Annotated in this window: 51 protein-coding genes and 4 tRNA genes (1 of these 55 running past the window's edge); 28 read left to right on the forward strand and 27 right to left on the reverse strand. The window is 40.3% G+C overall.

Going from position 1 to position 57,671, the window contains the following annotated elements; all coding sequences use genetic code 11:
- The coding region (locus H6A61_RS00645) for an ATP-binding protein (RefSeq protein WP_204390370.1) at positions 1–1,250 on the forward strand (1,250 nt) is incomplete at its 5' end.
- 257 nt (positions 1,251–1,507) lie between these two features.
- Here the strand turns inward: H6A61_RS00645 and H6A61_RS00650 are convergent.
- Positions 1,508–1,690, reverse strand: coding sequence for a hypothetical protein (locus tag H6A61_RS00650; RefSeq protein ID WP_204390371.1), 183 nt, complete (start codon positions 1,688–1,690; stop codon positions 1,508–1,510).
- Positions 1,691–2,077: 387 nt separating this feature from the next.
- On the opposite strand from H6A61_RS00650, the gene H6A61_RS00655 reads away from it, so the two are divergent.
- From H6A61_RS00655 to cdd, 7 genes are all read left to right on the forward strand, one after another.
- Positions 2,078–3,262 carry a PDDEXK nuclease domain-containing protein gene (locus H6A61_RS00655; protein ID WP_204390372.1) on the forward strand — a complete coding sequence of 395 codons (1,185 nt, stop codon included), beginning with the start codon at positions 2,078–2,080 and terminating at the stop codon, positions 3,260–3,262.
- Between the two features lie 203 nt (positions 3,263–3,465).
- Positions 3,466–3,897 (forward strand): hypothetical protein, encoded by a 432-nt coding sequence (locus tag H6A61_RS00660; protein WP_204390373.1) that lies wholly within the window; start codon positions 3,466–3,468, stop codon positions 3,895–3,897.
- A 68-nt stretch (positions 3,898–3,965) separates the two neighbouring features.
- Positions 3,966–4,220: a hypothetical protein gene (locus H6A61_RS00665; protein ID WP_204390374.1), complete on the forward strand. Its 255-nt coding sequence runs from the start codon at positions 3,966–3,968 to the stop codon at positions 4,218–4,220.
- Between the two features lie 97 nt (positions 4,221–4,317).
- A complete protein-coding gene (locus H6A61_RS00670; protein ID WP_154042819.1) occupies positions 4,318–4,536 on the forward strand; it encodes a dephospho-CoA kinase in 219 nt (72 codons plus the stop codon).
- 145 nt (positions 4,537–4,681) lie between these two features.
- Positions 4,682–4,942 (forward strand): PIN domain-containing protein, encoded by a 261-nt coding sequence (locus tag H6A61_RS15870; protein ID WP_239469045.1) that lies wholly within the window; start codon positions 4,682–4,684, stop codon positions 4,940–4,942.
- 60 nt (positions 4,943–5,002) lie between these two features.
- The gene (locus H6A61_RS00680; protein ID WP_204390375.1) at positions 5,003–5,236 is read left to right on the forward strand and encodes a hypothetical protein; all 234 of its coding nucleotides are present in this window, start codon (positions 5,003–5,005) and stop codon (positions 5,234–5,236) included.
- A 98-nt stretch (positions 5,237–5,334) separates the two neighbouring features.
- On the forward strand, positions 5,335–5,814 hold the full coding sequence (cdd, locus tag H6A61_RS00685; RefSeq protein WP_204390376.1) for a cytidine deaminase: 480 nt from the start codon (positions 5,335–5,337) through the stop codon (positions 5,812–5,814).
- Here cdd and H6A61_RS00690 read toward each other — a convergent pair whose 3' ends face one another.
- Positions 5,815–7,434 carry an ABC-F family ATP-binding cassette domain-containing protein gene (locus H6A61_RS00690; protein ID WP_154042821.1) on the reverse strand — a complete coding sequence of 540 codons (1,620 nt, stop codon included), beginning with the start codon at positions 7,432–7,434 and terminating at the stop codon, positions 5,815–5,817.
- Between the two features lie 286 nt (positions 7,435–7,720).
- Here H6A61_RS00690 and H6A61_RS00695 point away from each other — a divergent pair, with 286 nt between their 5' ends.
- Complete coding sequence (locus H6A61_RS00695) at positions 7,721–8,332, forward strand: nucleotide exchange factor GrpE (protein WP_204390377.1); 612 nt, start codon at positions 7,721–7,723, stop codon at positions 8,330–8,332.
- Between the two features lie 23 nt (positions 8,333–8,355).
- Complete coding sequence (dnaJ, locus tag H6A61_RS00700) at positions 8,356–9,537, forward strand: molecular chaperone DnaJ (protein WP_204390378.1); 1,182 nt, start codon at positions 8,356–8,358, stop codon at positions 9,535–9,537.
- Between the two features lie 70 nt (positions 9,538–9,607).
- Here dnaJ and H6A61_RS00705 read toward each other — a convergent pair whose 3' ends face one another.
- Complete coding sequence (locus H6A61_RS00705; protein ID WP_204390379.1) at positions 9,608–11,143, reverse strand: alpha-N-arabinofuranosidase; 1,536 nt, start codon at positions 11,141–11,143, stop codon at positions 9,608–9,610.
- A gap of 136 nt (positions 11,144–11,279) precedes the next feature.
- Between H6A61_RS00705 and mltG the strand changes: the two genes are divergently transcribed.
- Positions 11,280–12,305, forward strand: a complete 1,026-nt coding sequence (mltG, locus tag H6A61_RS00710; RefSeq protein ID WP_204390380.1) for an endolytic transglycosylase MltG — start codon at positions 11,280–11,282, stop codon at positions 12,303–12,305.
- A gap of 80 nt (positions 12,306–12,385) precedes the next feature.
- On the opposite strand, the gene H6A61_RS00715 is transcribed toward mltG, so the two are convergent.
- Positions 12,386–13,075, reverse strand: a complete 690-nt coding sequence (locus H6A61_RS00715; RefSeq protein WP_204390381.1) for a potassium channel family protein — start codon at positions 13,073–13,075, stop codon at positions 12,386–12,388.
- A gap of 23 nt (positions 13,076–13,098) precedes the next feature.
- On the reverse strand, positions 13,099–14,925 hold the full coding sequence (locus tag H6A61_RS00720) for a TrkH family potassium uptake protein (RefSeq protein WP_204390382.1): 1,827 nt from the start codon (positions 14,923–14,925) through the stop codon (positions 13,099–13,101).
- A gap of 235 nt (positions 14,926–15,160) precedes the next feature.
- Between H6A61_RS00720 and H6A61_RS00725 the strand changes: the two genes are divergently transcribed.
- From H6A61_RS00725 to H6A61_RS00745, 5 genes are all read left to right on the forward strand, one after another.
- Positions 15,161–16,534, forward strand: a complete 1,374-nt coding sequence (locus tag H6A61_RS00725; protein WP_204390383.1) for a TrpB-like pyridoxal phosphate-dependent enzyme — start codon at positions 15,161–15,163, stop codon at positions 16,532–16,534.
- A 237-nt stretch (positions 16,535–16,771) separates the two neighbouring features.
- A tRNA-Glu gene (locus H6A61_RS00730) sits at positions 16,772–16,843 on the forward strand.
- Positions 16,844–16,884: 41 nt separating this feature from the next.
- A tRNA-Glu gene (locus H6A61_RS00735) sits at positions 16,885–16,956 on the forward strand.
- A gap of 40 nt (positions 16,957–16,996) precedes the next feature.
- Positions 16,997–17,068: transfer RNA gene (locus H6A61_RS00740), tRNA-Glu, on the forward strand.
- 41 nt (positions 17,069–17,109) lie between these two features.
- Positions 17,110–17,181: transfer RNA gene (locus H6A61_RS00745), tRNA-Glu, on the forward strand.
- Positions 17,182–17,220: 39 nt separating this feature from the next.
- Here H6A61_RS00745 and H6A61_RS00750 read toward each other — a convergent pair.
- From H6A61_RS00750 to H6A61_RS00760, 3 genes are read right to left on the reverse strand one after another with little or no spacing between them, the layout of a single operon-like run.
- Positions 17,221–17,937: a 4'-phosphopantetheinyl transferase family protein gene (locus H6A61_RS00750; RefSeq protein ID WP_204390384.1), complete on the reverse strand. Its 717-nt coding sequence runs from the start codon at positions 17,935–17,937 to the stop codon at positions 17,221–17,223.
- Between the two features lie 17 nt (positions 17,938–17,954).
- Positions 17,955–19,307: a gliding motility-associated protein GldE gene (gldE, locus tag H6A61_RS00755; protein WP_204390385.1), complete on the reverse strand. Its 1,353-nt coding sequence runs from the start codon at positions 19,305–19,307 to the stop codon at positions 17,955–17,957.
- Positions 19,308–19,337: 30 nt separating this feature from the next.
- A complete protein-coding gene (locus H6A61_RS00760; protein WP_204390386.1) occupies positions 19,338–19,787 on the reverse strand; it encodes a single-stranded DNA-binding protein in 450 nt (149 codons plus the stop codon).
- A 384-nt stretch (positions 19,788–20,171) separates the two neighbouring features.
- Between H6A61_RS00760 and H6A61_RS00765 the strand changes: the two genes are divergently transcribed.
- The 3 genes from H6A61_RS00765 to H6A61_RS00775 all read left to right on the forward strand — a co-directional run bounded on the left by H6A61_RS00765 (position 20,172) and on the right by H6A61_RS00775 (position 23,803).
- Positions 20,172–20,447, forward strand: coding sequence for an HU family DNA-binding protein (locus H6A61_RS00765; RefSeq protein WP_154042832.1), 276 nt, complete (start codon positions 20,172–20,174; stop codon positions 20,445–20,447).
- 247 nt (positions 20,448–20,694) lie between these two features.
- Positions 20,695–22,269: an Rne/Rng family ribonuclease gene (locus tag H6A61_RS00770; RefSeq protein ID WP_204390387.1), complete on the forward strand. Its 1,575-nt coding sequence runs from the start codon at positions 20,695–20,697 to the stop codon at positions 22,267–22,269.
- 160 nt (positions 22,270–22,429) lie between these two features.
- Positions 22,430–23,803 carry an aminopeptidase C gene (locus tag H6A61_RS00775; RefSeq protein ID WP_204390388.1) on the forward strand — a complete coding sequence of 458 codons (1,374 nt, stop codon included), beginning with the start codon at positions 22,430–22,432 and terminating at the stop codon, positions 23,801–23,803.
- 100 nt (positions 23,804–23,903) lie between these two features.
- On the opposite strand, the gene H6A61_RS00780 is transcribed toward H6A61_RS00775, so the two are convergent.
- From H6A61_RS00780 to H6A61_RS00830, 11 genes are all read right to left on the reverse strand, one after another.
- Complete coding sequence (locus tag H6A61_RS00780) at positions 23,904–25,160, reverse strand: peptidoglycan DD-metalloendopeptidase family protein (RefSeq protein WP_154042835.1); 1,257 nt, start codon at positions 25,158–25,160, stop codon at positions 23,904–23,906.
- Positions 25,153–25,686 (reverse strand): nitroreductase family protein, encoded by a 534-nt coding sequence (locus H6A61_RS00785; protein ID WP_204390389.1) that lies wholly within the window; start codon positions 25,684–25,686, stop codon positions 25,153–25,155. Before H6A61_RS00785 ends, H6A61_RS00780 begins: the two co-directional genes overlap by 8 nt.
- Before the next feature lie 19 nt (positions 25,687–25,705).
- Complete coding sequence (locus H6A61_RS00790; RefSeq protein WP_204390390.1) at positions 25,706–27,340, reverse strand: pseudouridine synthase; 1,635 nt, start codon at positions 27,338–27,340, stop codon at positions 25,706–25,708.
- A 35-nt stretch (positions 27,341–27,375) separates the two neighbouring features.
- Positions 27,376–28,620 (reverse strand): alpha/beta hydrolase, encoded by a 1,245-nt coding sequence (locus H6A61_RS00795; RefSeq protein ID WP_204390391.1) that lies wholly within the window; start codon positions 28,618–28,620, stop codon positions 27,376–27,378.
- 29 nt (positions 28,621–28,649) lie between these two features.
- Positions 28,650–29,474, reverse strand: a complete 825-nt coding sequence (gene ispE / locus H6A61_RS00800; protein ID WP_204390392.1) for a 4-(cytidine 5'-diphospho)-2-C-methyl-D-erythritol kinase — start codon at positions 29,472–29,474, stop codon at positions 28,650–28,652.
- 46 nt (positions 29,475–29,520) lie between these two features.
- Positions 29,521–29,997: a hypothetical protein gene (locus tag H6A61_RS00805; protein WP_204390393.1), complete on the reverse strand. Its 477-nt coding sequence runs from the start codon at positions 29,995–29,997 to the stop codon at positions 29,521–29,523.
- Positions 29,984–30,184, reverse strand: coding sequence for an Arc family DNA-binding protein (locus H6A61_RS00810; protein ID WP_154042841.1), 201 nt, complete (start codon positions 30,182–30,184; stop codon positions 29,984–29,986). The genes H6A61_RS00805 and H6A61_RS00810 overlap by 14 nt, the downstream gene beginning before the upstream one ends.
- A gap of 8 nt (positions 30,185–30,192) precedes the next feature.
- A complete protein-coding gene (locus H6A61_RS00815; protein ID WP_204390394.1) occupies positions 30,193–30,618 on the reverse strand; it encodes a hypothetical protein in 426 nt (141 codons plus the stop codon).
- Between the two features lie 115 nt (positions 30,619–30,733).
- The gene (locus H6A61_RS00820; protein ID WP_204390395.1) at positions 30,734–31,687 is read right to left on the reverse strand and encodes an SPFH domain-containing protein; all 954 of its coding nucleotides are present in this window, start codon (positions 31,685–31,687) and stop codon (positions 30,734–30,736) included.
- Between the two features lie 262 nt (positions 31,688–31,949).
- Positions 31,950–34,274, reverse strand: a complete 2,325-nt coding sequence (locus H6A61_RS00825; RefSeq protein ID WP_204390396.1) for a TonB-dependent receptor family protein — start codon at positions 34,272–34,274, stop codon at positions 31,950–31,952.
- A 34-nt stretch (positions 34,275–34,308) separates the two neighbouring features.
- Complete coding sequence (locus H6A61_RS00830) at positions 34,309–36,585, reverse strand: outer membrane beta-barrel family protein (protein WP_204390397.1); 2,277 nt, start codon at positions 36,583–36,585, stop codon at positions 34,309–34,311.
- A gap of 324 nt (positions 36,586–36,909) precedes the next feature.
- Here H6A61_RS00830 and H6A61_RS00835 point away from each other — a divergent pair, with 324 nt between their 5' ends.
- The 8 genes from H6A61_RS00835 to H6A61_RS00870 all read left to right on the forward strand — a co-directional run bounded on the left by H6A61_RS00835 (position 36,910) and on the right by H6A61_RS00870 (position 49,922).
- Entirely contained in the window at positions 36,910–38,151 is a 1,242-nt protein-coding gene (locus H6A61_RS00835) for a M1 family aminopeptidase (RefSeq protein ID WP_204390398.1), read from the forward strand.
- A gap of 358 nt (positions 38,152–38,509) precedes the next feature.
- Positions 38,510–38,824, forward strand: coding sequence for an ATP-dependent Clp protease adaptor ClpS (locus H6A61_RS00840; RefSeq protein ID WP_154042845.1), 315 nt, complete (start codon positions 38,510–38,512; stop codon positions 38,822–38,824).
- A 17-nt stretch (positions 38,825–38,841) separates the two neighbouring features.
- Complete coding sequence (locus H6A61_RS00845; RefSeq protein WP_204390399.1) at positions 38,842–41,064, forward strand: AAA family ATPase; 2,223 nt, start codon at positions 38,842–38,844, stop codon at positions 41,062–41,064.
- A gap of 6 nt (positions 41,065–41,070) precedes the next feature.
- Positions 41,071–41,712, forward strand: coding sequence for a leucyl/phenylalanyl-tRNA--protein transferase (gene aat / locus H6A61_RS00850; protein ID WP_204390400.1), 642 nt, complete (start codon positions 41,071–41,073; stop codon positions 41,710–41,712).
- A gap of 177 nt (positions 41,713–41,889) precedes the next feature.
- Positions 41,890–43,032 carry a serine hydrolase domain-containing protein gene (locus H6A61_RS00855; protein WP_204390401.1) on the forward strand — a complete coding sequence of 381 codons (1,143 nt, stop codon included), beginning with the start codon at positions 41,890–41,892 and terminating at the stop codon, positions 43,030–43,032.
- 9 nt (positions 43,033–43,041) lie between these two features.
- Positions 43,042–46,290 (forward strand): UvrD-helicase domain-containing protein, encoded by a 3,249-nt coding sequence (locus tag H6A61_RS00860; RefSeq protein WP_204390402.1) that lies wholly within the window; start codon positions 43,042–43,044, stop codon positions 46,288–46,290.
- Between the two features lie 18 nt (positions 46,291–46,308).
- Positions 46,309–49,182 carry a PD-(D/E)XK nuclease family protein gene (locus H6A61_RS00865; RefSeq protein ID WP_204390403.1) on the forward strand — a complete coding sequence of 958 codons (2,874 nt, stop codon included), beginning with the start codon at positions 46,309–46,311 and terminating at the stop codon, positions 49,180–49,182.
- A gap of 263 nt (positions 49,183–49,445) precedes the next feature.
- Complete coding sequence (locus tag H6A61_RS00870) at positions 49,446–49,922, forward strand: hypothetical protein (protein WP_204390404.1); 477 nt, start codon at positions 49,446–49,448, stop codon at positions 49,920–49,922.
- Between the two features lie 143 nt (positions 49,923–50,065).
- On the opposite strand, the gene H6A61_RS00875 is transcribed toward H6A61_RS00870, so the two are convergent.
- From H6A61_RS00875 to H6A61_RS00885, 3 genes are all read right to left on the reverse strand, one after another.
- A complete protein-coding gene (locus tag H6A61_RS00875; protein ID WP_204390455.1) occupies positions 50,066–51,238 on the reverse strand; it encodes a MalY/PatB family protein in 1,173 nt (390 codons plus the stop codon).
- 8 nt (positions 51,239–51,246) lie between these two features.
- Entirely contained in the window at positions 51,247–52,113 is an 867-nt protein-coding gene (locus H6A61_RS00880) for a DUF3737 family protein (RefSeq protein WP_204390405.1), read from the reverse strand.
- Between the two features lie 148 nt (positions 52,114–52,261).
- Positions 52,262–53,686, reverse strand: a complete 1,425-nt coding sequence (locus H6A61_RS00885) for an MATE family efflux transporter (RefSeq protein ID WP_239469046.1) — start codon at positions 53,684–53,686, stop codon at positions 52,262–52,264.
- A gap of 433 nt (positions 53,687–54,119) precedes the next feature.
- Here H6A61_RS00885 and H6A61_RS15875 point away from each other — a divergent pair, with 433 nt between their 5' ends.
- Positions 54,120–54,254: an AraC family transcriptional regulator gene (locus H6A61_RS15875; RefSeq protein WP_239469047.1), complete on the forward strand. Its 135-nt coding sequence runs from the start codon at positions 54,120–54,122 to the stop codon at positions 54,252–54,254.
- A gap of 115 nt (positions 54,255–54,369) precedes the next feature.
- On the opposite strand, the gene H6A61_RS00895 is transcribed toward H6A61_RS15875, so the two are convergent.
- From H6A61_RS00895 to ilvB, 5 genes are all read right to left on the reverse strand, one after another.
- The gene (locus tag H6A61_RS00895; protein WP_204390406.1) at positions 54,370–54,894 is read right to left on the reverse strand and encodes a nitroreductase family protein; all 525 of its coding nucleotides are present in this window, start codon (positions 54,892–54,894) and stop codon (positions 54,370–54,372) included.
- Between the two features lie 170 nt (positions 54,895–55,064).
- Positions 55,065–56,108, reverse strand: a complete 1,044-nt coding sequence (ilvC, locus tag H6A61_RS00900; RefSeq protein WP_154042858.1) for a ketol-acid reductoisomerase — start codon at positions 56,106–56,108, stop codon at positions 55,065–55,067.
- 148 nt (positions 56,109–56,256) lie between these two features.
- Positions 56,257–57,003: an acyl-[acyl-carrier-protein] thioesterase gene (locus H6A61_RS00905; protein WP_204390407.1), complete on the reverse strand. Its 747-nt coding sequence runs from the start codon at positions 57,001–57,003 to the stop codon at positions 56,257–56,259.
- 13 nt (positions 57,004–57,016) lie between these two features.
- Positions 57,017–57,568 carry an acetolactate synthase small subunit gene (gene ilvN / locus H6A61_RS00910; protein ID WP_154042860.1) on the reverse strand — a complete coding sequence of 184 codons (552 nt, stop codon included), beginning with the start codon at positions 57,566–57,568 and terminating at the stop codon, positions 57,017–57,019.
- Positions 57,569–57,586: 18 nt separating this feature from the next.
- Positions 57,587–57,671, reverse strand: the 3' end of a protein-coding gene (gene ilvB, locus H6A61_RS00915) for a biosynthetic-type acetolactate synthase large subunit (protein ID WP_204390408.1). 1,616 nt of this gene lie beyond the right edge of the window; only the last 85 of its 1,701 coding nucleotides appear in the window; the start codon falls outside the window, past its right edge; the stop codon is at positions 57,587–57,589.

Genomic DNA, 57,671 nt, shown 5'->3' on the forward strand with positions numbered 1-57,671 from the left:
CCTTGTCAGATGAATATCTTCTTAATTATGAAGGAAATTTAACTGTGATAAAAAAATATACAAATGGTAGTAAAACTCCAAAAGTATATATTTATGCTTATCATCCCAATCATAAAGAATGTTGCGATTTATTAAGTAAAAAACAAAAAGAGTTGCAAGAACTATCTGAAGATTTAGATTGTGATAAAACTAAGAATGCAGAAATGCGTAAAGCAATACGTAATTTATATTCTGATTTTTTAGATTTAAGGATGAAAGAAATAGAGGTTTCAAAAGAAGATGCAAAAAATATCTGGGATAAATTGAAACAATATATGCCTATTTATACCTTATTTCAGGCCGATAGAAGCAATGACGATAAAGATAAAGAAGTACAAGATCCTCTAAAGGAGGCTGTGAAAATAATAATGTCATCTACAAAAATAAGATCTAAATGTCAGGAAATATATGATGCCGTAATTGAAGAATTACAAAATGTTTCGGATAGAACTGTAAAGAAAATTAGTGATATGAATCCTTCATTAGCTAGTTCTTTGCATCCAGCTCTACCAACAGCAGATGATTTAAAATGGACTGATGTATTTAAATCCGTATCTATAACAGGTGAAAACGATATTCCAATAAATAAAAGAGGAAGTGGAGTTAAAAGACTTATTCTTATTAATTTTTTTAGAGCAGAAGCCGAAAACAAACAAGAGAAAGCAAAAGCACCAGGAATAATATATGCAATTGAAGAACCTGAAACAGCACAACATGCCCATCATCAGAAACTTCTTATAGACGCTTTAAAAAAACTATCACAAAAAGATGATATACAAGTAATAATAACAACTCACAGTTCTCTGATATTAAAGCAATTAGCATTTGACGAAGTACGAATTGTAAAAAACATAGAATCCGGTAAAGTTGTAAATAAAATAAGTGAATCACAATTACCTTATCCATCATTAAATGAAATTGCATTTACCGCATTTGGGGATGTTCTTGTTGAATATCATAACGAATTATATGGTTATATTGAGTTCGAAGGATGGAAGAATGAATTTAAAAACGGAAAGGAGTTATACCCATATAAGAAAGAAACGACTAAAGGTATAAAGGAGGAAAATTTAATTAAAACTGAAATTATTAGACATCAGATTCATCATCCAGAAAATAAATTAAATACTTATTTTACCCCAGATGAACTTTATAATTCTATTAATGAAATGCGTTCATTCATAGAAACTTATAAGGCTGCTAATAAATAGCAGCCTTATAACCCTAACAACCTTATCTTCTCGGCCATCTACGACAATGAGAATGAACATATTCAATACGCCCATATCTCTTACGATAATAGTCAGTTACAGAAACAGGTTTCAAGGGACATGTACACCTTATTCTCATATTAACACCTCCTTTCTTTTGTCCCTTGACTACTCAAATGTTGGTGCTAACGAATAATAGTACATTACAAAGATAACTTTTTTTGTAAAATTGTCCAAAACATATAATATATATTTCTTTAAACCGATAATAGTTTACTCAAATCTGGATCATTATTAATCCGTTCAGTCTTAGACTCAACCAAAGTAATAATCTCCTGCTTAACTCTGCGGTAATTGCTTTCAATAGTCTCACGAAGAATATCGTTCCTGTCACTGTCAATAAACTCGGCAATGACGGGAATCTTCTTATACGCCTTCATTTCAGCAGAAACTTTGGCAGAATCTACTAGTAAATGACTTTTATGTAGGCAGTCAGAATGTTTATCGTAATTCCATTAAAATGTTCAACCTGATACTGTATAATTGTATCTTTATCCTAATGAAGCTAATGATACAAACTTGTATATTAATGATACAAGCTCTAATAGATGATTTCGTAAACAGACAGCAATATGTAAATATTATATTTCCAGAGGATATAAAAAACTAAAACCTGAAAACATCATTCCAAATAAATGCTTATCTTTGAATGCATAAGTAAATTGAGAAAATATATGGCAATAACTATATGGATATAATAAAGAAGACCATATTTCAGAAGGAAGAAGTCAGCATAAAGGATTAAGAACAAACGAAAGGAGAAGTTTATGGAAAGCAAGAACATTATACATTCACAGGAACATCAGTTTGGTGAGGTCGTTGATATAATACTTCAGCATCGTAGCCGCGCTTCGAGGGCCGTAAATGAAGAAATGTTGCTCACGGCATGGAACGTTGGTTCTTATGTATCCGGAAAGTTGAAAAGTGAAGAATGGGGAAGCAAGGTCGTTACACAGCTATCTGAGTACATTCGTTCACACCGTCCGGATTTGAAAGGATACAGTCGTAGCAGCATTTACAATATGGTGATGTTTTATGATGAATATTCTTCTGAAGCGTTCAGAAACACCGTACAGCAATTCTTTTCTAATGGAATTGTGCAGACAGAATTTGCACAATTGACGGAAAGGGACTTAACAGGAATCAATGACATAATGCAGACAGAATCTGCACAATTGACGGCAAGCAATGACGAAATTGTCCAGCCAAAAACTGGACAATTTATGAGCCTGTTGAATCTGACCACATTGACTAATCACGTTGAGATACTGTGCCGCTGTCGTAGTCAGGAAGAACGTCTGTTTTATATCCTTTATGCTCACAAAGAACATTTGGTAAAGAGGGAACTGCAACGTTGTATATCCAACCAGACATACGCAACACTATTAGGGAATAAAAGTAATATGTCGAAAGGTATGTTGGAGGCTTATCCCGATGCTCCGATAATGTTTAAAGATACTCTGTTTGTGGATTTTCTCGGACTTCCGAAAAAGCACAGCGAGACAAAATTAAGAAACGGGCTGATAGAACACATGAAGCAGTTTATTCTTGAACTGGGAAAAGACTTTATCTTTATGGATCAGGAATACCGTTTGAATGTTGGTGCATCGACTTACAAAGCTGATTTGTTATTTTTCCATAGAGGTTTGCAGGCTCTTGTGGCAGTAGAACTTAAAAAGACAAAATTCCATCCTAAAGACTTGGGACAGTTGGAATTCTATCTGGAAGCTCTCGACAGAGATGTAAAACGGTCCAATGAAAATCCGTCTATCGGTATCATTCTTTGCCCTGAATCAGACCGGGTAGTTGTGGAATATGCCATGAACCGCTGCATGAGTCCTACTATGATTGCTGAATACAAACGTATCCTCATTCCACAAGAGCGTATGCAGGAACAGCTCAGAGAGTTTTGTAATTTCTTTATGAAGAATGAAAACGCTTATTCCTGTTGATGACCTTTATGTAGGCTGTCTGAGTGTTTGCCATAATCCCAATAAAATGTTCAACCTGATACCATATTATTGTGTATCTTTATCTTAATAAAGCTAATGATACAAGCTTGGATACCAATGATACAAGTTTGGATGCTAATGATACAAGCTCTTATAAATGATTTCATAAACCGACAGCAATACGTAAATTATTATATTTCCAAATGCTGAAAGAATTATGTTCTGAAGGTTATCTTGTTTCTGACGGTATCGGAAGAGGAACTACATATCATTTGAATAAAGATAGTAATCTTAATAGTTCAGATGGAAACCTTAATAGTTCGGATGAAAACCTTAACAGCTCAGATGAAAACCTTAATAGTTCGGATGAAAACCTTAACAGTTCCAATGATGATTATCTTAAGACAAATACTCAAAAAACAATTAAAAAGAAATATAGCCAAAAAGAATTATTTGGAATAATACAGAATAGTACCCAAACTTGGAAATCAGTAGAGGAAATAGCCCTTGAAATAAGGCGAAGTACACAATATCTGAAAGGGGAAATTATTCCAGTGATGGTGAATAAAGGACTTTTGGAAAGAGAACATGCTATGCCTAATCATCCGGCTCAAAGATATAAAAGGAAGTTTTGAAATTTACTCAAAAAACAGGAAAATGAGCGTACAAGAATTCATTTGCAGATTTCTAAAAACTTCACACTATGAAAGAACTGAAACAACAAGTCATTATAGAGGAGCATCCTGATATAGAGATAAATTATGTTGAGGATACAAATGTCCCTCAAGGTGGCACCCAAGATGGCACCCATGGTGGCACTCAAGACGAAGATTTAGATACCTGGATTGAAGAACAGGTTGCCACTTATCCTAAAATTACAACTGAAGAATTGGCTTTACAATCAGGGAAAGGCATAAGAACGATTAAACGCCATATAGCTAAGATGAAGAAGCTCTGATATTGATGCTACATCATTTGAGAAGTTTTTAAAAGAAAATTAGGAAATAAAGAAATAAATTGTACTTTTGCATTATATAGATTATAAATCCAAATATATGAATGTGACAGTTTTTAATCCGGCTCAATTGCAAGTGCTTGAAATGATGTCGTTTGTGGACAGTCCTGAAGCATTAGCTGAACTTAAAAAGGCTATTTCTGACTATTTCGCCAAGCAAGCGCAAAAGGAGATTGACCGCTTGTGGGAGAATGGAGAATTGAATGAGGAAAAAGTCGATAAATTCCATCAACTACATGAACGTACTCCATATAAATGAATATGAGAAACATTGTATTGGATACTAACTCACTTATTATTGCTATTTCAGCGAAGAATGACTGCCATAAAGTGTAGCAATCATTCTTAAATGGGATTATACGCTATGTATAAGCAACGAAATCTTAGAAGAGTATCTGGAAGTCATGACACGCAACATAAACAGATATGTAGCCGAAGCGATTATCTATACGATTCTTACTCGCGAAAACGTAAAAAGACTAACTCCACACTACCGCTTTCATTTAATTACATCAGACCAGGATGACAATAAGTTCGTAGACTGTGCGATTACAGCCAATGCTGAATACATCGTGACAGAGGATCATCATTTTAATGAACTTAAAAATATATCTTTTCCATCAGTTGCCATTATTAATCTAAAGGACTTTGCAAAAACATTATAAGTTCATTAGCTTGCATTCACTATTTTTTTGTGTATTTTTGCGAATAAACGTGCGAACAATATGAAACAAATGAAACCAGACATACACCCTTTCGTCGAGACCATGACCCTTGCAGAACTAAGAAAATTTGTCATGTTACAGCTTGAAGAGAACTACGAAAAGAGCATGGAGATAAATGACTTGAGGACAACTGTAGATAAACTCACCAAAAGCCTTGAGGAGGCCAGAATGACTATTAGTACCCTTACGGAAGCTCAATATGATAAGGTGAATGGTGAAATGGGAGATGAATAGACTTGTTACAGCCAATTTAGATAATGTTCAGACATTGATTAAGTAGTGTTTAAGCAGCATCTAAACAACACCTAAAAGAAACCTAAAAACTTCAAACTATGAAAGAATTGAAACAACAAGTCATAATAAGAAAATACCAGTTCGAAGAACTTACTGACTCCGACAAACGACTGATAGAGGCTGCAAAAGAAACTACAAAGAGAAGCTATGCCCCATACTCACATTTCAATGTAGGAGCAGCAGCCATGCTTGATGACGGCACGATAGTGACCGGCTCAAACCAGGAGAATGCCGCCTACCCTTCCGGACTATGTGCCGAACGCACTACCCTGTTTCATGCCGGTTCTGAATATCCTGACAAAGCTGTAACAACACTGGCCATTGCCGCATCAAACAGCGAAGGTTTCACAGAACAGCCTGTCACTCCGTGCGGAGCGTGCCGACAGGTAATGCTGGAAGCCGAACAAAGACACCACCGCCCTATCCGTATGCTGATGTACGGCACTGCCTGCATATACGAAACAAGGGGAACAAAAGATTTGCTCCCCCTGTCGTTTGGTATTGAATCAATGGAATGATTATTTGTCGCCGTACATACGTGCGCGCATTTCCTTGATATGGTCTGATGTGATGTATTCATCGTACTCCATCATCTTGTCGATGATACCGTTAGGTGTAAGTTCGATGATACGGTTGGCAACAGTCTGAATGAATTCGTGGTCGTGTGATGCAAACAGCACGTTACCTTTGTATTGCTTCAGATTGTTGTTGAATGCCTGAATAGACTCCAGGTCAAGGTGGTTTGTAGGAGTGTCAAGGATAAGACAGTTGGCATTTCTCAACTGCATACGTGCAATCATGCATCGCATCTTCTCTCCTCCCGAAAGTACGTTCACTTTCTTCAGCACTTCTTCACCTGAGAACAGCATACGTCCGAGGAAGCCTTTCATCTCCACTTCATTGCCCTGTCCGTACTGGCTCAACCAGTCAACAAGATTAAGATCGCAATTGAAGAAGTCAGTATTGTCAAGTGGCAGATATGCAGTAGTGATAGTCACACCCCAGTTGAAGTGTCCTGCCTGTGGTTTGCGACGTTCATTGATAATCTCGAAGAAAGCAGTCATCGCACGTGGGTCACGGCTCAGGAATACTATCTTGTCACCCTTTTCTACATTGAAGTTTACATCGTTGAAAAGAACAATTCCATCTTCAGTTTCGGCACGAAGTCCTGAAACTTCAAGAATCTGATTACCCGGCTCGCGGTCCATAGTAAAGATGATACCTGGATATTTACGTGATGAAGGCTTGATTTCATCGACATTAAGTTTCTCAAGCATCTTCTTACGGCTGGTTGTCTGTTTTGATTTTGCCACGTTGGCAGAGAAACGGCGGATAAATTCTTCAAGTTCCTTACGTTTTTCTTCAGCCTTAGCCTTCTGGTTCTGCTGCTGGCGGAGTGCAAGCTGGCTTGATTCGTACCAGAAACTGTAGTTACCGGCAAAGAGGTTAACCTTACCGAAGTCGATATCCACTGTGTGAGTACATACAGAGTCGAGGAAGTGACGGTCGTGGCTCACTACAAGTACTGTATGTTCGAAATTTGAAAGATATTCTTCCAGCCATGTCACAGTTTCCATGTCGAGGTCGTTGGTAGGCTCGTCCAGAAGCAGGTTGTCAGGATTACCGAACAATGCCTGTGCAAGCATGACACGCACCTTTTCCTTACCGCTGAGGTCACCCATCAGCATATAGTGCTTGTCTTCCTTTATACCAAGTCCGCTAAGAAGAATAGCAGCATCGCTTTCTGCGTTCCATCCTTCAAGTTCTGCAAATTTTTCTTCAAGTTCTGCAGCCTTAATTCCGTCTTCATCGGTAAAATCTTCTTTGGCGTACAGTGCTTCGCGCTGCTTCATGATGTCCCAAAGCACAGTGTGTCCCATAAGGACTGTATCAAGTACAGTATGTTCGTCGAACTTGAAGTGGTCCTGGCTAAGAACTGAAAGACGTTCGCCCGGTCCCAGCGTAACGCTTCCCTTAGTAGGGTCAAGTTCACCGGAAATTACCTTAAGAAATGTTGACTTACCTGCACCGTTGGCACCTATCACACCGTAAATATTACCGTTGGTGAACTTCATGTTCACATCGTTGTACAATACTCTCTTACCGAATTGAACGGCTACATTAGAAACTGTAATCATTTTATAAGTTTGTTTGTATGTATATACCTAAATTATACTGTTATTCTGAAATTTGCGTGCAAAGGTACTAAATATCCAGCTAATTTACAATGCAGTGAAAGGCATATCACTCCCAGAACACGGCTTTTTATAAGTTTTTTTGTGTCAGTATGTCAGTTTTTTAGTAATTTTGCGGCTGTTTATGCATACAGAGCATTACAGGCACGGTTTTTGTAGTACAGCCAACAGCCGTATGCAAGTCCGGCACTTAAATCACAGATTAATAATAAAATAACAACATAAAGACATGAATAAAAATCAGAATCAAAATCCGGAAGAAGAAATATTGAAGAACGAGGAAGCTGAAAACCAGCAGCAGGAAACTGAAAATCAGGCTGAAGAAACAAACTCTGCCGAAAATGCAGGCGAAGAGAAGGAAGCCGAACTTTCAGAAGAGGAAAAAGCAGCAAAAGAACTTGAAGAGACAAAACAGGCTCTTGAAGACTATAAAGACAAATATCTGCGTCTTTCGGCTGAATTTGACAATTACCGCAAACGTACAATGAAGGAAAAAGCCGAACTTATCAAGAACGGTGGCGAAAAGGCTATCTCGGCTATCCTGCCTATCCTGGATGATTTGGAACGTGCTTTGCAGAACATGCAGAAGGCAGACGATGTTAAGGCTATGTACGAAGGTATTGACCTGATACATCAGAAGTTCCTGAAAAACCTTGGTCACGAAGGGCTTGAAAAGATGAATCCTGTGGGAGAAGCATTCGATACTGATTTCCACGAGGCAATAGCTCTTGTTCCTGCTCAGGAGGAAGCACAGAAAGGCAAGATTTTGGACTGTGTACAGACTGGTTACAAACTGAATGACAAAGTTATACGCCACGCCAAAGTGGTAGTTGCTCAATAATACAATAAAACCACATCGCAAATATGGCTACTAAAAGAGATTACTACGAAGTGCTTGGCGTGGAGAAGACAGCCACAGCAGACGAAATAAAGAAAGCATACCGTAAGAAAGCAATCCAGTATCACCCTGACAAGAATCCGGGAGACAAGGAAGCTGAAGAGAAATTCAAGGAAGCCGCAGAAGCATACGAAGTATTGAGCAATCCTGACAAGCGTTCACGCTACGACCAGTTCGGTCATGCAGGCGTAGACGGTGCTGCAGGAGGCGGATACGGAGGTTTCGGCGGACAGGGTATGTCTATGGATGATATATTCTCTATGTTTGGTGACATCTTTGGCGGACACAGCGGTTTCGGAGGATTCGGCGGTTTCGGAGGTGGCGGAGGCCAGCCAAGACAACGCAAATTCCGCGGTGCAGACCTTAGAGTAAAGGCTAAACTTACGCTGAAGGAAATTGCTGAAGGAACAGAAAAGAAATTCAAGGTAAAGAAATATGTTCCTTGTTCACACTGTCACGGAACAGGTGCCGAAGGAAACAGCGGAACAGAGACTTGTCCTACATGTCACGGAACAGGTAGCGTGACACGTACTCAGCAGAGTATCTTCGGAATGATGCAGACTCAGTCTGTATGTCCTCAGTGTAACGGTGAAGGAAAAATCATCAAGAACAAGTGTAAGGAATGTAACGGCGAAGGCGTAGTTTACGGTGAAGAAGTTGTTACAGTAAAAATACCTGCCGGAGTGGCAGAAGGTATGCAGGTTACCATCAACGGTAAGGGTAATGCCGGAAAGCACAACGGTGTGGCAGGCGACCTGCTTGTTCTTATAGAAGAAGAAAAGCATCCTGAACTGATAAGAGACGAAAGCGACCTTATTTATAATCTGCTTCTTAGTGTTCCTCAGGCAGCGCTTGGTGGTACAGTGGAAATCCCTACAATAGACGGCAAGGCTAAAATCAAGATTGAACCGGGAACACAGCCTGGTAAGGTTCTCCGTCTGAGAGGCAAAGGTCTGCCTAACATCAACAGCTACGGCTACAGCACCGGAACAGGTGACTTGCTGGTAAACGTAAGTGTATATATCCCTGAAACTCTTACAAAAGAAGAACGTCAGGCACTCGAAAAATGGCAGGAATCCGAAAGTTTCAAGCCTAACACAAGTCTGAAGGAAAAAATCTTCAAGAAATTCAGAAGTCTTTTCGACTGATTGATACATAATAAAAATAGAGCGGTACTTTTCTTAAAGCGCCGCTCTATTTTTTTGTATTATTCAAATATTATTTCAACTCCAAAGTTACGATAGATTTTGCAGGAAGTTTCACATTCAAGACATTCTTCGAGATCTTTGCTCCCTTGAATTCTTTCGGGCAAACTACGTTTGGCTTTTCGAAGGTATTGTAGTCATCTATATTTTCAGATGTCAATATTCTTCCTGACACTGACTTGAGTGTTTCGCCGTCAAGCTTAATGGTTATTTCCTGTTCCTCGTCAAGGCTTACGTTCGACAGTGATATATGTGTCACACCATCCTTGCGTGAAGCTGTTGCACTCACCATCGGAACTTCGCGGTTGTCTCTCACTACCTTGTAATTACATTCAAGGTTCAAAGGAAGATATGTGGCATCCTGATGAACATTATACATTTCGAACACGTGATATGTAGGAGTTAGCACCATCTTGTCTTCTTTAGTGAGAATCATTGACTGAAGAACGTTTGCTATCTGAGCGATGTTAGTCATCTTCACACGGTCTGTATATTTATGGAATACATCGAGTGAAAGAGAAGCTACAAATGCGTCACGCATAGTGTTCTGCTGATAAAGATGTCCAGGAATAGAGCCAGGTTCCTGATCCCACCATGTACCCCATTCGTCAACCATCAGGGCAATCTGTTTCTTAGGATCGTATTTATCCATTATGGCGATGTGGCGTTTCAATACGTCTTCAATTTCAAGACACTTACCCATTGTCCAGTAGTAATCATCGTCAGTGAATTCCGTAGCCGAACCTTTGCTACCTTCCCATCCTGTAACGGTGTAATAATGCAAAGAAACACCGTCCATTCTGTGACCGATATTCTTCATCAATGTTTCAGTCCAATCGTAATCATAGTCGCTTGCACCGCTGGCAATCTTGAACAGAACATTTCCGTTATAGTTTCTGCAATATGTTGAATAACGGCGATAAAGGTCTGAATAATACTCAGGACGCATGCTTCCACCGCATCCCCAGCTTTCGTTCCCTACTCCGAAATATTTAACCTTCCATGGCTTTTCACGTCCGTTTTCCTTACGCAGTTTCGCCATAGGGCTACCCTGTTCGGCTGTCATGTATTCCACCCATTTTGCCATCTCCTCTACAGTTCCGCTTCCTACGTTACCGCTGATATAAGGTTCGCAACCCAGCATCTCACATAGATTGAGGAATTCATGAGTACCGAAGCTGTTGTCTTCCACTGTACCTCCCCAGTTGTTGTTCACCATACGCGGACGGTTCTCCTTAGGTCCGATTCCGTCCATCCAGTGATATTCGTCGGCAAAACAACCTCCCGGCCATCTCAATACAGGGACCTTCAGTTTCTTCAATGCTTCAAGAACATCTGTTCTGTAACCGTCAACGTTAGGTATTGAGGAATTCTCGCCTACCCACAGACCACCATAAATACATGTTCCAAGATGTTCTGCAAACTGTCCGTAAATTTCTTTCGGGATAATCTGGTTTCCTTTCTCAGGATAAATCTCGATACTTGCTTTCTGCTGTGCAAATGCAGGAATTCCTGCCATAAAAGCCAATGCCAATAGCGTATTTTTCATGTTTGTAAATAAAATAAATTATAAGATTATAGTTTGAGTATGGAGCAAAGATACTATAAATATGATATTAGCAAAAAAAATAATTGCCAAAAATACACTTATTTTCATATCTTTGTAGCATTAACCAGTTTTTTATATGAAGAAGAAAGCATTAATTATCTCCATATCCGTGATTGCAGCGATTATTCTGTCTGCTGCAGTCGGCACATACTTATTGTTATTTAGCAAACCTTTCAACATTAAGAATCCTACGTTTATTTATATAGATGAAGACGACTCTTCCGACTCTGTTTTTGTCAAAATTGAAAGAAATCTTAACCCCAAAAGTATGTCAGGGATAAAGTTTCTGGCAAAAATCAAAGGTTATGGAGAGGACATACATACAGGAGCATACAGGATAAGCCCGCAATCGTCCGTTCTTGAAGCCTTCAGAAAGATTGAATCCGGAAGACAGACTCCTGTGAAACTGATAATCCCCAGTGTAAGAACTATGAACAAACTGGCATCAAGAGTAGCCAGACAGATTATGGCTGATTCAGCCAGCATATCTGCACTGCTGAATGACAGCAGCTACATAGCCACACTTGGATATGACAAAGCTACTATTCCCGCACTTTTTATACCTAATACGTATGAGGTTTATTGGAATATGACAGCTGAAAGCTTCATTAAAAGAATGGTAAAGGAAAATAAGAATTTCTGGAGCGCAGAACGTAGGGCAAAGGCAGAAGCACTGAATATGACCACTACCGAAGTATGCACTCTGGCATCAATAGTGGATGAAGAAACTGCCAACAACGCAGAAAAGCCTCTTGTGGCAGGACTCTACATAAACAGGCTCAAAAGAGGGATGCTTCTCCAAGCCGACCCTACAGTAAAATTCAGCCTACAGGACTTCGGACTTAGAAGAATACTGTTCAAACATCTGGAAACTGACAGCCCCTATAATACCTACAAATATGCCGGGTTACCTCCCGGACCAATCAGAATTGCATCAGTAGCGGGAATAAACAGTGTTTTGAATTATTCAAAACATAATTACATTTACATGTGTGCAAAAGAGGACTTCTCCGGTACTCACAACTTTGCCTCTACTCTCAGCGAGCATAACATAAACGCAAGAAAGTATCAGCAGGCATTGAACAGAAGAAACATAAAATAAACATCCGGTATAGACAGAGGGATTAGTCCTAACATTTCATCAATACTAATCCCTCATGTTTTTATAGAGCTATACTGTCTTTATTTTACAGATTTCCAGAACTTGATAAAATCGGCATACTGACCATAACAAACCAGACCGTCATCCTGTTTCAACTCGTAATCCTCAGGATAAGATACTTCTGAAACTTTCTCAACCTTTGATATTCCAAGAATATTTGAAGTATGTTTTCCCATAATCACGGATATAATACGTATCTTGAATTCTTCCTCTATGCTTAACTCATTGATTTTATATCCTATGAGTTTGGAAGGTATTGAAAATTTAAACACATAATTGTTTTCATCAACGGAGAAATGCTCAACTTCGGCATTAAGCTCCATAAGCTGTACCAGAAGCCTTGCAGCATCTTTTTCCGGAGTCAATATTCTATCCAATGAAAATGCGTCAAGAACAGCCTTATGCACTTCATCTACGGCACGTGCATATATATGCTTTACATTATGTTTCTTCAATAATGATACAATCCTTACGGAAGCTCCGAAGTTCTCACCTATGGCCACAATGACTATATCCACACTGTTAAGAGGCAGAACAGACAGTGCCATCTCATCTGTAACATCGAGGACATACGTTGTGGCAACCTTGTCTTTATAACGTTCCGCCTGAAGTTCCTCTGAGTCAACGCCGACAACTTCATGACCTAGAGCCGTAAGCTCTTCTGCCAACACTCCACCATAATTGCCTAATCCTATAATAAGATATTTCATATCGAATGTATTTTATTGTTTTATCAGTTTATTATAATATTGTCACTTGGATATTTGTAGTTTTTCTTTTTCTCCTGTCTTATAAGTCCGCTTACCAATGTAAAAGCTCCTACACGACCAACAAACATAAGGACTATTATCAGAAGTTTGCCGGCATTGCTCAAAGTCGGTGTAAGATCAAGGCTGGAGCCTACCGTACTCAAAGCAGATACACATTCAAAGACTAATGCCATGACAGACGCATTCGGTTCTATGACAGTCATCAGGAATATTGCAAAGAAAACAATAAGAAGATAAAGAATCAAAGCCGCATTTGAACGTTTTACCGAATCGGATGAAATCTCGCGATGTAGAATATATGTTCTCTCCACCCCTCTAAGCACGGCAAAAAGGTTTATCAGAATCACAGCAAAGACATTTATCTTCACACCTCCGGCAGTTGACTGTGTTCCGCCACCTATCATCATCAGAATAATCATAAGCAGAAGAGTCTGTGTGGAAAGTGTGGTAAGTCCGACACTGGCAAAACCCGCAGTTCGTGGACATACGGAATTGAAAAAGGCGTGGACCACTTTGTCTGCCGCATCCATACCGGCAAAAGCATGATTCCATTCAAAAAGAAGAATGACAATTGTTCCCAGCAACAAAAGTGCTCCTGTCATAAACAAAACAATCTTGGTATTCAGATTGTACAAATGAATTTTCTTGATAAACCTGCGACGACGGAAAAACAGTCGGGAAAAACAATATCGGAAATAATAGAATATCGTGTCTTTCATATTCACCAATATAGGGAAACCTATACCGCCAAATACAATAAGCAATGACAATACGATATAAAGAAAATTGTGATTATGCATCACCATGTCATTACCCATTCCACCAGGAAGTGTAGAAAAACCGGCGTTACAGAATGCTGATATGGAATGAAAAGCTGCAAAATAAAGCTCCTCATAAAACGTCATTCCAAGGGTTCCGTGTATGTCAATCCATATCAGAAACATACCTATTCCCTCAATGGCAAGAGTAAATCCCAATATATATAATAATGTAGATAATAATGAGTTCAATGAATTGGTACTTATCATATCACCTACAGCCAACTGGTTGTAAAGCGACGTATTCCCCATAAAGAACATGGCGAAGAAGCTGGTTATAGTCATCACTCCCAAACCACCTATTTGAATAAGCAGCATTATTATAATCTGACCTTCCATGGTAAATGTGGAAGGTACATCGACAGATACAAGTCCGGTTACACACGTTGCACTGGTGGAGATAAACAACGCATCTATCCACGATATGCCATTATATGTAGCCCTTGGAAGCATCAGAAGTCCGGCTCCGACAATTATTATTATAAAAAAGCTTGACGCCAGAATAAGTGAAGGATTTGTTTTTCGTCCCAAAAGCCGGACAAAAAAACCGGACAGCAACGTAAAGGACATAAGCAGAAGAACAGCCCCCTTGTAATAACTGCTATTGAAGAATATCCATATCCAATATGCCGCATTACCAGGTTCAGGCAGATGAAAAACAACAGGCAACAGTGTAAGATAAAGACCTATATCAAGCAACCAGGTCCACACTGTGAACTTATTGCCTTCTTCGTTTGAAAACAGATGACTTAATGCTGTATTGACCAGAAAAACAATCCAAACTGAGTTTGAAACAGCATGAAGTACGGAATGTACATTTTCCGTAACCGTGAAACCGTAACGATATACTATAGAAGCTATGAATAAAACAGCTGCAAAACATGCTAGCCATGAAAACCAGTCAACCACCTGATAAATGCGGGGCAATACAAGCTTCTTTCTATATAATATTAAACGTTCCCAATTATCCATATTCTTTTTAACTTTAAAAAGAGACATGCAAACTTACGGAAAAAAAATGGTGAAACAGCCAATAGCATACAAAAAGTTGAATTTACCACTCAATTAGCACAAAACGCAATTATTAAATAGATTTCTCCTTACATTATTCTATCTATTTTTAATATTTAGTATCAAATAATCGAGTATTTCTTTGCTAAATAAACTTTTTTGTCTATTTTTGAGCAGAACTTTAAAATAAATAGCCATGAGCGAGAAACAGAAAAGATTTTTCCTAAAGGAAAACGAGATACCTACACACTGGTATAATATTCAGGCGGACATGAAGAACAAGCCTATGCCGCCACTCAATCCTGCTACAAAAGAACCGTTGAAGGCAGAAGATCTTTACCCTATCTTTGCAAAAGAGCTGTGCCATCAGGAGCTGAACCAAACTGACGCATGGATAAAAATTCCGGAAGAGGTTAGAGAAATGTATAAATACTACAGAAGCACCCCACTTGTAAGAGCATACGGTCTGGAAAAAGCTTTGGGAACACCGGCACACATATATTTCAAAAATGAAAGCGTAAGTCCGATTGGTTCTCATAAACTTAATTCGGCACTGGCACAGGCATATTACTGCAAGAAGGAAGGTGTGACAAACATCACTACCGAAACCGGAGCAGGACAATGGGGAGCTGCCCTGTCATATGCTGCCCGCGTGTTCGGACTTGAAGCTGCGGTTTATCAGGTAAAAATCAGCTACGAACAGAAACCTTACAGACGAAGCATAATGCAGACATTCGGCGCACAGGTCACTCCTTCGCCATCTATGTCAACACGTGCAGGAAAAGATATTCTTACAAAATATCCAAATCATCAGGGATCATTGGGAACTGCCATCTCAGAGGCTATAGAGCTGGCAAGAACAACTCCTAACTGTAAATACACTCTTGGGTCGGTATTAAGCCACGTTACACTGCATCAGACTGTAATCGGACTGGAAGCCGAAAAACAGATGGAAATGGCAGGAGAATATCCTGACATAATTATCGGATGCTTTGGCGGTGGTTCAAATTTCGGCGGTATCTGTTTCCCATTTATGCGCCACACTATCCTGGAAGGCAAAAAGACAAGATATATAGCAGCAGAACCTGCATCCTGCCCTAAACTGACAAGAGGTAAGTTTGAATACGATTTCGGAGACGAAGCCGGATACACTCCTCTCCTGCCAATGTACACTCTGGGACATAACTTCGCACCTGCCAATATTCATGCAGGAGGTTTGAGATATCATGGTGCAGGTGTCATCGTGTCACAACTTCTGAAAGACGGATTAATGGAAGCTGTAGATGTGAAACAACTTGACACATTCGATGCCGGTATCATGTTTGCAAAAGCCGAAGGTATAATTCCTGCTCCGGAATCATGCCACGCAATAGCAGCAACAATCAATGAAGCAAAGAAATGTATCGAAACAGGCGAAGAGAAAGTAATTCTGTTCAATCTGTCAGGACATGGACTTATTGACATGAGTGCATACGACCAATACTTGTCCGGCAACCTTACAAACTACGAGCTTAGTGAAGAGGAAATAGAAAAAAATCTGGAAGAAGTAAAAAATCTTGGACAAAAATAAGGAATAAACACAAAACATATAATAATTAATACAACATCCTTAAAATAAGTATGTTAATTAATAAAGTCTGATGTTATCTTCAATTTCTATAAATGAAATAATATCAGACTTTATCTTTTTTTGAGCTGTTTTTACGCCGGAAAGTTTGCATATTTAAAAAATATTCGTACCTTTGCACCCGCAATCGGAAATCATCACCGAGGCAATAAGAAAACCGGATATTCCGGAACATAGGATGGCCCGTTCGTCTATCGGTTAGGACGCAAGATTTTCATTCTTGAAAGGGGGGTTCGATTCCCCCACGGGCTACAAAAAAAACAAAGCTGCCGGACATTCCGGAGCATAAGGATGGCCCGTTCGTCTATCGGTTAGGACGCAAGATTTTCATTCTTGAAAGGGGGGTTCGATTCCCCCACGGGCTACAAAAAACAAAGCTGCCGGATATTCCGGAGCAATAAGGATGGCCCGTTCGTCTATCGGTTAGGACGCAAGATTTTCATTCTTGAAAGGGGGGTTCGATTCCCCCACGGGCTACAAAAAAAACAAAGCTACCGGATACTCCGGAGCATAAGGATGGCCCGTTCGTCTATCGGTTAGGACGCAAGATTTTCATTCTTGAAAGGGGGGTTCGATTCCCCCACGGGCTACTGAAAGTTGGATTTTAAATCCAACTTTTTTATTTTGTACTACTCTGAAACACTATACGTACATACAAAATCCTGTGACACATAAAGCTCTATATTCATCTCTACATCATTTTCCGGATCTTTAAATGCAACTGTTTCCAATTCTCCATAAAAAACGCCTGCTTCAGGAAAACTAAAGCCATCTGATTTTGTATATAATTCCGGTATTATAATAGACCTTACCTGTAAGTGCTCCAGAAAGTCCACCCCACTTGAGTCTAACATTTTAAACATCGTTTCTTTAGCAGACCAGAATAAAAGATACATATTCACCATCGCACAGGCCTTTTCATCTTCATCTGTAATAAAAAGCAGCCTATTGTCTATCAAAGACATTTCCTTATGGCTGATAAACCTTGTAACAACCTTCTTCACCCTGTCCGAACGATATTCTATATCTATGCCTGTCTCCTTTTCCGGATGCAAAACTACAGCCACATACCCTTTGGTATGCGATATAGATATTTTGCTTTTACAACCATCAAGATACGGCTTACCCGATTCATAGTGCAACACACGCTGCTCAGCCCCAGTAAGTTCTCTAATAAGAGCCCTTACAGCCAAGAATTCAAGCTGGCGGGAATATGATTTATAACTAAAAAATTCGGGTGTAAAAGATTTGTCTGTAAGCAAAGAACGGAGCTCATCCGTGGTTTCTGTAACTTTCCAGATTCCACAGATGGCTCCGTTGTATTCCCATTTCCTTAATATAGGCATATTATCAAATCAATATATCAATCGTTATTTTCTTCTTTTTCAGGTTCCGGATTGACTGTAACCTTGACTTTAAGGATTCTTCTGGCGTCCATTTCCAGAATTTTAAAAACATATCGCCCGAACACTATTTCCTCATTAAGCGAAGGGAACTCACCCTTAACTGCCAGAATAAAACCAGCCAAAGTCTCAGCATCATCAGAAACCTCTTCAAACTCTTCAGGATCTGTCTTCATTATCTTATAGAAATCAGACAGAAGAGTCTTAGCCTCGAAAATATAGACATTGTCCGAAACTTTCACATAAGTCCTTTCCTCATCATCATACTCATCATTGATTTCTCCAACGATTTCCTCTATAATATCTTCCATAGTCACAATGCCGGAAGTACCTCCAAATTCATCAACTACAATGGCCATATGAACCTTGTTTGACTGGAAATCACGAAGCAAATCATCAATCATTTTTGTCTCAGGAACAAAAAATGCCGGACGTATCAGTTTTCTCCAATTAAATTCATCACCTTTTTCCAGATAAGGCAAAAGATCCTTGATATAAAGAATACCCTTTACGTTATCTCTATTATCCTGATAAACAGGGATACGGGAATAACCGTTATCAACCACACATTTAAGAACCTCCGAGAAAGTGGAATCAATATCAAGATCCACCATATCGAGACGTGAAGTCATAACTTCTTTGGCTGTTTCCTCGCCAAAGCGTATGATACCTTCCAACATATTACTTTCTTCCGAGATTTCATCTTTATCGGTAAGTTCAAGAGCCTGAGAGAGTTCATCCACTGATAGTCCCTGAGGCTTCTTATATGCAATCTTATTTATAAAGACTGTTGAGCGAACCAACACAGAAGACAAAGGCTTGAACACATAGCTTAACACATTGAGCACAGGAGCCGCACGCCTACTGAAGGCCAGAGCATTTTGCGCTGAATATATTTTAGGCATTATTTCCCCAAAGAGAAGCAATAGAAATGTAAGTATTACCGTAATTACAAGAAATTCAAGTAACCTTGAATCACCAAAATCGATAACAGACGTAAAGAAAAAATTGCACAGCATAATAATCATCACATTGACGAAATTATTCGAAATAAGAATCGTCGCCAAAAGCCTTTCAGAATTGGCCAGTAATGATTTGATACGCGCATCTGAATTATGCTTCTCCTCATCTATCTCACTCAAATCCGAAGGTGTCAAAGAGAAAAAAGCTATCTCGGATGCTGAGACAAAACCTGAAGCATATAATAACAAAATTGCTAAAATAAGAGCAACTATAGCCCCTGCATCAGGGGCAGTAACGGTCACACCGCTAAATAAATCCGCCAAGCGGCATAAATACGAATCCGGGTCCAAAGAATTTAATTTTAGTTAGACATAAGTTATTTAGAAAGGCAAATCATCAGATGCCTCATCCTGTATAGGCGATTGCTGAACAGGTTGTACTGGAGAAGATGCTGGTTGAGGTTGAGATACCGGCTGCTGAGCTCCCTGCTGAGTAGAACGAGGTGTAAGCATCTCCATATTATCACCGAAAATCTCAACTACGTATCTTTTTACTCCATTCTGATCGTCATATGAACGGGAACGGATTTTTCCTTCAATATAAAGCTTATCTCCTTTATGAACGTACTTCTCTGCTATCTCTGCCAAGTTACGCCACAATACTATATTGTGCCATTCTGTACGTTCCGGTACTTGAGTTCCATTAGTTAATGTATAGGCACGGTCTGTAGTCGCTAATGTAAAAGTAGCTACTGCTACTCCACTGTCCAGATATCTCACTTCGGGATCTTTTCCCACATTACCTATTAATTGTACTTTATTTAAAGACATATTCGAAAAAAATTTTAATTCGCATCAAAAATATAGAAAAAAAACGAGAAACCAACTATTTTGTATGATTTAAATTAAAGATACTCGCATTATAACAAATTCATGCTATCTGATAACTATCATGAAATACCGGCAAAACAGTAATAACAAACATAGGAATGTTGAAACTGCACATCAATAGAACAGACATTATACTTATATAAATATGTAAAGTGTAAGTCATAAAAATGACATCAGAACATATCCCAAGATGGAAAAATCACTGTTTTTCTCATTTTTTTTGTAAAAATGTCGCTAATAAATTTCTTAAAGAACGAGAAAAGCTATATATTTGCAGACCAAAAATTTAGATAAAGTATAACACAATAATTATTTATTAGCGAAATGACTAAAGCAGATATTGTAAACGAAATTGCAAAAAAGACAGGTATCGACAAAAACACTGTACTGGTTACTTTGGAAGCGTTCATGGGTTCAGTAAAAGAATCGTTATCTAACGAAGAAAATGTTTACCTAAGAGGTTTCGGCAGTTTCGTAGTTAAGAAGAGAGCACAGAAAACAGCTCGTAATATATCAAAGAACACTACAATAATCATCCCGGAACACAATATTCCGGTATTCAAACCAGCAAAGACTTTTACACTTTCAGTGAAGGAATAATTAATTTTAGTATTAACCCTATAAAAATTTTAAAGCTATGCCAAGCGGAAAGAAAAGAAAAAGACATAAAATGTCTACTCACAAGCGTAAAAAAAGACTAAGAAAGAACAGACATAAAAGCAAAAAATAATTGTTAGTCTGTCCCGACTTCAATAAAGAACAAACTTGCAAAGAACTGTTTCAGTCTTTCGGGTTTGTTCTTTGTCTTAATTAAGAATTTAAACAATTTCCATTAAACCAAGAAAAAGTGACAAGCGAATTAGTTGTTGACGTACAGCCCAAAGAGATTTCTATAGCCCTGCTGGAAGACAAGAATCTGGTAGAGTTTCAGAAAGAAGAAAGAAACCTTTCCTTCTCTGTCGGGAATATGTATGTGGGCAAAGTAAAAAAACTTATGCCCGGACTTAATGCATGCTTCGTGGATGTCGGCTTCGAAAAAGACGCATTCCTTCACTATCTTGATTTGGGACCACAGTTTCATTCTTATCAAAAGTATCTAAAGCAAGTAATCAGTGACCGTAAGAAACTTTTTCCTATATCAAAGGCAAACTCTCTGCCGGATATTGACAAAGACGGTTCAATATCAAATGTCCTCCAGCAAGGTCAGGAAGTAATTGTTCAGATAGTAAAAGAACCTATCTCTACAAAAGGTCCTCGCCTTACATGCGAACTTTCATTTGCAGGAAGATATCTGGTACTCATTCCGTTCAACGACAAAGTTTCTGTTTCGCAGAAAATAAAATCGAGCGAAGAAAGGACACGATTGAAGCAACTGCTTCAGAGCATCAAGCCAAAGAACTTCGGAATCATAGTAAGAACAGTAGCCGAAGGAAAAAGAGTGGCAGAACTGGATGCCGAACTGAAAGTATTGCTCAAACATTGGGAAGAAACAATAACTAAGGTGCAGTCTGCTACAAAGCTGCCCACACTGGTATATGAGGAAACAAGCCGCACTGTCGCTATGCTGCGCGACCTGTTCAATCCGTCATACGAAAATATTTATGTAAACGATGAAACCGTTTACAACGAAGTAAAAGACTATGTAGCCCTGATAGCTCCCGAACGCGGGAACATTGTAAAGCGCTACACCGGTCAGCTTCCCATTTTCGACAACTTTGCCATCACAAAGCAAATAAAATCATCATTCGGTAAGACTGTTTCGTACAAAAGCGGAGCTTACCTCATTATTGAACATACCGAAGCACTTCACGTGGTAGATGTGAACAGCGGCAACCGCTCAAAATCTGCCAACGGACAGGAAGCCAATGCCTTAGATGTGAATCTTGGTGCTGCCGACGAACTGGCACGCCAGCTCAGACTGAGGGATATGGGTGGTATAATAGTTGTCGATTTCATTGATATGAACCTTGCCGAGAACCGTCAGAAACTATACGAACGCATGTGTCAGAACATGCAGAAGGACAGGGCAAAGCATAACATCCTGCCGTTAAGCAAATTCGGCCTTATGCAGATAACCCGACAAAGAGTTCGTCCTGCAATGGACGTGACTACCGACGAAGAATGTCCTGTATGTTTCGGTAAAGGTAAAATCAAACCTTCGATACTTTTCACAGATTCTCTGGAAAGCAAACTGGACTATTTGGTCAACAAATTAAAAGTGAAAAAATTCACGTTGCATATACATCCGTACGTTGCTGCTTACGTAAACCAAGGTATGGTTTCACTAAAGCGTAAATGGCAAATGAAATACGGATTTGGTATCAAAGTCATTCCTAATCAGAACCTTGCAATGCTGGAATATAAATTCTATGACCCAAAAGGTGAAGAAATAGACATGAAGGAAGAGTTTGAAATCAAATAAAAAAAGCAAAAAGAAAGAAATCAAGACTGCATGGCTGTCCATAAAACAAGTAAAGGACACCATGCAGTTTCTTTTTTATACAGCACTATGATAAAACTTGCATCATCCAACTAAAAATGCCATCTTTGCAACAGAAACAAAAACAAATAACCATAAACACATGAAAAAAACATTATTCACAGCAGCTCTAGGAGCTATTGCATTAAGTGCAGGGGCACAGCAAATCACTGAGTCAGATCTGAAGGATATACAGTCATCATTCGTGATGGATGCATCTACAAAAGCACTTCAGAACATAATCACAAATGATGCCAACCTGAGAAAACTGTCCCTGAACAGAGATATTCAAGGTGAAACAGACCACTACTTCAAATATAAAGTTGATGTGAAAGGTATAACAGACCAGCAGCAGTCTGGAAGATGCTGGATGTTTACTTCTATGAACGTACTCCGTCCGTCGGTAATGAAACAGTTCAACATCAAGGAATTCGACTTCTCACACAACTACAACTATTTCTGGGATATGTTCGAAAAGAGTAATCTTTTCCTTGAAAATGCCATTGCTACAGCTGATCATGACATGTTGGAACGTGACGTAGAGTTTTATTTCAGAACACCTGTAGGCGACGGTGGCGTTTGGAACCTGTTCTATAATATAGCTGAAAAATACGGTGTAGTTCCTCAGACTGTCATGCCGGAAACTGCACACTCAAACAACACAACACAGATGCGTTCCGTGCTCAACGAACGTCTGCGCACAGGAGGATACGAACTCCGTAATCTGGTAAACGGAAAGAAGGGTAAGAAAGAGATAGCAGAAGCCAAGAAGGCTATATTAAAAGATATTTACAGAATCCTTTCACTCTGCCTCGGCAATCCTCCCAGCCAGTTCGAATGGAGATACGAAACCACAGCCGGTGAAATCAAGACACTGAAAACTACTCCTAAGGAATTCTATAACATGATCAAACCGGAAAACTACAATCCGGAATCATACGTCATGATAATGAACGACCCTACCCGCGAGTACTATAAGGTTTATGAGATAGCAAACTACCGCAATACATACGAAGGTGTGAACTGGATATATCTGAACCTGCCTAACGATGTCATCAAAAAAGCGGCTATATCTTCTATCAAGGGTAATGAAGCTATGTATGCATCAGTTGATGTTGCTATGTATAATTCTGCCGACGGTGTTTGTCATCCTGAAATGTTCGATTATTCCTCACTTTTCGGAATAAAGCTCGACATGGACAAGAAAGCAAGAATCCTTACCAGAGAAAGCGGGTCTGCCCACGCCATGTCTTTGAGAGCTGTTGACACAGACGAAAACGACAAACCACTGAAATGGCAGTTTGAAAACAGCTGGGGTTCGTCTGCAGGTCATAACGGATTCATGACTTTCACAGATGAATGGTTCGATGAATATCTGTTCCGCATCGTGATAAACAAGAAATATCTTGACGAAAAATCTCTGAAGGCTGCAAAACAGAAACCTGTGGCACTTCCTGCTTGGGATTATATGTTCTAAAAGTCAGATTATAATATAAATAATAAGAGCCATATCATAATCTCTTTTCAATAAGAGGATTGATATGGCTCTTTTATATTTTCAGCTCAATAAAAATATCTTACATTCCCTGAAGTCTGTTCATCAATGAGTCGCGAAGAACTGTATAAGCAGCCATATTCTGCTGACTTACAGGTTTCTTAGGTTGCGACTTGATTGTGAGCGGATTTATAGGCTTTCCGTTCTCGAATACACGGAAATCAAGATGCGGTCCGGTAGAAAGTCCGGTGGAACCTACATAGCCTATCACTTCTTTCTGCTTGACTGAAGAACCGACTTTCAAGCCTTTAGCAAAACGTGACAGATGCATATATGTAGTGACATAAACACTGTTATGCTTAATCTTGACGTAATTACCTCCTCCCCCGGCCTGATAACCTTTTGCTATAACCTTTCCGTTACCGATGGCATACACCGGAGTTCCCGTAGGAGCTGCATAGTCCACACCATGATGCGCACGATAACGCTTCAGCACCGGATGATAACGGCTATTGGTAAAACGCGACGAAATACGGTAGAAATCAAGCGGAGCTTTCAGAAATGCTCCTTCAAGACTGTTTCCTTTCTCATTATAATAAAGTTCCTCACCATCCTGAGTGAACGGAATAGCATAATATGTACTGTCCGAAGCACGGAAAGATGCCGCAAGCACATGAAAGTTCTGCAACGCATTTCCATCGACATATTCCTGTTCGTATATCACACGGAATTCATCTTCCTTCTGAAGTCCGAAGAAGTCGATAGTCCATCCGAATATATGCGAGAGAACTATAGCAAGCTGCGGCGAAGTATTACAATCCTGCATGGCTACCCACAATGAAGAATTGATTTTCCCCTTTGCCTCTTTAGTTCTCCACTCTACAGGGTTCTGACCGCGTGTAACCTTATATTCTCCCCTAAGGTCGAAAACTACATACGATTTCGGATCTTCCTCATAAACAAAAAACTTTGGAGTGGCAAGGCTGTCCTTCGAAGTAAACATTGCATAGGCCCTTCCGCTACGTATCTTCCTTACATCGAATACACCTTCCGTCTTAAGATTCAGATCATGAATATTCTGAGAACTCAATCCATGATCAGACAATATAAAAGACAAATTCTGGTTAGGCTTCACTATACCATACTTCACATTGTATTTATCAACCGGGATACCATATTTGTAAGTAATTTCTTCCACCTCGGCAGAGTCAGTCACCTCCACTTCATCAAGCGACTGCTCTTCGGTTTCTATAGAACGATAATTGTTTACTGTCAGTACAGCCACAAGTACCACGGCTACAGCTACCAGAGCCAATATTATTTTCTTCTGCTTATTCATACTTGTTCCAACTGCTCATAGTGTTAATGTCTTTTCTGATTTTATTTCTCGTCTCACCATCAGGATAACCCAATGTAATCAGAAGCGGAACTCTCTTGCTACCTATACCTAGCAACTTCTTCACTTTCTTTTCATCGAACCATCCAAGGATACATGTTCCCAGACCAAGTTCTGCAGCCTGAAGACAGAAATTCTCTACCGCAATACCTACGTCAAGAAGAGAATACTCCTTATCCTTAATTACGCTACCTATACGTGCCGTAAAATTCATTTTCTCCAACACTACAGCCACAATTACTGGACTTTGCACTGCAAACTTGTTCATTCCCATACCTGCCGCAGCCGATGCCATCTCCGGAAGCAATTGCGGATCGTCCACCACAACAAACTTCCATGGCTGACTGTTGCATGCCGACGGAGCTAGTCTTGCAGCTTCAAGGCATTTGACAATCTTTTCTCTATCTACCGGAGTGTTCTTATACTTTCTGTCACTCTGACGTTTCTTTACTAAATCTAAAAAATCCATATATTATCAATTTTAATTATTACAACGTAAACGGACACGGAGAAACTATCTCTATCTCCTTATCCGACACCGGATGTCTGAATACGAGTCTTGATGCATGAAGACACAAACGTGAAGCCGAATCGGGATTACCATAAAGTTCATCTCCCGATATAGGACATCCGAGGCCTGAGACATGAGCCGAATGTACACGCAACTGATGAGTCCGACCGGTATGAGGCTTAAAGACGACTTTCGCCCGTCCATCCTTTATACATTCCACCTTATATTCAGTTATTGCCAGCTTGCCATTCTCAAAATCAACCATCTGTCGCGGTCTGTCAAGGGGATTCAGGCATATAGGCAAATCTATGATACCAAATTCCTGCGACGGAACGCCATCCAATATGGCTATGTATTCCTTTGAGATACTCCTTGTCTCGAACTGAGACTGCAACCGGGCATGCACATCCTTGTCCTTGGCAGCGAGAAGTATCCCTGACGTTGCCATATCAAGGCGATGAACCACCAAAGGACCGGTAGCATCAGGATACATAAGTCTTAATCTCTGCTGTACAGAGTCCAGATCATTTTTTCCCGGAACAGAAAGCATGCCCGACGGCTTCTCAACAGCTACTATCCATTCATCCTCATACAAAATCTTAAGCGGAGTATCCTTAAACAAATCCTCTGCCAATGGATTAGGCTCCACATCAAGCCCTACGAGCATATGTTTCAGTATAGGTTCGCATTTACCTTTGCATGAAGGATAAAAATAGCCGTCGTGACGAATCTCATCCTTGGGCGACATTCCGCACCAGAATTCACCCATAGCCAACGGCTGCAGGCCATACAGATAAGCATACTGCAAAAGTTTAGGCAAAGCGCACTCCCCTGCTCCTGCCGGCGGTAATCCTTGAGGAGTATCTTTGAATATCTCACACAGGTCTTTACGCTCACCCTTTGCATTAAACATATCAAATTGCTTGAAAAGCCATAACTGCAATGCAGCCGAACGAGTTTTTCTCTCTTGTTTCAACTGTAATATCTCAGTATCAAAAGCTTTCACTTTCTGCTCTACCTCATTCAGCCTTTCTTTCCACGAATTCTCCAGTCTCTTATATTCGGCCTTTTGAAACTGGCTCTCACGAACCAGGGCATCAAGTTCTTCAGGCGAAAGGTTGCCATTAGCACGTTTTTCATCCCTCTCCTTTTTGCTCCTCTTCAGTTTCTCCTTGGCAGACGCTAAAGAAGAAGATGCTTGAATCTTTATCTCCTCTTGTTCTTTTTTCGCCATGAGATAAGAATCACTTTTGGATATATCGCTGATACGTCTGTTCAAAGCCGAGATTTCCGATTCTTCTTTCCTGAAATAACCGTCAGGATTAAGAAGGTCATACACAGGAGGAACAAAGAAATCATGCATATTACTACCGGCCAGATTTCCGGAAAAGGCAGCCAGATAACCGATACCGCCATCTGATGTCCTTACTATCAGTACACCAAACATCTTGCCTTTGCCGATTTCATCCTGCCAGTCAAGTCGAGTGGATAAATAAGACCGAACCTCATCCGCTGCTATTCGTGTCAGCGGATGAGGTGTATAATGAAAAGGGAATGTAAATTTCTCGGGTAGAGAAATTTCCTCAATATTCTGTTTGAAAAAATGAATCACTTCTATCTATCCTCCAGATTCAAACAAATGGTGAATTATAAATTATTAATCCAATTGGCAATATCCTTCAAAACTTCTTCGGAGCAGGTTTCTTCTATATTATAGTAATCTACCGCAGTCTCAGGTTTACAATGTTGAAACAGGTGATTAAGTCCCGGATATTCCTTTATAAGGTTCTTGGGGTTCTTATCATTCAAAAGCCGTCTGATATTACCCAAATTACTTTCCGAAATAACCTGTGCGTCATTGCTACCGTTTATTGCCATTACGGGTATTGTTATCAGCTTCAAATCACTTTCAGGATTGTAATCAACAAAGAACTGCAACCATGGTTTCTGTGACTGCACAGACATTTCCTTTCTTATAGTATTTACACTGACATTAGCCGGTATTCCCTTTAACTTCAATAAAGCATTCTGCTGTTCGGCCAGCAGAGTATCGCCTTTAATTCCCGGACCAGCCATACTTACAATGAAATCCGGTTTCTTATCTGCTGCAAGCATAAAAGCTATCATTCCGCCTTCACTATGACCAAGGACACCGATCTTTCCGAATTTTCCACTTTTCCTAAGCCATTGCAAACCGCAATCCGCATCCTCGGCAAAATCTTCGGAAGTAGCACTCGTGACATCGCCACCAACTGACTTTCCTGTTCCCCTGTCATCGTATCGCAAAGACGCTATACCGCATTTGGCCAGATAATCAGCTATCACGAGAAACGGTTTATGTCCAAAGACCTCTTCATCGCGGTTCTGTGAGCCACTTCCGGTAACCATTAACACCACCGGTACTTTTTTATTCGGATTGTAGCCTACGGGATATGTCAGCGTTCCTGACAATTTTGCATTAGCATTCACATTACTGAAAGTAACTTCCTCAGTACCATAGATATACGTCACTGTAGGTTCCTGAGGTCTGTTCGGCATATTTACATCTCCAGGTCTAAGTTCAAGCGGGAAGGACATACCGAACTGATTGAATTTTCCTTTAATCGCCCCATCGATAAGCTTTCCATTATAAGTCATGTTTATAGCAGCCACGCTCAACGAGACGGAATCTTCTGTCAAAATCTGAAGATTTACAGGAATACCGACAGCACTTTGCGCCGGAACATCCATCTTGCACGACTGCTTACCTCCTTCTTCATTATGAAAATGAAAAACGATTTCCAATTTCTGGTTTGCCGCAGTCAACAAACCTTTCCATGTACCGTTTATCACCTGTGAGTATGACACAGATGCAGCAGACATAAGCAACGCAAATAGAAGAGTTCTTTTCATTGTAGAATTTCAGTTTTACATATTAAAGTTTAGAACATTTCTCTCTGACGACAGAAACATCCGGCAAACTTCTCATCCACATTTTCTATAGGCTGACGGAAAAGTCCATATACAGAAGAGCCTGATCCGGACATGGAAGCATATACTGCACCCAGATCGTACATCTTATCCTTAATGGCAGCAATCTCAGGATACAGTGCGAAAACACTGTCCTCAAAATCGTTTACCATCACGTCTTTCCACTTCTCCACAGGCATCTTTACAATCTCTTTAAGGGAAAGTTCCGGCCTGTGAGGCTTGATTTTCGAAAAAGCGTCACGTGTTGATACGAAAATATCAGGCTTTACCAATACTATATAATAATCTGCCAACGAAAGTTTGACAGGTTCAAAGATATTACCTATTCCAGTTGCAAATACAGGCTCATTGCGCACAAAGAAAGCACAGTCAGCCCCAAGCTTTGCAGCATATTCTTCCATCTTCTCCAGACTCAGCCCCAAAGCAAACTTCTGATTGAGCATCTTAATCATAAAGGCACAGTCAGAAGAACCGCCTCCAAGACCTGCCCCACTCGGTATATGCTTGAACAGATGAATATCTACAGGAGCGAGATCGAAGTTCTGCTTCAGAAGTTTATAAGCCTTAGCCACAAGGTTATCATCCGGATTGCAGTCAAGAACATTACCTTTCATACTGATTTTATAGTCCTTACCCTCCTCTTCCAAAGGTTTTACTTCAAGGGCATCCTGAAGATTGATAGGGAAAAACACTGTCTCAAGATTATGATATCCGTCCGGGCGTTTCTCGACTATATTCAAGCCCAGATTTATTTTGGCATTTGGAAATGTTATCATTGTCGTAGAATTTATAATTTCTTCAAATATAGCACTTATGTTTTAATTATTTGTTCCTGATAGCAAAAATATAATAGACCATTATTGAAAGCAACATTGCCGTTACAGATATTCCTATAGCAGGATTTGCCCAAGGGAAAGTAATGGACAATGCATTGAAAACAAGCATCAGGCTGATAAAAATATTTACAACCCTCATCAACCGGAGCGCCATTATATATTGCTTTACAATATTCTGCCGCGATATTCTCACCGGGAAACGTATATATTCCACCGGAGTGTAGGGACATGTAAATACCAGCAGACAAACAATAAGATTTACCAGGAAACCTGTCAGCATATTATTGTTTTCAAATCCACTATTTACCACAAAATATACACATCCCGCTATTACCATAAGTGCCGAAATCACCTCAAACACCCGGTCTATCAAGGAAGGATGATATTTGATATTTATATCCTGCCCCTGAACAGAATATGGCCCAAGGTTTATATTAAAGAAACGTATCCTAATCTTTTTCATCGTCTGTCACCCTTTCTTTTCGTGTTTTCTTCAATCGGCCACTTTTTCGCAAAGCCTCGTTGATTATCCACTGAAGCTGACCGTTGGTGCTGCGGAATTCATCCGCAGCCCATTGTTCAATGGCTTCCATAGTTTCAGAATCCACACGAAGCACAAAACTCTTTATTGAACTTTCTTTTTTGGCCATAATATTGTTTATTCCAGTTTACCTGAATAATATGAATAGTAATTATTGAATACATTAAGTGATAGAAATGCGCCAAATAGAATTGAAATTGCCACCAGACGCAATATCATATCCATAAGTCCTGTTACTCCACATTTAAAATAGTAAGAAACACAAAGAATCAATACTATCATTAAAGTATAGAAAGCGAAGAGATATAAAGCACACACCACTCTATTCTTAATGTACAATCGGTCTGTAAAGTTATTCAAGACAATATATTTGAATTCTTTTACCGGCTTGAAATATCTATAAGCATAATACAATATAGAAAGGACTAAAAGCGAGAGTAATAATCCATAAACCAATATCTCGTCTTCAACCGGTTCTACAGATTGTATAAAAAATTTTACAAAGCCATTAACCGAAATAACCAAAGTCATTACTATACTCAACAGCATCGGTATGAAAGAGGATACTCTTGTAGAACAATAATATCCCTTTCTCCTATCAAAAAAACTTCATCCTAAACATAGCACTGTAAATATAATTCAAAGAAAAACAAATCTATCAATGATGCAATGTACCAGTATTAACCACAGGTTGTGCAGCCTCATCAGCACAAAGGACAACCAGCAGATTGCTTACCATTGCAGCTTTACGTTCTTCGTCAAGTTCAACAATTTCTTCATCTGAAAGTTTGTCAAGAGCCATTTTAACCATCGAAACCGCACCTTCAACGATTTTTTCCCTCGCACTGATGATTGCAGAAGCCTGCTGGCGGCGCAACATAACAGCCGCGATTTCAGGAGCGTATGCCAGATAGTTTATCCTTGCCTCTAAAATTTCAATTCCCGCCATAGCCAGACGTTCATTCAGTTTCTGCTCCAACTGTTCATTTATTTCTTCACCACCGGAACGCAAAGTCAACTCATCAGCTTCCGACTCATTATTATCATATGCATACTGTCCAGCCACCTGACGCAAAGCAGCATCACTCTGTATGCGTACAAAGTTCTCAAAAGCGTTCATGCGGCTGCCCACCGTACTTCCAACTGTGACCTCTTTACCATTAGCTGTCGAAGTATTAGCTATTGTCTGAGAATCAATTTCAAACATAGCCTTGTAAGTATCCTTCACCTTCCAAACAAGTACAAGACCTATCAATACAGGATTACCAATTTTGTCATTCACCTTTATAGGCTCCACATCCAGGTTTCTCGCACGTAAAGAAAGTTTCTTCTTATCCATAAAAGGATTTACCCAAAAGAATCCAGTTTCTTTGAATGTACCTTTATACTTTCCAAAGAAGACCATCACTCTGGCCTCATTAGGTTCCAACTGCATATATCCGCTCCAAAATATCAACCATGCCAAAATACACAATGCACCTACTATATACAAAGCTATAAATCCTGAAAGGAAGCAAGCAACTGCAGCTCCTGTAAGCACTACCAAATGTAAAAACAAGGCTAAAAAGCCATTCATCTTAAAACCTTTGTAAACTAATTCTCTCGTGTCCATAATTATAAGATTAAGTGATATTATTTTGATATCACAAATATATGGATTTAATTTTACTTTCAAAAGAAATTAGAGTTTTTTAATACTCCAACATGTAATTATATCCTTAATAAAAGGCCTCACAAAGCCTATAAAAAAACGTGGGCAAATTTGACTTAAAACTTGCCCACGTTTTTTATGACGTATGAAACAAAAAAATGAATGTACATTACCTCATCAAACTCATTAAATCCATTAAACCATAAACTTGATAAGCCTGCCATTACTGACTATCCATATTCAGTCGTGACATTTCATTTTCAGCCGCACTACGGTTATTCATTGTACGTTCAGTGCGGAATCTGTAAGTAACAGTAATACCGATTTTCCGAGTATCTTCCTTACTGATGCTGTTCATGATAATATCATTCAGACGGGCTCCACTTCGTACCTTGTTCTTGTTGAAAATATCATATCCATCAAGAGAAAGTTGAAGCCTGTCGTTCAGGAATGATTTCTTCAGGCTCAAATTAAGGGATGAATAACTCTTCGATTCGTAGAGCTGATAATATCCTCTGGTGCCGTAATTAAAATCGGCGGACAACAGGAATCCGGCAGGAAGTGTGAAACTGTTATTGAAATTCAGTATCATCAATGGGCGACCGGATTTCAATACGCTTCCATCAGGACCGGGATAACTGAAGAATGTTTTCAGACAGGTAAGTGTAAGTGAGGGCAGCCACCACTTCACCGGATATTGTACGTTAACCATACCCGTCAGATTGTGCATTCTGTCAAAATTATCCATGTAGCTGACAGTAACCGCTGAATTACCCGGCATACTGTAGAACGCTGTTATCAGCGGATTCTGTGTATTGGTATAATTCAGGTTAAGGAACAGGAACTTATAAAACAGCATATAGTTCAGGTCATGAGTCAAAGCCTGTCTCAGATAAAGATTTCCTTTCTGATAGGTAAACCGGTCTGTATAAACAGCATTGTCGTTCATGACGCCAAAAGGCGGGCGTTCCGTATGAACGGAAAATGAAAGAGACTGTTGCAGGCTCTCGGTATTGTAGCTTAACGAAACAGACGGCAGGAAGTTATGATATGTCTGGTTCTGGCTCTTGTTGCTGCTGTTTTCCTTCAAATTGCTTCGGATGTGCTCGTAACGCAAGCCGGCTCCTACTGACAGGTTATTCCATGTGTAATCATACGACAGATAGAGAGAGTTCTTCATTTCCGTATTACTTGTACTACCATTACTCAATGCACGGACATATTCTATATAGTCTGTTCCGGTTGTATGGCTGAAGTCATAACCGAAGCTGAAAGTTCCGGCTTTTTCAGTTTCATACGACAAGTTTAATTTGGCAGCAAACAAATCCCAGTCCGCCTTACGGTAATAGTCCATAGATGTTTCAACACCGTCGCTTTCCCATTCACGGATATTGCCACGGTTACGGTCTGTCTTATGTAGATAATCACCGAATGCATTTATCTTCCAGCCATTCTTCCAGTCGTTTGTATAATATAGATTCAGATGGTTGCTGACAGACTTGTCGGCCACATCGCTGAGATTCCTGATAAAGGTTGAAGTTCCTTTGTCCGGTATCATGGAAAGCGTATCGTTTGAGAACGTATTACCTTCGCTGTATTTACCTTCATATTTCAGACCGATTTCCGATTCTGGAGAAAAATGATAAGACACTCCTCCAGTATAGGAATGACTTTCATTGAATATTTGCCTTTGATTCAAATTAGTCAGATTCCAGATAGTATCACTTTGAGTCTGCTGATAAATGTCAAGATCCGAATCCTTCTTTCCACGTTCATAATTATAAGAGAGAAAGAAGTCCCAGTTCTTGTAGTTATAACTTCCGTTCATCCGGTAATTCTGACTGAGATGATTTCCCTGCAGCAGATTACCACTGACATTAAAGGCGAGTCCTTCGCCCAGGCGTTTGGTCTTGATTTCAATCACCGCACGCTGCTCCGAATGATAACGCACACCCGTATTCGTCACCAGCCTGACAGACTGAATCTGGTCAATAGCCAGATTGTCCAGTTCTGTACGGTCTGTAACTTCACGGCCGTTGATGTAATAGGTAGGAAGACCTCTGCCTATCACCTCAATGTCTTCACCACGTTTCTGTATGCCGGGTATCTTGCAAAGCAAATCATCCAGTGTGGTTTGTTTGGCAAGAATCGTATTCGGTATATCAGCTGTAATTCCTTCCTTATCCAGCTTGAAGGGTTTCCTATATGCTGTTACCTCCACACCTTCAAGCTCGTTCTGTGACAGTTCCATTTTAACTACCGGCAGTGTGATATCTGTATTGACCTGTATATTCTCATACAATGTCTCATAGCCCAGATAAGAATAACGGATGATATATTCACCCTTATTGACAGATGTATTATACACTCCGCATGAGTCAGATACCGCACCGGTGACAAGTGTGCTATCTGCCTGATTCAGAAAAGCGACATTTACCATCGGCATCATCGCATTTTCCGAATCTATGATTGTTCCTTTAATATAGTGCTGACTGTAAACAGGCAATATAAACACACTGCCTATTATATCTAAAAACGTTTTTTTCATTAATCAAACTTTAGAATTCATAAGGATAAGCGTATTATCTTCCAAAGCGTGATGAATCCACTTCCTTCTTTTCCTTACTGATGCTGCCGCCAAAACGGTAAACAAATTTTACAGAAACAGTACGGCTATATTGTCCCATATTCAAGTCGATGTGTTGCCCTGAATAGCGGTTTCTCACCTTCATTCGCATAGTATCGAACAGGTCAGAACATGTCAGGCTCAGCGTTGCCTTATCCTTCAGGAAGTTCCACTGTGCCCCTACATTGACCGTAAATACCGACTTTGTATCGCTGATACCGGAAATCATGCTTGAACGGTACATCGCATCCAAATCAAAGCCCACATTGGAACCTACCGAGAAATGATTCTGCATGGCAAGCATACAGGCCCATTTCTTGCGGTCAAAAGGAATATCCCAGAAGTTGTCGCAACGATTACGGTCATTGACCACCGTAGCGTTTACCTGAGAAGACAGCCACTCGCCGATATTGAACGGAATATTGGCGCTCATACCGAAGGACTGGTAATAGTTCCAGTTCTGCGTGCGGTACACGAGTGCCAGACGGTCTTTCGCCTGATACATATCCATCGTGAAATAATCGTTGGTACGCTCATAGAACAGTGACAACATATACTGCTGCAAGAAAAGATAATTGGCATTTACACTATAGACATTGGCAGGACGAAGTCCCTCGATGGTCTGAACCTCTTCGTAGGCATTCATGTAAGTGGTACTGGTCTGCATATCCCAATAAGTTGGATAATCCTTTTCTGACGATACACCCAGCATGAACGTATGTTTCTCCGACGGCGAATAGGTCAGACTGGCCTGCGGATAGACCGCCCATTTATGATAGTCACCGATGGAGTAATACTCACCGGTTGCCGAGAGAGAAAGCGACAGTCCGTTTTCAAACTCCTTGTCGAAACCTCCATAAAAGTTGGTAATCTGCTCATAAAGGCGGGAAGAGGAATTGCCCACATCATCCTTTCCTTCAGTCTGATTGAAGAACTGAAAGTTCTTGTTGTCCGTATAATCATAACGGACACCGTATTTCAAAGTCCAGTCATTGGCGAGAGCGTGACTCTGGTCGGCATATACAGAGAACTTACGGATTTTCTGGTCCGAAGTATAATCAAGCAGCTGACGTGTATTGTCTGTCAGTTCACTTTCAAGACGATTCTTGTCATTCATGGTGTAGTCCGTATAATCCACACCAAAATCAAGTCCGAATCCCGAAGAATAGCGGGCAAAGACATTGTGCAGACGGCTGTCCTGCAACTTGTCATTGTGACTGTTCTGGAAGTTTCCGTTTACATCAATCGTACCTTTACCATTATCGGAAAGGGCACCGTTGTAACCTACGTTCAACTCGTTATCCTCGTTTATCTGATAACCGTATTCAGCATAGATGTTATGCTTCCAGCCCTTTGTATTGATTTTCTGTGTCTGCGTGATGTCATATACTTTTCCGTCATAGGTATGCTGTGATGCGAAATCCATCACAGTCATCATGTGCGAATAGCCAGGATTATAAGATACATTCAGCGATGACTTGCCCTTCGTCATCAGGAAGTTTACATTGCCGCTGTAACTGCTGAAATACTGGTTGCTGTAGCTAGCCGACAGTTCACTCTGGATAGTATTGTCGTCTGCCTTGGCCGTTACAATATTGATGGCAGCCCCGCGCACATGATATTCGGGAGGTGTATTATACATCACTTCGGCTGCCTGCACCTGCGAAGCGGAAGTATTCTTCAGCATCTCAATCAGCTGCTCCTGTGTCAGCGTACTTGCTTTTCCATTCAGGATAACCGTTACATCCTTTGCTCCCACCAGTGAGAGTTTACCGTTCCTGTCCTGTACACCAGGTAACTTACATATAGCCTCGTAAGCATTGTTTACGATATGCTTTTCTGAGATTGCCGAAATATCGTAATTCAACTTTCCCTGTTCCACGGTAACGAACGGACGTTCTCCCTCGACAACCACTTCTTCCAGATTATAGTCTTTTGCTTCCAAAGTAATAATACCGGCATCACGCGCCTGTCCCTTAATCTGCCTGGTCTGATAAAGCAGATGCTGGACTATGAGCTGATAATTCTCTGGTTCGGGTTCAAGCACGAATGTACCGTCGGCTGCAGATATGGCTGCACCTAAATAGGTTGAATCCGGCAGCTGCATGACGATGGTAGCACCTTCTACCGGCTGTTTGTTTGTATCTACCACTTTTCCTGTTGTCTGACTGAAAGCAGATGTTGAAAAAACAATACAGATCAAGGTGCATATTATAATTCTTCTATTATACATTATTGGATGATAATTATAAAATGGGGTTTATATAAAGGATTTTTGTAAAAAGCCCTCAAATGTACATATTATAAGTAGAAATTCTGTCTATTAGTTTCAGAAAATTCACCATTCTACAAATCCCAGGGCCACAATCAACCTTTTATTCCATTTGAAAAAATTGTTTTATATATTTCTTTTTCTAACTTTGCTTTTAGCATTTATAACAACAACATTATCCACAAAAAGGAATAGGCTGCCTGACACAATATGAAAAATAAAATACTTGGAATAAGAATAATTATTTTCATCACAACTATAATTTTAACAACTAGTCATGTATCAATGGCAAATGAGATAACAGATTACAAACTTCATATCAACAAAATAAACCAGGAAGCTTGTAATCTACATATAACATGCTCTTTCTCATTAAATTTCCAGGATGCAGACAGTGTTACAATGAATTTTGGTGGTGGACAGGAATTCTCAATAGATAATCTGAGAATTGACAACAAAGAGATTGAATATGAATATAATCTGAAATCAAAGAATATTGTTTTCTGTAAAAAAGAAGCACAGACAGTACAAGTTAAGATGGATTATAGTTACACTAACTTGTCAGCATTTTTCATATATGGAGAAGGAAACGCTGAACTTTGGGAAACTAGTTTCGGAGAATACTACTATCCGTATGTTCCGAACACATATATGGATGTTACTATGAATGTTGAAACACCTGATTCTATTTCACTAATATGCTCCTATCCCCTAAAATCTGATCATTCCAAAGAATATAACGGCAAACTGCAAAACATATTATCCCAATCACTAACATTGGCTTTCATCCAGAACGATGCTTATAAACAGACCAGGGAACTTATTCCTAATGAAATCTTCATTTATCAGATAAAGGATATGGAATGCAGTGATAAGCGTTACAAAGAACTGCTTCAGCTGACAAAAGCAAGCATTGATTTTTTCAGCAGAATTTATGGTGAAGATTATATCTCAAAAGAAAGAAACGTAATGGCATTACCAACCTATCTGTTCCACAATGGAAAAGGATTCAGCAACAGATACAACATCGGATTCATCTCCGCTTCACAGGAAAAATTCTCTACATATCCTGACATTTACCCGCTGGTACATGAAATCGGACACAGATGGTTAGGTGAATGGACTCTCCTTATTAACGATGGTGAGCCTGGTGCTTATTTCATCAAGGAGTCATTAAATGAGTTTATGACATTAATGTTTATCCGTCAATTCTATGGTTCTGAATCATATATGACACAAATTGAAAAGTGCAGATCGGAGTATAATAAAATCAAAGGGACTCCACAAGACGAGGCAATTGTAAATATTGTAGAAAATAACAACAATACGATTGTTTACAGAAAAGGTCCCTTGGTATTAGACTACATCGCGAAAGAAATCGGATATGACGAACTTATGAAAGCCATATCCAAATTCTATCAGGAATACGCAGGAAAGTATCCTCTTAAATATACAAACTTTATAGACCTACTCAATGAAAGTTATAACAGAATTGGCGATAAGCTTAATCTTATGTTAACCAAGTGAATGCAGATATAACCTATTCAATTAATCATAGTATTTTATATGAAATGTTCTTAAAACTTATTGGCTTTCTACCAAACAGGATGCCAACACCTTTTGAACATCCCATAATTACGCTGACAAAAAATATTCCGTCAAATTATTTTCTATAAATACAAACTCGATTTTTATAAATATAACTTGTATTTATAAAAACATAAGTTGTATCTATATAAATATAATCTATATTTACAGAATATCTCAAACCGTTTACAAGAATTATTTACCGTGAAAAACATTTCATACCCCATACACAGAAACATCATTTTTGAAGTTTGCAAACTTGAGTAATACATATTTTTTCATTATTTTTGTTCTCATTATGGGAAAACAACAGACAAACATAAAGGAAAAAGGACGTGTCAGCCTGAAAGAGCCGAGACGTTATAAAGTAGTTATCTATAACGATGACTTCACAACCATGGATTTCGTGGTAAAGATTCTGACTACAGTATTCTTCAAATCGGAAAATGAAGCTGAGGTTCTGATGATGAGTGTTCACAAAAGCGGTTCTGCAGTTGTGGGCATTTACAGCTACGACATTGCGCTGTCTAAGGTGAGAAAAGCTACGGACATGGCACGTGAAGAAGGATTTCCACTAAAACTTACAGTACTGCCTGAGGACAAGCAGGCCTAACATTCACAACAGAAAATATGGACTTGAAATATACTAAACACGTAAATAAAGCATTGGAAGTCGCACATACGGAAGCCAAGTTCAGGAGACATGAATTTGTAACTCCCGAGCACCTGTTGTATGCTCTAATACAACAGGATGAATTCGTATATGCACTTGAGGACATGGCTTGCAACATAAACAAGCTGGAGAAAAATGTAAAGGAAGTTCTCAACACAAAATTCGAGGTTCTGCCAGAAGGTACGCAATACGAACCGGAAAACTCTACTCAGATGGCAGAGATTTTCATAAAGGCACATATGATTGTCACCTTCTCAGGAGCCAACGAGATAGATGTTCCACACTTGGTACAGGGCATGCTTGAACTGACAGACTCCTGGGCAGCATATATCCTGAAAAATACCTTGAAAGATGATATTGCCGAATTTACAAGCATGCTCATTGATGAATACAGCTATGACTACGATGATATTCTTGATCATGAACACGGCTATGAGAAGAACGAGACATGGAAGAACTTCGTAACTTGCATAAACGACAATCTGGAAAGCCACAACCCTCTTATAGGAAGAGAAGAAGAACTTGAAAAGACTATCCGCGTTCTGTGCCGAAAGGAGAAGAACAATCCTTTGCATATAGGCGAATCGGGTGTGGGAAAGACTTCTCTCATATATGGTCTTGCAGAAAGGATAGAGAAAGGCAATGTGCCGGAGAAACTGAAAGGTTACCGCATCTATGAACTTGACCTTGGCGGTATCATAGCCGGAACACAGTACCGTGGTGAGTTTGAAAAGCGACTGAAAGGTATTATGTTGGGAGCTGAGAAAGAGGGCAAAGCCATCATCTACATTGACGAAATCCACAATCTTATCGGTGCCGGAAGAACCAGTGACGGATCGTTGGACGCATCGAATATGCTTAAACCATACCTTGAAGGGGGGAATATAAAATTCATTGGTTCAACCACTTACGAGGAGTACAACAAATACTTTGCAGGAAGCAAGGGAATGGTAAGACGTTTCCAACAAATAGATATTCTCGAACCAAGCATTGATGATACAGTCAAGATTATAAAGGGACTTATAAAGGGATACGAAACTTTCCACAACGTGAAGTATCGTAAGGGAGTGATTGAGTATGCCGTAAGCATGAGTGACAAATACATCAAAGATAAGTTCCTACCCGATAAGGCTATCGACCTGATAGACGAAGCAGGTGCATACAGAGAAATACACAATGACGGGAAAGATAAAAATATCGTTACAAAAGAACTCATTTCGGACATCCTTGCAAGAATGTGTAAGATAGAATCCATCACTGCCAAGGAAGATAATACAGAGCTTGAGCATCTGCCAGCCAAGATGAAAGCGCTTATCTACGGACAGGATCAGGCTATCACTCAAGTGACGGAAGCTGTTATGATGTCGAAAGCCGGACTGAACGATGACAACAAGCCTATAGCAAGTCTGCTGTTTGTGGGTCCTACAGGCGTGGGTAAGACAGAAATTGCAAAAGTCCTTGCTGCCGAACTTGGTATAGGTCTGGTACGTTTCGATATGAGTGAATATTCGGAGAAACATACTGTGGCGAAACTTATCGGCTCGCCTGCCGGATATGTGGGCTATGAAGAAGGCGGACTTCTGACAGATGCCATACGCAAGACTCCAAACTGTGTTCTGCTGCTTGACGAAATAGAAAAAGCTCATCCGGACATATTCAACATACTGTTGCAGGTGATGGACTATGCCGTGCTTACCGACAACAAGGGACGCAAGTCGGACTGCCGACATCTGATTCTGATTATGACATCGAATGCAGGAGCACAGTATGCACATCAAGCTTCGATTGGATTCAAGGGACAGGCCACTGCAGGAGATTCCATGCTGAAACAGGTTAAGAAGACATTCAAGCCTGAGTTCCTGAACAGACTCTCAGCCACTGTGGTGTTCAACGATATGGACAGTAACATGGCTCAACTTATCCTCGAAAAGAAACTGAGAGAATTCAGCGCGAAACTTGAAGCTAACAAGGTGACTATGGAAATAGGTACTGATGCCAAGGAATGGTTGCTGAAGAAGAGTATAACCAAGGAATACGGTGCACGAGAAATGGACAGAGTGATAGGCCATCACCTGAAACCACTGTTCGTCAAGGAAATGCTTTTCGGCAAGCTGAAGAACGGTGGCCATGCTCTTGTCGGCATAGAGAATAATATTCCTGCCATAACCCTGAAAAAGTGATAAGGCATGGTATTCAAGTTGAGTAAAAGACTTGCCTTTCCGGATCCTCATTTGGGAGAGCCGGACGGGCTGCTTGCCATAGGCGGTGATTTGTCAATTGACAGACTGCTGCTGGCATACTCTTACGGTATCTTTCCGTGGTATGCCTTCAAGAGACAGGTCATAGAATGGTGGTGTCCGATGCAGAGATTCGTAATCTTCCCTTCGGAGATACATGTATCGCACTCCATGCGTACACTGATAAACAAAGACAAGTACAGAATAAGCATTAACGAAGCTTTTGAGGATGTTATACGCAATTGCGGAAAGCTGCGTGAGGATGAAGAAGGCGCTTGGCTAGGCCCGGAAATGACGGAAGCGTACATCAGACTGCATGAACAGCAGTTTGCCGCCAGTGTGGAGGTATGGGAGGATGACAGGCTCGTAGGCGGACTTTATGGTGTAGCATTGGGGAAATGCTTTTTCGGTGAGAGTATGTTCTCGCTTGTTCCAAGTGCTTCAAAACTTGCTCTTATACATCTGGCATGGTTCCTTGAAGAGAGAGGCGGACTGATGATAGACTGTCAGTTCGAGACTCCGCACCTGAAATCGATGGGTGGCAGATACATTTCGTATGAGGAGTATATGAATATTCTTTCACAAGAATAAAACCATAAAAAGAAAATCCGTCAGCATTTTCACAAACACTGACGGACTTTTAATCAATGAGGAATTAAAAACATAACTCCAACATAAAACCAAACAAGAATATTAAGCTTTTGTATAACTTTCAAAATATATAACAGAGGAACTATAGCTTTTGTTCGATCATAAACAAAAAAAATTATGAAAACAGGGAAAAAAATTCTCATAGCGATACCTATTGCCATAATTATAGCGTATCTGTGCCTGCCTTTCTATGCCAAAAAGGCACTGATCCACTGGTTTCCCACTATTGACGACCTAGGTATTTTCGAACATGCCACTGTTCATGCGCCCGATTCCTGTTGGGAATGGGCTGTCTCGGAGGATTACAATTCTTTCCAACTTTCAAAGAAGGATTCAGCGTACATTGACGATATGAAAACGGTGTCTTTCTTGGTAATAAAAAATGACAGTATTCTGTACGAGACTTATCGCGGAGGATGGAACGACACTCTGACTTCAAACCTGTTTTCTGCCACTAAAAGCATAGTGGGACTACTTGTTGGAATAGCCATAGACGAGGGTAAAATAGGCAGTGTGGACGATAAGGTAGTGAAATATATCCCTGAATATAACCGTGGAAGGCAAAAGGACATCACAATCAGAAACCTGCTTACAATGAGCGCCGGAATGGACTGGGACGAAGCCTACGCTTCACTTTTCTCTGTAACCACGCATGGATATTACGGCAACGACCTCTACGAACTAATCATGGGCCTTGATATAGTAGATACTCCGGGAGTTCAGTATTCCTACAGAAGCGGTGAGACACAACTGCTGTCATTTGTTCTTGAAGCGGCAACTGGCGAAACCATCAGTCAATATGCAGAGAAGAAGCTATGGCAACCGATGATGGCAGGACAGGATGCTTTCTGGCTACTCGACAAGAAGAACGGTGATGAAAAATCATTCTGCTGCTTCCACACTACAGCAAGGGATGCTGCAAGATTCGGACGTCTGATGCTGAACAAAGGAAACTGGAACGGAAGGCAACTTGTCAGCAAGGAATATATTGAAGAGGCCATGACACCGGCATCATATCTGAAAGACCAGTGGGGCAAAGACCCGCTTTCATATTATGGCTACCAGACATGGATTATGGACTACAAAGGAGAGAAATGTCCGTACTTCAGAGGTATGCTGGGACAATATATCATAGCCATACCTTCGAAGAATGCCATAGTGGTTCGCCTCGGACATAAACGTTCGAGAGAGTATGTCAAAGAACTCACTACGGACATAATAAGATATATGGAAATAGCTGAAAAAATTTTACAACAATAACCATTCTATATGGAACAGGACCCAAGACTATTAGTATATAAGGCTTCGGCAGGCTCGGGAAAGACCTTCACCCTGGCTGTGCAATATATCAGGCAACTGATAGAAGACCCCTACTCATACAGACGTATTCTGGCAGTTACTTTCACCAACAAGGCTACTACAGAGATGAAGGAAAGAATCCTCAGTCAGCTATACGGTATCGCTACTTCGCTGAAATCCTCGGACGGCTATCTGAAAGAGATAATGAAGACCTCAAATAAAAGCGTTGACGAAATAAGGAAAGCTGCTGACACTGCACTGAAGAATATCATCCACGACTACAGCCGTTTCAGAATAGAGACTATCGACTCATTCTTCCAGTCGGTAATGAGGAATCTTGCACGCGAGCTTGAGCTGGGTGCCAATATGACAATCGAACTGAATAACGGCGATGTGTTGAGTGATGCCGTAGATAGTATGATTGAGAAACTGGACCGCATGTCGCCTACCCTCTACTGGCTGCTTGAATATATAGAAGAAAGAATAGCCGACGACAAAAGATGGAATGTATCTTCCGAAATTAAAGGTTTCGGTCGCAATATCTTTGACGAGGCATATATAGAAAAAGGCGTGGCATTACGTGAGAAGCTGAAGGACACTAAGTTTATCCCACAATACAGAAAGAAACTCCAGGAGAAACGCGAATCCATACTTGACACAATGAAGGGATTCAATGAACACTTTCAGGAAATTCTGAATGCCAACAGGCTTAACCCTACCGACTTGAAAAACGGCGCCAGAGGCATAGGAAGCTATTTCAACAAGATTGCATCCGGGAAACTGAGTAATGACGTACGAAATTCCACGGTAGAAAAATGTCTGGAAGGTGCGGAAAACTGGACTACCAAGACTTCGCCACACAAGGATACCATTATCTCACTTGCAAACCAAGTGCTGATACAGGTACTTAATGACGCGGAGAACACAAGAATGTCAAGCAACAAGGTGCTGAACTCGTGCGACATGTCGCTCCGATATCTCAACAATCTGCAATTGCTCATGCGTATAGACAGCGAGGTAAGGGAACAGAACCTTAGTCATAACCGTTTTCTGCTTTCGGATACCAACGCGCTGCTCCACAGTATCATCAGAGAAGGTGACGCCTCTTTCGTATATGAGAAAATAGGTACTACAATAGACACCGTGATGATAGACGAGTTTCAGGACACATCGCGTATGCAATGGGAAAACTTCCATCTTCTGCTTGAAGAAAGTCTCGCACAGAAGGAAGGCAGTATGATAGTGGGCGACATAAAGCAAAGTATCTACCGCTGGAGAAACGGCGACTGGAAGATTCTTGCCGGACTGGACAAGGACAGAAGTTTCCGCCTGAACTCGAAAACTCTGGATACAAACTGGCGAAGTGAAGCCAATATAATAGCATTCAACAATGATATATTTACATCTGCCTGTAAGGTTCTGAACGAAAGATACAAGGCTGATGAGGGCGAAGACTGTACACAACTGCTTGACGCGTACAGCGATGTCCGCCAGAAAACATCAAAGAATACGAAGGAAGGATATATCAAACTATCATTCCTGAAAAACAGCGAGGAACATCCATACACTGATACCACTATGGAACTGCTGGCAGAGGAGGTTGACTCACTAGTCAAGAAAGGTGTCAGAGTGAATGACATTGCCATCCTGGTAAGAAAGAACAAAAGCATACCTGCCATAGCCGATTACTTCGACAAGAATACTCCATACCGCGTCGTTTCGGACGAGGCTTTCCGGCTTGACGCTTCGCTTGCGGTGTGTATGCTCATCGACGGACTGAGGTATATATCCGAACCTACGGACAGAATAGCCTGTGCAAGACTGGCTGTAGCTTATCAGAAGGAAATCCTCAAAAAGGACGTGGATTACAACACTGTACTTCTGAATAGCGTTGAGGATTATCTTCCTGCCGAGTTCCGTCTTATGCTGCCTGAAATGAGTCTTATGCCGTTGTATGAGCTTCTTGAGAAACTGTTCGTGATTTTCCGTATGGATATGATAGAAGAGCAGGATGCCTATCTCTGTGCCTTCTATGATGCGGTGACTGAATATATGCAGAACAACTCTTCGGAACTGACCTCATTCCTGACATACTGGAGTGAAACTCTTTATGCAAAGACTATCCCGTCGGGCGAAATATTAGGTATCAGAATCCTTTCAATCCACAAATCGAAAGGTCTGGAATATCACACAGTGTTACTACCATTCTGCGACTGGAAGATGGAGAATGAGACATATAACCACATGTTGTGGTGCCGGATAAACGAAGCGGATGCCGACAAGGAACCGTTCTGCGAACTTGACCTTACTCCTGTGAATTATTCATCTGCCATGGCAGAATCATATTTCAGCGACAGCTACAGAGAAGAACGTCTGCAACTGTGGGTAGATAATCTGAACCTGCTGTATGTAGCATTCACACGTGCATGCAAGAACCTGATAGTGTGGTGCAAGGACGAGCAGAAAGATACCGTATCAAAATTGCTGAGAGAATCAATAGACTGCATGAAAGAAATAAAAATGACATGCAACATACCTGAACTTGATGAGGAAGACGAAGAGAATAAGGAAGAAAACGACGAACCTATCGTATATGAATACGGAGAAATCTGTATTAGCGGCGAAAAGAAAAAATCAGATTCCACAAACAGACTTGTAGCCATACCTGAGGCTGTAAACGTAAAGATTGAATCACTTGAAACGGAGATTGACTTCAAGCAGTCCAACCGTTCTGCCGATTTCATCAGAGGCGATGAGGATGAAGAAGAAAATCTTCGTTCGCAATATATCAGACAGGGACAGCTGCTACATACTCTTTTTGCATCTATCGATACGAAGGAAGATTTGACTGCCGCCATAGAAAGACTTCTGTTTGAAGGTGTAATAGAATCGGCAGAGAAAGCCCAAGAGATATATGAGATAGCAGAAAAAGCATTAAACCTTGATGAAGTGAAGGACTGGTATAGTGGAGAATGGACATTGTATAACGAATGTTCCATAATCTATAATGATGAACAGGGAAAGATGCAGACCAGACGACCGGACCGCGTTATGATGAAGGGAAAAGATGTAGTTGTGGTAGATTTCAAGTTCGGAAAGAAAAAGCCGGAATACTCCACACAAGTCAGAGAGTATATGTCCCTGCTATCGGAAATGGGATATACTGACATAAAAGGATATATATGGTATGTCTATTCCGGAGAACTTGAGAATGTGTAACGATTTATTTAAAAAGAAATGGAAACTTTTCTAAAGCTTGTAGCTCACGATTTATATACGAAAACAAACGGTGATTTTGCCCGTACAGCCATTGTTTTCCCAAACAAGAGAGCAGGACTGTTCTTCAATGAATATCTGGCATCGGAAACTGACAGACCTATATGGTCGCCCGCATACATAAGTATAGGCGAACTGTTCCGCAAGGTATCAGATCTTCAGATTGGTGACCCCGTAAAACTTGTATGCGAACTCTATAAGGTGTTTGTAAACATAACCGGCAGCAAGGAATCGCTAGACGACTTCTACTTCTGGGGTGAACTTCTTATAAGCGACTTTGACGATACGGACAAGAATATGGTGGACACTGAAGCCATGTTCCGCAATATCAAGGATCTGAACGAACTTAACGACAATGGGTACGAGTTCCTGGAAGAAGGACAGAAAGAAGCATTGAGCCAGTTCTTCAAGAATTTCTCCATCGACAAGGTTACAGAATTGAAACAACGATTTATCAACATATGGGACGTACTAGGAGAAATATATACCGAATTCAGAGCCGTACTTCGCGAACAGGGCATAGCTTACGAGGGTATGATGTACAGAGAAGTAACAGAATCTATGGATATTGACAAACTCCCTTACGATAGATATGTCTTCGTGGGATTCAACGTGCTGAATAAGGTGGAACATACTCTGTTCAAGAAACTTGATAAGGTTGGAAAGGCTATGTTCTATTGGGATTACGACATTTTCTATCTCAACAAGCACCCTCACGAGGCAGGTGAATTCATAAAGCGCAACCTAAGGGATTTTCCATCGGAACTTCCACCATCTGTATTCAACAATCTGAACTCCCAGAAAGATATTACATATATTGAATCGCCTACCGAAAATGGTCAGGCAAGGTATCTTCCGCAATGGATAAGAACAAACCTTACGGAAGAAGAAAAGGAGACAGCCGTAGTATTATGTAACGAATCTTTACTACAACCTGTACTGCATTCTCTGCCAGAAAATATACGTCATATCAATATAACAATGGGATTTCCATTGTCGCAGACTCCTGCGTGCAGCTTTATCAACTCGCTTATTGAACTTCACACTTCAGGTTACAATCCGTCAAACGGCAGGTTCCTGTTTGCCGAAGTTTTGAGTGTGCTTAAACATCCATACACACAACTCCTGAGCGAGGAAGCAGAGAAGCTGGAGAAATCTCTTATCCACGACAATCGCTTCTACCCCCTTCCTTCGGAACTGAAAAAGGACGAAACTACAGAAACCATATTCACGCCTTGCAACAGTAACCATGCTATCTGTCAGATGATTTCTACAGTACTGAAACAGGTAGCAGCCGTATATCAGAAGAAATCAGCTACTATGGATACAGCTCTTGACCAACTGTATCGCGAAGCGTTGTTCAAAGCATATACCATGGTAAACCGTTTCAACTCTCTTATAGAAGAAGGCGACCTTGATGTGAACCAAAGTACATTCAAGCGCCTGCTCTCACGCGTCATACAGTCAGCCAACATTCCGTTCCACGGCGAGCCGGCAATCGGTATGCAGGTTATGGGAGTACTTGAAACACGAAATCTTGACTTCAGAAACGTAGTAATGCTTTCGGTGAACGAAGGACAACTGCCTAAAAGCGGAAGCGATGCCTCGTTCATCCCATACAATATCAGAAAGGCATTCGGCATGACTACTATAGACCATAAGATAGCCGTTTTTGCATATTACTTCTACAGACTGCTGCAAAGAGCCGAAAAGGTAACCCTTCTTTTCAACACATCAAGCGACGGAATAAACCGAGGAGAGATGTCACGCTTCATGCTTCAGTTCCTAATTGAATGGGGATTCGACATCAAACGTGAAAGACTGGAAGCCGCACAATCGCCACAGGGTACTGAGAAAATTGAGATAAAGAAGACTCCGGAAATAATGAAACGCATGCAGAGCAATTTTGATATCAGAGCAAATAAAAAGGCTCTTCTATCACCTTCTGCACTCAACACATACATAGACTGTAACCTGAAATTTTATTACAAATATGTAGCTTTATTGACAGCGCCCGATGAAGTAAGTGCGGATATAGATTCTGCAAAATTCGGAAGCATATTCCACTATGCAGCCGAACATATCTACAAAGATCTCACAGCGCACGGAAAAGTGATAGATTGCAACTCTCTTGAAAAGCTTTTGCAAAACGATGTAAAACTCCAGGAATATGTTGACAATGGTTTCAAGGAACTGTTCTTCAATATACCTCTGACAGAATGTCCCGAGTACAACGGATTGCAGCTCATAAATTCTGCAGTAATTCTGAGATACATAAAACAGCTGTTAAGAAATGACCTGAGATATGCTCCTTTCACATTTACTGCTTCAGAGAAATTCGTAGATGAAGAGATTGAAATTAAAACTCCGAAAGGCGTAATCAAATCCAGAATTGGTGGTATAATAGACCGTATGGATACTAAAGACAATACTTTGCGAATAGTGGACTACAAAACTGGTGGTGATGCACAGTGTCCACCTGACGTAAAGTCACTGTTCATCCAAGACAAGAAAAGATCTAACTACATATTCCAGACATTTATGTACGCATCAATTGTCTGCAAGAAACTGAGAGAGAAAAACAATCCGTTGAAGGTTGCCCCTTCCCTGCTCTATATACACAAGGCGGCATCGGAAAGCTACTCACCGGTAGTACAGATGGGAGAGGCCAAAAAAAGAGAGGACGTAGATGATTTCAGCATCCATGAAGATGAATTCCGTGAAGATCTTAACATTCTTTTAGAGGAAATTTTCAATCCTGAAACAAGTTTTTCTCAAACAGAAATTGAAGAAAAATGTCAGTACTGTGATTATAAAGATTTGTGTAAGAAATAACATTTTGATATAATTACTGTTAATTTAAGGCAGTTTTCCGAGCTTTTATAATGCATATATCACGGAATATGGTTATATTCGCATGTTTTTCATAGTAATAGATTTATATATCCTGACTTCAAGCTTGTGAAAGTGAGTAAGTCAGAGAGACAAAAGAGTTTGTCCCTAAAGAACAAGAGACTGCAATTTTCCCCGGCAGTCTCTTTTTTTGTTCATATATATTACTTAATTTTGTATCATGATAACAGTAAAATACCAATCTTATGAAAACAAATCCATTAATTGAATTAATCAGAAAAAAAGCTTATTTTTTAATCTTATGTGTGGCTATGATTTCAGGTTTTATAAGTTGTAGCACAGAAGAAGTTACTGAAGACAATGTCGTAGGAGTATATACAAATCTTACAGACAATTCAAATACGGAAATAACCATACAACAGGCATCCGATCATTTTAAATTTAAATGTATATTTGATGATAACAGAGAAGGAAACATCAAAAGTTACAGTTGGACAGGAACATTCAAAAATATACCGTCTGATGTGATAATGAACGGTAAAGAAGAGATAGGAACTGTAAAATTCAGTAGCGGAAGTGTAGAATTCAAGGCTTATACTCAAAGAGAAGGTACATACAAAGGATTCAGAGATGACTTGGCTGATTTAGGTTACTCAAGGAGTACTACTAATGACTCTGTATTTGTGACTACAGACTCTATAATGACAAAAAACATAGAATAAAGAAATAAAGCCATGGCTGATATCAATTACTGATTCTGCCATGGCTTTTTATTTTCCCTATAAGTTTATTTTTATCTATATTAATATCCGCATAATGTTGAAAAAGCCCTGATTATATTAAGGATTATTTACCTCATCTGTATTCAATCACATCGTGTAGATACAAACTTCAGGAACCTCGTCATGGCATCCTCCAATACAGCACGCGGACATGCTATATTCCAGCGCATAAAACCTTCTCCTTCTTCTCCATACATTGTACCGCTGTTAAGCCACAATCCTGTCTCTTCCAGTAGTAATGCCTGAAGCTCGTCTGATGACATGTGTAATATACTGCAGTCTGTCCACACCAGATATGTTCCCTCTAATTCAGTTACCGTGAATTGAGGCAAGTTTTCGGTAAAGAAATCGCACAAAAAATCGTAGTTTGTTTTAAGATAATCCAGAAGTTGAATCAGCCACTCCTCTCCTTGGTTATATGCTGCTATGGTAGCTTCAATTCCGAATGGATTGACATCACACACCTCATTTATGTTTATGGCCTTATCTATTTGCTGACATACTCTATCATCGGCAGCGATAATATTGGCTATCTGCAATCCTGCCATATTGAATGATTTGCTAGGTGAAATACATGTTACAGAATTCTGTAAATGTTTTTCGCTGATTGACGCAAACGGAGTGTAAACGTGCCCTGGGAAAACCAGTTCACAATGGATTTCATCGGAAATGACTGTTACATGATTTTTTATACAAATCTCCCCTATCCGACACAATTCTTCGCGTGTCCAGACCCTACCGGCAGGGTTATGCGGATTGCAGAGCAACATGAGCTTAGTGTCTGGAGCTGCAGCCTTGCGTTCCAGATCCTCATAATCTATGCGATAAGTCCTGTTCTCATATTTAAGCGGATTTGTGATAATCCGGCATCCATTATTCCTTATAGATGAAAAGAAACAGTTATAGACAGGTGTTTGCACTATCACTCCATCTCCTGGTTCAGCCAGAGCCTTTATAACGGCAGATATTGCGGGAACCACTCCGGAAGTATAGATAAACCATTCTCTGTCAATCAGCCAATTATGTCTCCTGTCAAACCAATCTATTACGGACTTGTAATATTTATCAGGAACGTGTACATATCCATATATCCCATGTTCCACTCTTCTGGCGAGGGCATCAATTATCGCAGGTGCAGTACGGAAATCCATATCTGCCACCCAAAGCGGAAGCACATCCCTATCCTCAGGCATACTGTCCCATTTATAGGAATTGGTTCCCCTACGAGGAATTATTTTATCAAAATCGTACATCATGTCCATATTTAGTCAGTAAAGCAAGTACGTTCATCTCTAAGTCTGATTTCACAATCTGCCGGAGCCTTGATATTCTCATCTATTGTGATGGAACCATATTCATCCGCAACAATACATCCCGACATCGGATTCTTGATATTGGTTATGGCACCACGGATATCGGCATGCAGCGTACTATACTCAAATGCACGGTCGCAGTCCGGTCCGAAAGTACAGTTCTCCAACACAAGGTCATGAGCGTAACAAAGAGGTTGCTCACCAGTAATATGACAGTTCACAAGACGTAGGTTTCTTGAATGCCATCCCAAATACTCACCATTAAGCTCCGAATCATAAATCGTTACATTCTCTACCTCCCAGAAAGCATCCTTTGTAGTAATTTTGGCATTATGGATTTCTACATTCTTCACATACTGGAAAACATACTTGCTGTCGCTTTCCAATCCGTCCACATATATATTGTTGCTGAACATGAACGGATAAGTACCTCCATGTAGAACAAGATTTTTTACACGTATTCCGTTGCAGCGCCAGAACACTTCATCCGCGTCGTTCATCGTTACATTCTCAATGTCTATTTCGCTCATCTCGCGGAACATTTTAGGAGCGTCTACCACTGTGTCTGTCATCTTCAGGTGGTCTGAATACCATAGGGCAGAACGTCCACCCACATCAAAATAGCACTTGTCTATTTTGAAACCGTGTACATGCCAGAAAGGATAGTTTCCTTCGAAACGGCATTTGAAAGCCTCTATATTGCTACATTCTTTAATGGCAGATTCGCCAGTCCTGATAATTACATTTTCAAGACGGAGGTCGTGAGATTCGAACAATGGTCGTTCTCCTCCAAATTCAGTATTCTTAATCAGTTCCATACTTGTAATATATTAGCGGTCATTTATTAATAATCACAAAATTCCTTTCTTCAGTTTTCGCTTACCTTATTTCATACTGCAAAATTAAGCCTTCCGCTTTTGCTCTCATGTAGATGAATTACGGAGGAAATTACCAAAATTACTGACATCATTTCATACTGTTCATCCATCGCTCCCGTTTCAGACGAACGAGGAATATGAAGCCACGAAAACAAAGTTCCACACACATGGCTATCCATACACCCTTCAATCCTAACGATGGAGCGAGTAAGGCAGCCAATGACAGACGAATAGCCCAGATACTGAAGAAATTCATCAGACAAGGGACAAGTGTATCAGCCGCACCCACAAAAACGCCGTAAGCAACTATCGAAGCCGCAAACATAGGCTCGGCAAATGCCTCAATACGTAGTGCCATCACACCAAGTTCTCTGATTTCATGAACCGGTGTCATCAAGCCTATAATTTGAGGCGCAAACAGATACATAAGTATCCCCATTAATCCCATGACAATCATTCCCATCAATACGGTGATACGCGCAAAGCTGCGAGTGAGTCTTTTGCGACCGGCACCGACACTCTGGCCTACCAGTGTGGTAGCAGCATCGGCAATTCCATAACCGGGCATATAACAAAGACTTTCCGCAGTGACAGCAAACGAATTTGCCGCAATAGCAAAAACACCAAGCGGGGCGACTATAACCGTTGTCATGATTTGAGCTCCGCAAATGACTATATGTTCCAACCCCATAGGACAACCTATACGAAGAGCTTTTCTTATAGTTGACGCACTGAGACGGAAATCATATCTTTCTCCGGTAAGTTTAAGTTCATTCGAACGAGTCCAAAGATACCACAGCAGAATGATAGCAATCACAGTCTCAGCGGCAGCAGTACCTAATGCAGCACCTTTCACACCCAGTCCAGCACCAGGCACGATGAAAGTCACATCAGCCAGTTCACATTGGCGTGAAGGAAATATCAGCAAGAAATTAAAGACCACATCCAGCACACACATGGCCACACCGGCAATGCTTGGCACTAACATATTACCGCTACACCGCAACATACCACCTGCAAGGAAATTCATCTGCAGGGCAGGCAAGAAAAGTGAGAATACAAAAAAATAAAGTGAAGCGTCATGACGTATAGAAATGTCCCCTCCTAACCAAGCGGGCAGAATACCGCTGACGGCAGAACCTATCAGAGCAAGAATCACACTGAACATTAATGTAGAGACCAATGACTGACGCAACACGGCACGCGCTCCTTGAATATCACCCGCACCTATCTTATGTGCCACCTGTACCGAAAATCCAGTAGCTGATGCAACACACAGTCCCCAGAATAGCCAAGTGGTAGTTGATACCAATCCGATTGAAGCAGAAGCCTCAGCTCCAAGATGTCCCACCATTGATGCATCGATATACTGCATGATTATGGAAGAGAGTTGTGCTATGACTGCCGGAATACTAAGCTGCACTGTCAGATATAATTGTTGCGACAGAGTCATAGGCCTCCCATCTCGTATCAGTGCAAGCATCTCACCTATTTTATTATTTCGAGCCTTCATGCATTTCTTTCTTTGAATTTCTTTATTGCAAAATTAGACTTATCGCCAATCACACCGTGTATATGAATTACTGATATTATTACCACTATTACATTATCTACTCGAGTGATATCTAAAAATGGGAAAAGCTTACGACATCAAGTATGGACAACAAAAATACGACAACGAAGAAAGAACAATAGTCTGTTTTTCGCCGAGACAAACTGTAGAGACAAGACCGACTACTAATCAGATTAAAACGACAAGATAATTCTTGAAGAATTGACCAGACTGATTGACGAATATATAGATTCAGGCATGCTATACAACTCCATATTACCAACATCAGAATACTGTGCCGCAAGACTTGGTCTATCAGAGTTTTATTTCAACGATCTTCTGAAATTTGAGACGGGTAAGACTCTATGTGAATATTTCGAATGTAAAAAGAAAGATGCTTGAGAGACCAATAAATACATCAGCCAACGTCGCCCGCCAGCTAGGTTACGTCAATATACAGTATTTCAGTCTGATATTTAAGAAGATAATTGGTGTTTCTCCAAACGAGTATAGATTTCTGAATAACTGAAATTCAGCTTTATTGTTTTTTCAACTAAAAAATATAATATTACAATTATGAAAAACCATGACAGCAAATTAATCAAAAGAACTGTCATGGTTTCTGTTTTTTTATTTTCAAAATATCATTTTATCACCCTATAGTAATCCACCTTACGAGGTTTCGGGGCATCTGCCGCTTTTGCCGGGTAGCCTAAGGCAAGAGCACCAATTCCGACAAGTCCTTCAGGCAATCCGAAACTTTCCATCAGTTTCTTTCCTTCATCGGTAGAAAACATTTCTCTTTCCCTATGTATCCAGCAGCTTGCAAGTCCTATAGCATGGGCAGCAAGCATCATATTTTCCAATACGCAGCTTCCATCTTGTATAGGGTTGTTTGCATCAGCAGGTGTAAACACAAGAACGTATGTAGGTGCATCATAATACGGATTTGATGTGACTCCCATCACATGGGCATTCATTTCTGCCAGTTTTTTACGTATCTCGTCATTCTGTACAGCAACAATGTATGGCGACTGCATTCCTCGTGATGTAGGCGCGTATGTACCGGCTTCCAATACCGCTTTCAATTCTTCGTCAGTAATCTGTTCTGCCTTATATTGACGGCAACTGCGACGAGTCTTTATAATCTCCAGAAATTCGTTATTCATATCTGTATATTTTTATGTTAATACTAAATTCAAATCACCACCAACAAAATTAATCAAAAGCACGAAATGTTATACATACCTACTATGATAAAATCTATTTCTTACAAAAAAATCCTCTTCACGACAAGGGAAATGCCATGAAGAGGAAATAAAAATACTCTTATTATTTATTAGTTGTTTTCAGGACGAAGTTTACGTACTGTAACTGCTGTCTGCCACATTTCGCTTTCACGCAAAGCTTTCAATTCTGCTTCAAGTTTTTCACGATAGTCAGGCTTAGAATTAGAGTCGATAGAAATCTGAGCTTCGTTACCGCTCTTAACACTCTGATACAATTTCTGAACTACAGGTTTGATAGCATCGTGGAACGGGCCCATCCAGTCAAGAGCACCACGCTGTGCAGTTGTAGAACAGTTAGCGTACATCCAGTCCATACCGTTCTTAGCGAACAATGGCATCAATGACTGAGTAAGCTCTTCTACAGTTTCGTTGAATGCTTCAGAAGGAGTATGTCCGTTTTCACGCAATACTTCGTACTGTGCAAGAAGCAATCCCTGAATAGCACCCATCAATGAACCACGTTCACCTGTAAGGTCAGAAGTAGCTTCACGCTGGAATGTAGTTTCGAACAAATATCCTGAACCGATACCGATACCAAGAGCGATAGTTCTGTCGAATGCCTTGCCTGTTACATCCTGATAAATAGCGTATGATGAGTTCAAGCCGCGGCCTTCGAGGAACATTGTACGCAATGAAGTACCTGATCCCTTAGGAGCAACCATGATAACATCGATGTCAGCAGGAGGAACCACACCTGTACGGTCGTTCCAAGTAATAGCGAAACCATGTGAGAAATACAAAGCCTTACCAGGAGTAAGATATTGTTTGATTTTAGGCCATACAGACATTACAGCAGCATCAGACAAAAGACACATTACGATAGTAGCTTTCTGACATGCCTCTTCGATACCGAACAATGTTTCTCCAGGTACCCATCCGTCAGCGATAGCTTTTTCGTATGTTTTGCCCGGACGCTGACCTACGATGACATTGAATCCGTTGTCGCGAAGGTTCAATGACTGACCTGGTCCCTGTACTCCATATCCTATAACTGCAATTGTTTCGTCTTTCAAGATTTCACGTGCTTTTTCCAATGGAAATTCATCGCGGGTGATTACATTTTCCATCACACCGCCAAAATTTAATTGTGCCATGTTTTTTATAAGTTTTTAAGTTTATAAGTTTATAAGTTCTTAAGTTTGTAAGTTTATAGGTTAGTTACGAGTTGACAAGTTGACCAGGTTTCCTTCCGGTCAGTTACCAATAACTAACAACCATCAACTCATTCTTAATTATTAATTTTTAATTCTTAAATATCACTTTGCTTCTTACTACTACCTCACTATCGTTCTTCTTCACTTCGATATCGAATTCATTGTCCGAAATCTGTTCACGATAGAAAGTCAGCTTGTCGCCATAATAGCTTTCCGCCACATACGCCATTTCAAACCGGTGTATCATCTTCTCACGGAAAGTATCAATATGGAACAAATCAAGTATATGCTCTATGTATTTTATACTGTTCACATGTCCGTTGCAGTCTATATCGCTATATTTTGCCACATATTCACCTACAGGCTCTACCGAAGTAACCTTTATTCTTCCAGGCTTCTCGATTGGACATTCCTTCTGGCATATATAGTCAACGATACTGCCACCGTGCAGTGTAAGCAAATCGGCCGGCTTACGTGTTTTAAGATCTATCATCGCCCATATTGAACGCGCATGACCGATAGGTTTTCCATCCTTGTCGAGAATAGAGAAGTTTCGGTCGGTAAACAGGCGGTAAACATTCTCCACCCATGTCTGTACACTGAATTTCTCATACTGCATTGGGAATTCTTCCATCTCTATAGCCAGACGGGATAGCACCCACGTAAAATGGCTTTCATTCAGTTCGGCAATGCCAAAGCCACGTTCTGTGGCATGAAAACCGGCACAGTTAAGCAGATGATTACCCAAAACTCCCATCGTCAACTTTCCTGTAAAGTCAACATGAAATGGTTCTGCGACAAAGTTATATGTGCCAACTTTATTTTCTTCTCCCATAACAAGAAATGTTTTAAAGTCCTTTTTTATATCTTTCCTCACGGTGAGCAAGATACTCGTTCACACGTTCAAAACAACTGGTAGATACAGCAATTCTTCCAGAACGTACAAACTGAAGAACGCAATTAAGCCTTTTCAAATCCTCGTACAGGAATGTTATCTCATCGCTCATACCAACCATCTCTATTATAGAGAACACCGGATTTACTTCAACAATATGTGCATTAAATCTTCTGACTACCTTCGATGCCTCAGGATTGTTCTGAAACTCCGGTGTAGATACCTTATACATAGCCACCTCGCGCTGAAAGATTTCCTTATCTGTAAAATAGTGTGCCTGAATAACATCCATTTTCTTCTCTATCTGGCGTACAACCTTCTCCACAATATCTGCAGTTGTCCAGCAAGTGATTGTATATTTGTGTACTCCTGCAATAGAGGAAGCCGACACGTTAAGGCTTTCGATGTTAATCTGTCGGCGTGTAAAAACGGCAGTCACCTGATTAAGCAAACCGGCTATGTTTTCCGAATGAACTATGATAGTATATAATGTCTTATTTTCCATTTTTAATCCTCCTACTCGTTAGCAATCCAAATCCATCATCATATAGTTAACCGAGCTTCCCGGAGGAGTCATCGGCAATACATTACCTTCTTCCACTACGCAT

Source organism: Bacteroides caecigallinarum (assembly GCF_016901995.1).
Lineage (GTDB): Bacteria > Bacteroidota > Bacteroidia > Bacteroidales > Bacteroidaceae > Phocaeicola > Phocaeicola cellulolyticus.

What these genes read in the sequence shown, in the direction of transcription:
- H6A61_RS00820 (WP_204390395.1), bottom strand. Translation starts at nt 31,687, where the DNA reads ATGGACACGAGAGAATTAGTTTACAAAGGTTTTAAGATGAATGGCTTT.
- H6A61_RS00795 (WP_204390391.1), bottom strand. Translation starts at nt 28,620, where the DNA reads ATGAAAAGAACTCTTCTATTTGCGTTGCTTATGTCTGCTGCATCTGTG.
- H6A61_RS00715 (WP_204390381.1), bottom strand. Translation starts at nt 13,075, where the DNA reads ATGAAATATCTTATTATAGGATTAGGCAATTATGGTGGAGTGTTGGCA.
- H6A61_RS00825 (WP_204390396.1), bottom strand. Translation starts at nt 34,274, where the DNA reads ATGAAAAAAACGTTTTTAGATATAATAGGCAGTGTGTTTATATTGCCT.
- H6A61_RS00725 (WP_204390383.1), top strand. Translation starts at nt 15,161, where the DNA reads ATGAGCGAGAAACAGAAAAGATTTTTCCTAAAGGAAAACGAGATACCT.
- H6A61_RS00780 (WP_154042835.1), bottom strand. Translation starts at nt 25,160, where the DNA reads ATGAATAAGCAGAAGAAAATAATATTGGCTCTGGTAGCTGTAGCCGTG.
- H6A61_RS00905 (WP_204390407.1), bottom strand. Translation starts at nt 57,003, where the DNA reads ATGGGAGAAGAAAATAAAGTTGGCACATATAACTTTGTCGCAGAACCA.
- H6A61_RS00680 (WP_204390375.1), top strand. Translation starts at nt 5,003, where the DNA reads ATGAAACAAATGAAACCAGACATACACCCTTTCGTCGAGACCATGACC.
- H6A61_RS00760 (WP_204390386.1), bottom strand. Translation starts at nt 19,787, where the DNA reads ATGTCTTTAAATAAAGTACAATTAATAGGTAATGTGGGAAAAGATCCC.
- H6A61_RS00655 (WP_204390372.1), top strand. Translation starts at nt 2,078, where the DNA reads ATGGAAAGCAAGAACATTATACATTCACAGGAACATCAGTTTGGTGAG.
- H6A61_RS00650 (WP_204390371.1), bottom strand. Translation starts at nt 1,690, where the DNA reads ATGAAGGCGTATAAGAAGATTCCCGTCATTGCCGAGTTTATTGACAGT.
- H6A61_RS00870 (WP_204390404.1), top strand. Translation starts at nt 49,446, where the DNA reads ATGAAAACAAATCCATTAATTGAATTAATCAGAAAAAAAGCTTATTTT.
- H6A61_RS00880 (WP_204390405.1), bottom strand. Translation starts at nt 52,113, where the DNA reads ATGGAACTGATTAAGAATACTGAATTTGGAGGAGAACGACCATTGTTC.
- H6A61_RS00830 (WP_204390397.1), bottom strand. Translation starts at nt 36,585, where the DNA reads ATGTATAATAGAAGAATTATAATATGCACCTTGATCTGTATTGTTTTT.
- aat (WP_204390400.1), top strand. Translation starts at nt 41,071, where the DNA reads ATGGTATTCAAGTTGAGTAAAAGACTTGCCTTTCCGGATCCTCATTTG.
- dnaJ (WP_204390378.1), top strand. Translation starts at nt 8,356, where the DNA reads ATGGCTACTAAAAGAGATTACTACGAAGTGCTTGGCGTGGAGAAGACA.
- H6A61_RS00895 (WP_204390406.1), bottom strand. Translation starts at nt 54,894, where the DNA reads ATGAATAACGAATTTCTGGAGATTATAAAGACTCGTCGCAGTTGCCGT.
- H6A61_RS00705 (WP_204390379.1), bottom strand. Translation starts at nt 11,143, where the DNA reads ATGAAAAATACGCTATTGGCATTGGCTTTTATGGCAGGAATTCCTGCA.
- ilvN (WP_154042860.1), bottom strand. Translation starts at nt 57,568, where the DNA reads ATGGAAAATAAGACATTATATACTATCATAGTTCATTCGGAAAACATA.
- H6A61_RS15870 (WP_239469045.1), top strand. Translation starts at nt 4,682, where the DNA reads ATGACACGCAACATAAACAGATATGTAGCCGAAGCGATTATCTATACG.
- H6A61_RS00810 (WP_154042841.1), bottom strand. Translation starts at nt 30,184, where the DNA reads ATGGCCAAAAAAGAAAGTTCAATAAAGAGTTTTGTGCTTCGTGTGGAT.
- cdd (WP_204390376.1), top strand. Translation starts at nt 5,335, where the DNA reads ATGAAAGAATTGAAACAACAAGTCATAATAAGAAAATACCAGTTCGAA.
- H6A61_RS00845 (WP_204390399.1), top strand. Translation starts at nt 38,842, where the DNA reads ATGGACTTGAAATATACTAAACACGTAAATAAAGCATTGGAAGTCGCA.
- H6A61_RS00775 (WP_204390388.1), top strand. Translation starts at nt 22,430, where the DNA reads ATGAAAAAAACATTATTCACAGCAGCTCTAGGAGCTATTGCATTAAGT.
- H6A61_RS00835 (WP_204390398.1), top strand. Translation starts at nt 36,910, where the DNA reads ATGGCAAATGAGATAACAGATTACAAACTTCATATCAACAAAATAAAC.
- H6A61_RS00690 (WP_154042821.1), bottom strand. Translation starts at nt 7,434, where the DNA reads ATGATTACAGTTTCTAATGTAGCCGTTCAATTCGGTAAGAGAGTATTG.
- H6A61_RS00670 (WP_154042819.1), top strand. Translation starts at nt 4,318, where the DNA reads ATGAATGTGACAGTTTTTAATCCGGCTCAATTGCAAGTGCTTGAAATG.
- H6A61_RS00665 (WP_204390374.1), top strand. Translation starts at nt 3,966, where the DNA reads ATGAAAGAACTGAAACAACAAGTCATTATAGAGGAGCATCCTGATATA.
- H6A61_RS00660 (WP_204390373.1), top strand. Translation starts at nt 3,466, where the DNA reads ATGCTGAAAGAATTATGTTCTGAAGGTTATCTTGTTTCTGACGGTATC.
- mltG (WP_204390380.1), top strand. Translation starts at nt 11,280, where the DNA reads ATGAAGAAGAAAGCATTAATTATCTCCATATCCGTGATTGCAGCGATT.
- ilvC (WP_154042858.1), bottom strand. Translation starts at nt 56,108, where the DNA reads ATGGCACAATTAAATTTTGGCGGTGTGATGGAAAATGTAATCACCCGC.
- H6A61_RS00860 (WP_204390402.1), top strand. Translation starts at nt 43,042, where the DNA reads ATGGAACAGGACCCAAGACTATTAGTATATAAGGCTTCGGCAGGCTCG.
- H6A61_RS00885 (WP_239469046.1), bottom strand. Translation starts at nt 53,686, where the DNA reads ATGAAGGCTCGAAATAATAAAATAGGTGAGATGCTTGCACTGATACGA.
- H6A61_RS15875 (WP_239469047.1), top strand. Translation starts at nt 54,120, where the DNA reads ATGCTTGAGAGACCAATAAATACATCAGCCAACGTCGCCCGCCAGCTA.
- H6A61_RS00765 (WP_154042832.1), top strand. Translation starts at nt 20,172, where the DNA reads ATGACTAAAGCAGATATTGTAAACGAAATTGCAAAAAAGACAGGTATC.
- H6A61_RS00855 (WP_204390401.1), top strand. Translation starts at nt 41,890, where the DNA reads ATGAAAACAGGGAAAAAAATTCTCATAGCGATACCTATTGCCATAATT.
- H6A61_RS00840 (WP_154042845.1), top strand. Translation starts at nt 38,510, where the DNA reads ATGGGAAAACAACAGACAAACATAAAGGAAAAAGGACGTGTCAGCCTG.
- H6A61_RS00720 (WP_204390382.1), bottom strand. Translation starts at nt 14,925, where the DNA reads ATGGATAATTGGGAACGTTTAATATTATATAGAAAGAAGCTTGTATTG.
- H6A61_RS00805 (WP_204390393.1), bottom strand. Translation starts at nt 29,997, where the DNA reads ATGAAAAAGATTAGGATACGTTTCTTTAATATAAACCTTGGGCCATAT.
- H6A61_RS00785 (WP_204390389.1), bottom strand. Translation starts at nt 25,686, where the DNA reads ATGGATTTTTTAGATTTAGTAAAGAAACGTCAGAGTGACAGAAAGTAT.
- H6A61_RS00750 (WP_204390384.1), bottom strand. Translation starts at nt 17,937, where the DNA reads ATGCCTATATTAAGGAAATGGGAATACAACGGAGCCATCTGTGGAATC.
- H6A61_RS00695 (WP_204390377.1), top strand. Translation starts at nt 7,721, where the DNA reads ATGAATAAAAATCAGAATCAAAATCCGGAAGAAGAAATATTGAAGAAC.
- H6A61_RS00865 (WP_204390403.1), top strand. Translation starts at nt 46,309, where the DNA reads ATGGAAACTTTTCTAAAGCTTGTAGCTCACGATTTATATACGAAAACA.
- H6A61_RS00875 (WP_204390455.1), bottom strand. Translation starts at nt 51,238, where the DNA reads ATGATGTACGATTTTGATAAAATAATTCCTCGTAGGGGAACCAATTCC.
- ispE (WP_204390392.1), bottom strand. Translation starts at nt 29,474, where the DNA reads ATGATAACATTTCCAAATGCCAAAATAAATCTGGGCTTGAATATAGTC.